The sequence below is a fragment of the Streptomyces sp. NBC_00258 genome, from assembly GCF_036182465.1.
In the GTDB taxonomy this organism is placed as follows: Bacteria; Actinomycetota; Actinomycetes; order Streptomycetales; family Streptomycetaceae; genus Streptomyces.
The window spans coordinates 9,299,448-9,355,602 of the sequence record NZ_CP108081.1 but is presented as its reverse complement, the minus strand read 5'-3'; the positions used below and the strand labels follow the sequence as shown (position 1 = coordinate 9,355,602).

The following is a 56,155-nucleotide window of genomic DNA, read 5'->3' as shown; positions in this document are numbered from 1 at the left end:
CCTATCGCTTCGAGAGCACGGTCAACTGGCCCTCGTTGATCGTCACTTGGTTGCCGCGCAGCAGGACCTCGGCGCCGGCGCCGGTCGCGATGACCACGGCTTCCTTGGTGATGCGGATGTAGGCGCCGCCCTGGGCCTGGAGCAGGATTCCCTGGTCCGCGCCCGGCGGATCGCTCATCACGATCTTGTGCGCCCCGGGCGTCTGCACCACGACCGGCTTGGCCTGCGAGGCCGGCTGGACGAGGCGGCGCGCGTCCGGCGGCAGCTCGCTCTGCTCGCCGTACCAGCACCCCGTCCACACGGGGAAGCTGGGATCGCCCTGCTCGAACTCGACCCACACACCCGCTCCCGGCGGCGGCACCACGAACTGCCCCGCCTCCGGCCCGGTGAACGGCAGGCAGGGCAGCGCCCAGGTCGACGGCTCGTCGCCAAGAACGTCCGGGACCTCGACGGTGATCCGCCCGATGTGCAGCGGGTCGTTGTTGTCGATCACCCGGCCGCGGAACTTGCCGAGGTAGCGATTGCTGGGTGCCGCCATGCTGAACTGCTCCTGCTCTGTGGGGTGTTGCTGGGTGGTGCACGTTTGGATTTGCTGGGTGCTGTGCGTCAGGGCCTGACGTAGGCGCTGCGCGCTTCGAGGCCCTCCCGGGAGAGGGTGAAGTTCTGCTGGAAGGACCCCTGCCGCAGGATGTGCGTGACGGACTTGACGAAGTAGTCGCCGTCGTACGTACGGCCCGAGCCGCGCACACCCACCAACTGGCGCGGCTGCAGGATGTAGCCGTGCCGGTTCACGTCGAGCGAGCCCGAACCGGAGACGACGTCGGCGGACACGGCCGCGCGTGCCAGGAGTTCGGCCTCGGCCTGTTCGCGCTGGTGCTTGGCGGTGCCGGAGAGGGTCCTGCGCTTGAGGGCCGGAGTGGGACGCTTGCCGAGCGGCGGGCGCAACGGGCTGATCGGCGGCTGGGGCAGGAGGGTGGACTGCCGGGTGCCGGGGTCCTGCCAGCGGGCCTGCGGCTCCTCGCGGGCCGTCCCGTCATAGGCGAACGTGAGCTGGTCGACGGTGGAGTTGGCGTCCATGTTGACGTTGAGGGCGTGCTGGCGGATGCCGAGGCGCACTTCGGGTCCCCAACGGGCGGAGGACTGACCGGGGTTCGGTCCCGGCTCCAGATAGAACGTGTAGCCGTTCGCACGGGCGAGTTCGTTGATGTACTGCAGATCGGTGCTCGTCTGGTAGTGGACGCGGAGGTCCTGGTGCGGAGGCTGGGACACCTTCTCCGTGTAGACGTCCGGCCGGATGCCGTAGTCGGAGTACCGGCGCAGGATGGCCAGGACGCGTTCGGACGGCGGCAGGTTGGGGTAGCGGTCGGTCCGCTCCTCCAGGTCCATGAGCAGGGAGAGGTCCTCGCCGGTGACGGTGAGCGTGGAGTGCCCCGGCTGGTTGCTGGCCCCGACTTCCTGGCGCACCACGAGCCCGTCGAAGAGCACCTCGGGGGTGCCTCGGACGGTGACGGTCACGATGAGCCGCGTCTTCGGGTCGAAGAAGCCGTCGGGCAGGAGGGTGCGGCTGATGAGCCCGTTCTTGGTGAGGTCGAAGGCGAGCTGGAAGCCGGAGCGCTCGCCCGCGGTGGCGGTGATCTGGGCTGAGAGGAGTGCCTCAGCGACCTCCGCGGGCACGGGCTTGGCCAGCTTCGGCCCCATGTGCAGGGTGATGTGAACGGGGCCGCGCCCCACGGGCAGTTCAGCCACGCCGGACTCCCTGCGGACCCTGCGGGAAGTACCCGGCGAGCGGCACGTGGACTTCGCGGCCTGGCTCGTCGGTGAGCTCCTGCGGGTCCAGCACCGGGTTGGCGTCGGCGATCTGCCACCACTGGCCGGGGTCGCCGAAGTAGCGCTGCCCGAGCAGATCGGGCCGCTCACCGGTGCGGACGGTGTGCGTCTGCGTGTCGTCGCCCGTCTCCTCGATCGGAGGCAGCAACCGCCGCTTGGCGTACCGGACTTCGGTCCCGTCCGGCAGCCGGTGCACGCCTATCTCGGCATCGTGGTACCGGCTCGTCCGGGGGTACGGGTGGGCCCCCGGTATCGCGTCAAGCGCGTTCTCGTACGGCTCGATGTCAGCCATGGTTTCGCCCCTCAGCCCCTTCCCACCCCGATGCCGGCGGAGCCGAGCCCCAGCGACCCGATCCCCGCGGTGCGCGCGGCGGCGGCGAGGCGCTCCTTCTGCGCGAGATGCGCGTAGTACAACTCGGCACCCGGGTGCCCCATCGGCAGATCGCTCACGGTGAGCACCTTGAGTCCGATGCTGAGCGAGGCCCGGATCGGATTCAGATTGACGTCGAACGCGGACTCGTTGATGGACAGCTCGGTGAGCCGCACGGGCATGACCCTCTTACTCCCCCAGGTGAAGAGAGTGAGCGGCATCTCGATCGGAGAGATCTCGATGGTCCCCTTCTGCGACTGCCGGGTGGCTTCACGGAGTTGGGAGGACGTCGGCTGCACGAGCATTTCGAGCACGGCCAGTTGGGGGTGGATGCCGTCGGGTGCGGCGATCTCGAACTGGTCGGTCGCATCGATCTCGGCGGTGAACTTCCAGGTCTCCTGGGCGGGGCCTTTGAGGCGGAGCGCTTCGTTTCTGTCCCCGCTCCCACTGCCCCCTCCGCCGGAGTCACCGCTGCCTCCGGCGGACTGGGGCGAGAGGCTGCGTTCCAGGGTGTCGGGGTTGAACTGGAGGATGATGATGCGTTGGGGGGTGCCGGTGTCGGGGTCGATCAGGACTATTCCGGAGCGGATGGGTTTGGGGATGTTGGCGTAGCGGGTCACAGGCGGGCCTCCAGGCGCTCACGGAGGTCTTCGTAGGAATGGTTCGGGAACATGTCAGGGAAGATTCCCAGCATCATCGTGAGGTTGGTCGCGATGTCATCCAGTCCCGGATCGTTCAAATCCGCGTCGGCGAAGAGGTATTGCCAGCCGTAGGCACCTTTAGTCACCAGGATGTTCTCCAGATATGTGCCGTAATCGATACCCAGACGTTCAAGACGCTCTTGACTCATGTCGTAAAGCCAGATCTCGTGATCCTCGCGTTCCGCTGCCACGCGCAACCCTGTCACGCGACCCGAGCCGGCCATCGGTTCCTGATCTATGATCCTGAGTTCGGCGAGGATCTCGTTCTCTGCTTCGGTGAGTGTCGGGTCCTGCAAGCCAGCAGGTCCCTCGACTAGGCATCGATGAATATGTGTCAGGCAGAACTCCCCGATGACGTCAGGGTCGGCCGTGGTGTTCCATCGGGCTCGAAGTTGGTCAGGCGCGAAGAAGTACTCACGGAACGGCGATTCGGCCAACCGAATACCGGTACGTTCGGCCACGTCACGCAACACCCAGTCGGGATCGGCAAGCTCTGGCACGACGGCCGGGATGCCCCTTGTGTCCACATCCACACCTTCGACCTCTTGTAGTTCTTCGATGGCGCGCACGCACCGTGCGGCGAATCCTTCGTGGGTGTTCACCTGTGTCCCTCCCGGGGGTTCTACTTCGGGTACCAGTCGATGCCGGTACTCTGGTCGGCTTCCTTTTTTCGCAACTTGCTGACGGCCTCAGGGATCTTCTCCTTCATGTCCTCCGACATCTCTCCCTTCTTGGCTTCCAGATGGGCCTCGACGTCGTCCACCGAGCCGAAGAGTTTCCGCGGGAGTTGAACCTTCTCCCCATCCACCTCGACGCTCCTGGCGCCGTTTGGTGTTGTACCGGCGATGACGCGAGCAATGGGCAGTTTGTCGCCCCCTATTGCGGTGTTGATCTTCCCTTCGCCAGCAGAGTTAATCTTTAGCTTCTTGGCTTCACTCTTGTCGGGGAGGCGGATGGTGTTGGGAGGCTTGTACGTCTTGATCGGGTCTTTGTCGGGAGTCCATGAACTGTGATCACGGCGGGGCTTTCCGGGCTTCCATTTGTACCCGCCATACTTTGCAGTGATCATGCTCGGGAATGATCCCGGGTACCCTCCGAACCTCGGTGGGTCGCCGGCCGAAGAGGAATGAAAGTCAACGTTGACCTCATACCAGATCAGCTCGTTCGGCTTCGGCATGGAGTCGCGGGCCTCAAGTTCGATGTTGCGCTTGAAGTCGCCGTTCATCTCGTTTCGGCCGGGAACAAGGTTATTCCCGGATGCCATTCCACCGATGTTCTCCGCAATCAAGTGCTGGCGCACCCAAGCGGTATCCTCCTGCATGTCGTTAGAGGTTATGTACTCCCACCCAAGGGGGTATCCAGCGTTCGCCCGGTTGGCATCCTGCCCCGTCTTCTTGACTCGCTCGCTCAGGAATTTAGCTTCGATTGTCCCGGCTCTGGCATCGGTGAAGGTCGGCCATTTAGGAGTTGGGAGATCGTCCTTCTCCAGATCCTTGAGGAACACCTCATCCTTGTCCCGTCGTGCCTTCATGAAGTCTTTTGTGGGGTTCAGTGTGGCATTCAGAGTTACTTCCGGATCGCCTCTGCCGGTGAGGGATGTCAGGCGATTCCATGCTTTGAGTTCCGCCATCATCTTGCGGAAGTCCGTCAGCATCATCCTGTCCTCGACCTTGTCCGTGATCTTGGGTTGGATGCGAGCGATGATCTTCCGAAGTCGATCGTCCTTAGCGTTCGATGACTCTTCCTCCTTCGTCCGTTCATCCTTCGATTCCGGACCCTTGGGCCTGCCCGGCCTGGTTCCGTCCTTGTCGGGCTTCTCCTTGCCCGGTCCGGGCTTCTTGCCGTCGGTATCCTTCCTTCCCTTACCGTCGGTGTCAGTCTTGCCTTTACCGTCCTTGTCGGCCTTGCCGTCCGAGTCGGTGTTGTCCTTCTTGTCGGAGCCGTCGGTGTCCTTCTTGCCACTCCCGTCCGAGTCGGTCTTGTCCTTGTTGCTGTCGGGCCCCTGGTCCTTGCCCTTGTCGTCCGGGGTGGTGTCCTTCTTGGTGCTGCCCGGGCCGTCCGTCTTGTTGGGATTGGGCGTAGTGGGTTTCGGCGACGGTGTCGGCTGGGTGTCCTTCTTGTTGTCCTTGTTCTCGTTCTTCGGGTTGCCGTTCTTGTCCTTGGACGTGGGAGGTGTCGGCTTGGTCGACTCGTTGCTCGGGGTGTTGTTCTTGCCCTCGGTCTTGTCGTTCTTGTTCGTGGGGCCCTTGGGCTTGGGGGACGGAGACTGAGTGTCCTTGGGTTTGGCCGGCGCGTCCTGGTCCTTCGGCTTGGTCGGGCCGTCCTTGTCTTTGGGCTTGGCGGCAGGGGTCTGGTCCTTCGGCTTCCCAGGACCGGCTTGGTCCTTCGGCTTGCCTGGACCGTCCTGACCCTTCGGCTTGCCCGGCGTGTCCTGGGACTTCTTGCCGGGTGGCGTCGTGGCCGTCTGCGTCTTGGGGGGTGTCGACGAGGGCGCACCCTTGTCCCCGTCCTTGTTGGACCCCTTGTCGTCCCCGCCGCCCTGGCCGTCCTTGCCCTTGTCCGTACCGCCGCCCTTGTCCTTGCCCATGTTGGCGGCGACGCCCTTGAGCCGCTTGCCCACCTTCGACACGTACTTGCCGATGCCGCTGAGGATCAGCTCGTAGGCCATTTCCAGCAGGACGACGATGCCGGCCGCTATCGCCTTGGCGAAAAGGACGCCCGCGCCGCCCTGGCGTACGGACTTGAGCCAGGTGATGACCGCGCCGATGGCCTTGAGGATCTCGCCCAGTGAGCCGATCGCTGCCTGGATGGCCTCCATGATGGCCGCGCCCCATCCGGCGCCGGGGATCAGCTTCGCGAGGACCTTCGTGATGACGATCTCGCCGATGATGAACGGGAGTTGGGGGACGATCGCGTCCCACACCTCCTTGGCGATCTTGTCGAGGGTCCAGCCGCCCTTCATGAGCTTGTTCCAGACGGCCTCGGTCAGGCCGGTGATCTCCTTGACCTTGTCGTTGAACCACTGCTTGACCGCGCTCTTGACCTCGTTGAAGAGGTGGTTCTTCGCACCGTCGTACGCGGAGTTCTTCGCGCCGCTCAGCCAGCCGCCGGGGTCGGACAGGATGTCGACCAGGATCATCATGAACTCGCCGAAAGCGGCGATGAACTTCGTCGCGAAGTCGAGGACCGCCTTGAGGGCGTCCTTGCAAGCCTTCAGGACGTCGAGGAGCATCTTCTTCAGGACGTTCAGGATGTCGCTGAGAAGCTTCGCGATGGACTCCAGCAGATCCTTCATCATCTGCTTCAGCGCCGCGGCGAGCCTGGTGACGAAAGCGAGCGCCGCCTTGATCAGGTCCGTGATGAACTTGCGGATGCGGCGGCCGATTTCGATGATCGCTTCGACCAAGGACACGACGAACTCGATCAGGTCCTCGATGAACTTCTTGATCATCTCGACGATGCCCTCGCGGGCCGCGTTGATCCAGCCCTCGACCGTCTCCTTGAAGTTCTTCAGCGCCTCGATGATCGCGTTGCGGGCGTCCTTGATGATCTGGACGACCTTGTCCCGCAGCTCGATGAACTTCTCTTTGATCCAGTCGAGCGTCTTGGACAGCCAGCCCTTGGAGTCGTCGACCTTCTCGTCCTTCTTCTTCTCCGCGTCCTCCTCGGCCTTGTCGCCCTTGTCCTTGACGTCCTTGTCGCTGGTCTCCCTCTGCTTCCCGACGTCCTTGTCGGTGTCCTCCTCTTCCTTCTTGACGTCGTCGCGGATCTTCTTCTCACGGTCGGACTTCTTCGTGCCGAGCTTCTTCAGCTCTTCGTCCTGGTCCTTGGTCCAGTCGGAGCGCTGCTTGTCCACGTCCGTCAGGACACCCTCGCGCTTGCCCGTCTGCTCCTCGGTGTTGGACCGGACTTCCTTGTCGACCTGCCGCTTGTGCTTGTCCTGGGACGTGCGGGTGTCCTGGGTCTTCTTCTCCCGCCCCTTGCCCATGTCCTGGCGGCCGTCGCTGAGAGCCTTCTTGAACTGCGGCTTGCGCTCATGCTCGGCCACTTCCGAGGCCGCTTCGGGCGGTACGGCACCGGTGCCCGCACCGCCTCCGCCGACACGCGACTTGCCGCCCTGCCCGGCCGGCACCTTCCCTTCGAGCCGTTCCTTCGGCGCGTCCGGGTAGACCTGGTCCTCGCCCATCCTGCGACCGGCGTCGTCGGCACCGGTCTCGGCGGCTTCCTGGCTCTTGTCGTCGGTGTTGCCGCCCTGCTCCTCGGTCTTCTCGTCGGCCTGGCCCTTCATGTCGACGCCCGGCGCGGTGCCGTTCTGCGCCTCCTTCATGGCCTCGTCCTTGGTGGGCATCCCGGCGAACTGCGCGGCCAGGTCCTCCGCCGTCACGTCGAAGCCGAGCCAGTCGCCGATCCCACCGATGGCGTAGCCCGCCATCATCCCGATCTGGTCGAAGAAGTCCGGCTCCTCCATCTCCTCGGCATCGATCTTGCCTTCAGGCTTCTTCTCGCCCTTGACCTCGGCCTTCTCGTCCGTGGCGTCTTCGGCGCGCGCAGCCTTGTCCTCGTTGTACTGCGCCGCTTCCTCGGAGTCCGGATCGCCGTGCAGCGTCTTCGGCGCGCCGGTCGGGCGGTCCATCGCGGGCGGCTTGGACGCCAGTTGCCCGTGTTCCTTGCCGACGTCCTTGTCCACGGCGCCGCCGACGCTGTCCATCGCCTCGACGGCCTGGTGCGGCTTGAGGTTCGACGCGGCGGAAAGGCCCTCCTCGGGGGAGCCACCGGAGAGGTCCGGCGCCGCCTTGGACGCCTTCTTCGCCTTGGCCGCGGAGCCCTTGCCCCCGCCCGTGGAACCGCCCTTCGAGCCGCCGCCCCCAGCGCGCGCAGCCGCGGGAGCGGCCCGGGAGCCCGAGTCGTCCCCGCCCCCGGATTCGGCCTTGCTGTCCGCCCCGCTCTCCGGCTGCGGAGCCTGCTCCTTCGGCTTCTCCGTACGCGCTTCCTGGGCCCTGGGGCTCGGCCTCTCCGTACGGGACGGGGAGCGGGACTCCGTACGTGAGCTTGAACTCCCCGGGTCCGAGCCGGAGTTGCCCCCGTCCGAGGAGGACGGGATGGAGGTCGAGCCCGACGACGGTGTCGCACCCGTATCGGCCGAGCTGTCGGAACCGGTCGTCCCGCCGCCGGACGCGGACCCTTCCGAAGTGCCGCTCCCACCCTGGTCCTTGGGCCCCTTCGACTCCTGCGGGCCAGGGGACTCCTCTGCCTTCGCCGCTCCTGAAGCACCCTCGTCGGAAGCCGCCTTCTCGCCCTCGGCTCCCTTCTTGGCCGAGTCCGCCGGGGACTCGGTGGCCGAGGTGTCGGAGCGGGCCTGCGCGGAGTCCTTTCCACCGCCCGACGTCTTGTCGCCCGGTCCGCCCGCGGCCGGCGTGCCCTTCTCCTCCTTGGCGGCCTGCTCGGCCGTGTTGCCGCCGGTCTCCTTCGAACGGTCCTTGGCCTCCTGCGTGGTGGCCTCGGCGGCAGCCGGACCGGCCTTGGGGTCGTCGCCCTGCTTGGGATCCTTGGAGGCGACGCCCGGCGCGGGTTTCGGCTCGGACTTCTCTTCGGGGTCGAGTTCGCTCTCCGTACGGCGGCCCTGCTCCGCGGCCTCCTCCTCGGCACCCGGCACGGGCGGGGAGTCCTCGGTGCCCGGGTCGTCCTTCTCCGCCGCCGCCTCGCGCTCGGCGTCCTCCTGGTCCTCCTGCTCACGTTCCGCATGGACCTTGTCGGCCTTGGTCGGCGGCGGGGCGAGAAGGGTGGGGGTGGGCGGGGCAGAGTTCGCGGCGGACTCATCGATCTGGTCGGAGGTCGGAACGTTCGACACGTCGAGGTCCTGCTCCGGCAGGAAGTCCTCCGGCCTGAGCTTGATGTCCCAGGCACTCTCCTCCCCGCCGCCGACCTCCACCTCGGAGTCACCGCCCTGGCCGGCGGACTCCTCCCGCTCCTCCTCGTCCTCCTGGTCCTGGGCGCGGACCCCGTCCAGCGTGCCGGCACGGCCGGGGAAACCCTCGTCCTTGCCCGTGTCCTTGGGGATGCCCTCGTCGCGGCCCGGCTCGTCCCTCTTGGCCGCCTCGGCGTCGGCGGCGCTCTCGCGGGCCTTGGCCGCGGCCTCGTCCTCGGCGTCGGCGCGCGGGCCCTCCGCCCCCTCCTGGCCGGCTTCCTTCCTGGCCTTCTCCTCGGCCTGCTTCGCCTCGGCCCGGTCGCCGTCCTTCCCGCCGCCCTGCTTCCCCTTGTCCTGCTGCTGCCCCTGCTGTCCGTTCTTCTCGGTGCCGGACTTCTCGCCCTGCTTCCCGCCCTGCTTCGCGGCCGACTGCGCTCCGGCCTTCTCGCCGGCCGCGGCCTCCTGCTGTCCCGGCTTCTGCTCCGACTGCGCGGCGGGCGAAGTGGGCTGCTCGCCGTTCCCCTTGGGGCTGGACGCGTCCCCGCCCGTCCGTGGGTCTGACTCCTTCTCGTTCTCGGCCTTCCCGGCGTCCGCGCCCGGAGTGCCGCCCTGCGGGATGGTGCCGCCCGCGTTCTCCGGCGTACTGCCCGCGGCGAGAGCGGTGTCCCCGGCCCCGTCGACGGCCTGCTTCTCCGGGCCGGGGGCGGGCCCCGTCCGCTCGGAGCGCAGCTGCTCCTCCTGGGCAGCCTCCTGCTCCTTCTCCCGCTCCGCCCGTATGTCCTCGGCGGTGTCCTCCTCGACCTCCGGAGCGAGGAGGCCGCGCTGCCGGGCGGTGGCCTCGCTCTCCGCCCGGCCGTCCTCGTCGATCTCCGTGACCAGGTCCACCACGAAGTCGTGCTCGGATGAGAGCAGCCGGTGCTCCAGGCGATCCAGTACGCGCTCCTGAAGCTCCTCCGAGAGCGGGGCCAGGGAGGCGCGGACGCGCTGCGCGCTGTCCGTCGGGTCGGTACGGAGCGACCGGACAACCGTGTTGGCGAGACGGTCGACCAGTGTGGCGGGGTCGAGGTGCTCAAGCCGATTACGGTCGGCGTGGACGGTGGTGTAGCGCATCCACGCCGGTGTGTTGGCCTCCGGGGCGACCTCGGGTGCCTGCTCGCCGCGTGCCACGGCCTGGGCGGTGTCCTCTGCGGCGCGCTCGGCCGCCTCGTGCGGCGCGCTGACCTGGCCCAGGTCGCGGCCGGCCGTCAACGTGCCGCTGGCGAACGGATGTTGGATCGTGTGCAGCAGTTCATGCGCGAGCAGGGCGCGGCCCTGCTCCGTGCCCGGCTGGTACTGGCCCTCGCCGAAGAAGATGTCCTGTCCCACCGCCACCGCGTCCGCACCGAGCATGCCGGTGAGGGCGCCCGCGTCGCGGTCGGTGTGCAGGCGTACGGCGCCCAGGTCGTGGCCGAGCTGCTCCTCCAGCTCCCGGCGCACACCGGCGTCCAGTGGCTGCCCGGCCCCGCCGACGATGTTCTTCGGCTCGGGCGCCCGGTTCTTCGCCGCGCGCTCCTTGCGTTTGCGGCGGCGCTCGGCGGCGGCCTGCTCGGCCGCCTGGGAGTCCTGAGAGGCGGAGGTCGTCATCGCGTCACCTCCCCACGGCCCGCGAGCCCCGCGTGCACCGCGCGGGCCAGCTCCTGACCGAGGCGGCGCGCGGACAACCCGGCGGGCATCGGGGGCAGTCCCGACACCCCGTCCACCGATACGGCGCCGTCCGCGGCCAGCGGCACCCCGTGTTCCCGTACGAGACGGGTCAACTCCCGCTCGAACGACGCCGATACGCGCATCGGGTCCATGGACGAGCCGAAGCCGTCCAGGACCAGCTCGCCGATGTCGACGCGGATCTCGCGCGGCTCGGGGCGACCGGCCGCGCTCTGCCGATGCGGCGTGTTCACACCCATCCGCGGACCTCCCCCGGGGTCAGGGAGCGCTCCAGCTTGAGGTACTCGGTGCGGGCCGCCGCGAGCATGTGCCGCATCTGCAGCCGGTCGCCCTCCTCGGCGGCGAGGAACGCGCCGGACAGGGCGATGTTGCGGATCGAGCCACCGGCGACGGTCAGTTGGGCCAGCAGTTCCGGCTCGATGCCCTTCGTGGGGGTCCTCGACGGCAGGACCCTGCGCCAGATCTCGGCACGCTCGTGCTCGGCCGGGAACGGGAAGTCGACGACGAAACGGATCCGGCGCATGAACGCCGTGTCCAGGGCCTTCTTCATGTTGGTGGTGAGGATCGCCAGCCCCCGGTAGGCCTCCATCCGCATCAGCAGATAGCTGACTTCGAGGTTGGCGTACCGGTCGTGGCTGTCCTTGACCTCGCTGCGCTTACCGAAGAGCGCGTCGGCCTCGTCGAAGAGGAGGAGAGCGCCACCGGCTTCGGCGGCGTCGAACACCTTCCGCAGGTTCTTCTCGGTCTCGCCGATGTACTTACTGACCACCTGGGACAGGTCGACGATGAAGAGGTCCAGGCCCAGTTCCTTGGCCATGACCTCGGCGGCGAGTGTCTTGCCCGTCCCCGAACCGCCCGCGAACAGGGCCGTGACGCCCAGCCCTCGGCGCAGGGTGGCCGCAAATCCCCACTCCTGGTGGACAGTTGCCCGCTGACGCACATGCGCGACGATCTCGCGCAGCACACTCGTCTGCCGCTCGTGCAGCACGAGGTCGTCCCAGCCCGCCTCGGGCTCGATACGGCGACCTTGGTCGTCCATGCCGACACGGGCCTCGTTCATTCCGGCCCGCCAGGCGAGTCGGCCGGCGTCCAGCTCGTCCTCGCCGGGCAGATCACGGCGTACGGCGGCGGCAGCGGCACGTACGACATGGGGCGGCAGCTGGAACTGCGCGACCAGCGACCGCAGTTCGCCCTCCGGGATCTCGACGACGCCCTCGAACGCGCCCGTCCACAGGCCGAGTTGCTCCTCGTCGTCCAGTCGCGGCACGGCCACCCGCTCTCCGTGCGGCCGGTCCGTCCGGCGCGGGTCGGCGCTCGACACGACGACGGGGACGGCCGCTCCGGCGAGGAACGCGTCGGCGGCCGCGTGCTGGTCACGGTCGAGTTCGCCGGCCTCCACGAGCAGGGCGGCGGGCAGCAGGATCGCCTCGCGCTGCCACAGCCGGGCCAGCCGGTCGCGCTCCGCCGGGTCGGTGGGGATGTCCTCGGCGCTCATCGCGTACAGCCCGAGCCCGGAGCGGGCCGCGGCCGCGGCGGCGATGTCGGCCCGGCTGCGAAGATCGCCGCCGACCACCTCGACGAGCAGGGGCGCCTCCGGCCGCGCGCCGGTCGTCCAGCCCGTGGCGACCCGGTTCGCGGCCAGGTCGTACGACGGCGGCAACTCGTCCGGAACCGGCGTGCGGCGCAACTGGCCGTGCAGACGGGCGTCCAGGTAGGGCGAGCCGAGCAGGAAGTGCAGGATGCGCTCGTCGAGCCGCAGCCGGGACAGCGTCAGCCGCGAGTCGTCGTCCAGCTCCACGATCCGCCAGCGTCGCAGGGGCGCGACCGGGGTCAGCGCACTCCAGTGCGGCTCGGCGAGGGCGGCCAGCGCGAGCGAGAAGGTGGGGTGCGCGCGCTCCGGATCACCGCTCGCCGCGGCACACCGGGCGGCGGTCGTGGCGTCCAACTCGTAGGCGGCGGTGAGGAGTACGAGGTCCCGCTCGAAGGCACTGAGCCCGAAGCAGGCGACGAGGGCGTCGAGGGGCGCGGTGGCGGGACCCGCCGGGTGCTGTACCGGGTGACCGGCGTCCTCCGGCCCACCGGGACGGGGGCCGGAGCCGGGGCCAGAGCCGGAGACAGGGCCGTCGTCGGGCCCGGGCGCCGAGCCCGTTCCCCGGCCGGATCCCGATTCCGAACCCGTCTCCGAACCGGATCCCACTCCCGGGCCAGTGCCCGTCCCCCGGTCCGGCTCGGCGGCACGCGCCGCGCGGGCCGCCCTCGCCGCATGGGCGTCGACACGGGCCAGGACGCGCCGGATCTCCGCGGTCAGCGTCGTGCTGCCGTCCGCCGTGCCGGGTGTGCCCGTCTCGTTCGTCCCCATGCCCTCACCTGCCCCCGTCGTTCCCACGCCGCCTCAGTCCTCCGTGCCCTCGGGGCCGTCGCCGGCCGTCGAGGTGTCCGCGGAGGATGCGGATGATGTGGAGGGCGCGGCTCCCGTGCTCTTGGCCGCGCCGCGCGCCGACCTGCCGGACTGGGCCGACTTGCCCGACTGGGCAGCCTTGTTGGGCTGTCCCTCCTTGCGGGCGCGGGCCGGTGCCTTGGCGGCGGCCTTCACCGGCGCCTTCGCGGGAGCCTTCGCCGGCGTCTTGGCCGCGGCCTTCGCGGCAGGCTTGGCTTCGGGCTCGGGCTCGGGCTCGGTTTCAGGCTTGGCGGGCGTCTTGGCGGCAGCCTTCGCCCCCGCCTCACCGGACCTCTCGTCGGAAGCCCCGCCCTCCGGGGACGCGGACCCGTTCGCGGACGCGCCGGGCGGAACCGGCGCCCCCGGCGCCCCGAACGGCAGCACCCGCACCGCGGGCCGCTCCACCGGCTTCGCCGGCACCGGCACCTCGCGCCCCTCGATGAAGACGAGAGCCGCCTGGTACACCACCGACAGCGTGTACGGGGTCTGGTGGAGCATCCCCCACAGCTTCGAGGTCTCGTCGATGTCCATCACCGTCGGCGTGAACCGCACCCGCTGCGCCGCCTCGGCGAGGTCGCTGCCCGCCAAGTAGGGCTTCTCCCCGGCCAGTTCGATGATGTCCTTCGGCAGGACGGGTATCTCGTGCAGTGTGCGCACCACGGAACCGATCAGCCGCTGCCCGACCAGTTCCGACTCCTCGCCGTAGGCGCTGATCAGGAAGTGCAGGTCAAGTGCCGCGGCGGGCCGCTTGAGCAGCGTGCCGTCGGACGCGCGGGTCGGCAGGTCGTTGTTCCGCTGCGAGGTGTTGGGCGTGACCTGGTACAGGAACACGGTGATGGTGGGGTCGGCCGGCGGATCGGCCGACGGCTTGCGCGGCTCGACCTTGACGGCCATGTCGATCTCGGGCTGGAGATTGGCCTCGATCAGCAGGGCGAGGGCCTGGGTGACGTGGGCGATGGCGAGTGCGTTGCTCATGTCGTCAGTTCCTCAGTCCCAAGTTCCTCGGTCCCACCAGGTCCGCCCTCGGTACTCCGGCGGTCGTCTCGTCGTTCGTTCCTCACTCGCGCCCCCTCGCCAGGTACTCCGCCAGGCTCACCGTGGCCCCCTGCCGAGCCGGGGATGCGAGGCCCCGGCTCCCGCCACCCGCGGCCGCGGGACCCGCAGCCGTCACTTCGAGCCGCCCGATCTGCACCTGCACCACCTGCTCGCCCCCGCGGCCCGGCCGTCGGCCCGCGGCCTGCCGTACGGCGTCCCGGGCCGCCGCCGTGTCCGCCGGGCTGGGTCGCAGCGCGGCGGACACGGCGGCAGGGGAAGCGGTGGCCGCACCCGAGGGGAGGGGCACGGACACCGCGCTCGGGGAGGAGGACCGCTCCGGCTCGCCCCGTCCGGCGGAGCGCCGCGCGGTGTCGGGGGCGGGCCGTGGCCCCGGCGCCACCGGCACGGCGGGCCTGAGCAGCGGAGCCTCGGGCAGGTCCCGCGCCACGGGCCGGGGCGCGGGCTCGTCCGACGACGCCCGCTCGGGCCGTACGACGGTCCGCTCGCGCTCCGTACGGAACTGGACCTCGCGGACCGCCGGGCGCGCCAAGTCACCGTCGGACGTGGGTGATTGGGCGGAGGCCGGCCACAGCGGCTCCGCCGTCCCCGGCTCCTGCGCGTCGGTCCGTACCGCCTCGACCCGTTCGAAGGGTCCGGCGAGTCGCGGGCGTACGCGTGCCACGCCGGGGCGCGGCGTGGCGGCCGGGGTGTGCCGGGCGAGCAGCCGGTCGAAGAAGTCGGGCGCCCGGGACTCTCCCGCGTCCCCCTCTGCGGGGCGCCCTCCCACGGAGTCAGTCATCCGCACACAGCTCCAGGTAGTAGCGGCGCCTCAGCGGGCTGAGCGCCAGGATCTCCGGCTCGCTCCAGCCGTACGCGGTGGCGAGCAGATGGACGTCGAGGAGCACGTCCCGTGCCCAGGCGTCCAGTTCGGTCCACAGGTAGGAGGCGATGTCGAGTTCGGCCCGGGTGGCCGCTCCGCACTCGGGGCAGTTGACGTTGAGCGTGACGTCGGCGCCCGGGTCGGCCTCCTGGGCCGCCTCGGCGAGCCGGCGCTGCACCGTCTCGGGCAGCGCGTCGGCGGGGACGTCCACCCCGTCGCGCACCGCCGAGACGACGCAGCGGGCGAGCAGCGCCCGCCGTGGATCCGGGTGCCGGGCGGCCGCCGTCAGGTCGGCGACGCCCGGCACCCGGAACTCGATCTCCCAGCCGTCCTCGGCAACTCGCACCGAGGGTTCGGCGGGAGCACCTGTCGACCGGGCCAACTCCCCGGCGTCCAGGTCGAATTCCATGTCCTCGCCGCAGGCGGAGCAGGGGAGGCGCACCTGCATCCGCTCGCCGAACAGGGCCCGGCGCAGCGCGAAGAGGTCCGCCTCCCGCTCGCCGACGGGCAGCGCGGACAGCGTCTCGCCGCCGGTGTCGGGGCGGGCGGCGCGGTGCAGCAGCAGGGCGCGTCCGGACGGGGCCTGGGCAAGCCCGGTCTCCCAGGTGGTGAGTAGTTCAGCCGCCCGAGTGTTCGTCATGCCCGCCCCCGTTCCGTACCCGCCCCGCCGCCCCCGCGGCCCATCTGTCGTTCAACTCGCCACCGTTCAGGCAGGGTTGAGGAACGAGGGCTCCTCCGGCTCGGGCACCTCGTAGTCCCGCTCCCAGCCCTCGCACTCCAGCTTCAGCGACTGGATGGCCACCGCGTTGGCGTTGGCGTCCAGCTCGCCGAGGACCTGGTACTCGCTCGGCCAGGTCCGGTAGAGCTTGTGCGAGACGGCGACCTGACCGGCCTCGTTGAGGACCTGGATCACGATGTCCTTGCGGAAGTCGGCGAGGGACACCTCGGAGCCCAGACCGGCCCCGACCTGCCAGACCTTGTTGGCCCAGCGGTCGAACTCGGGGTCGTGCGTGACCCCGCGCTCCAGGGTGATGCCCTCGAACTCCGAGCGCCCCGGCGACTTGCGCGGGGAGCTGGGGTCTCCGCCGTGCCGGTGCTTGACGACCTCGGTGGTCCGCTTCAGCGGACTGATCTTGCTGATGCCCGCGACCGTACGACCGTCCCACAGCACAAGGAACTTGAAGTTCTTGTACGGGTCGAAGCGCTGGGCGTTGACAGTGAACTCAGCCATCGGTTTCCTTCACGTTCTCCGTCACCTTCATCGGGCTCAGAGCTCGAACTGCCCGGACGTCTGCTGGATCCTGACGATCACGAACTCGGCGGGCCTGACCGGCGCGATGCCGACCAGGACGTTCACTACGCCGTTCGCGATGTCCTCGTCCGTCGTGGTGTCGTGGTCGCACTTGACGAAGTACGCCTCGCGCGGCGTGCCGCCCTTGAAGGCGCCCTGACGGAACAGCGTGTGCAGGTACGAGGAGGCGCCGAGGCGGATCTGCTGCCACAGGTTCTCGTCGTTGGGCTCGAACACGACCCACTGCAGGCCTCGTTGGAGGCTCTCCTCGACGTGCAGCGCGAGCCGCCGCACGGGCACGTACTTCCACTCGCTGTCGAGCGCGTCGGAACCCTCCAGGGTGCGCGCGCCCCACACGAGCGGGCCCACCAGCGGCATGGTGCGCAGGCAGTTGACGCCGAGCGGGTTGAGCAGCCCGGTCTCGCGGTCGGTGAGGTTGACCGTGAGCGAGTGCACGCCCGCGAGCCGTGCCTCGGTTCCGGCCGGCGCCTTCCACACCCCGCGCTCGGAGTCCGTGCGCGCGTAGACCCCGGCGACCGCGCCGGACGGCGGGAAGGAGCGCAGCCGGCCGGTGAGCGGGTCGGTGAGCTGGAGGTGCGGGAAGTACAGGCCCGCATGGTTGCCGCGTACGGCGTCGTAGGCCGCGAGTCCGGCGCGGGCGGTGTCCACGCTGACCCAGGTGCCGGGTGCGTCGACGAGGAGGAAGATCCGCCGCTCCTGGCAGAGCCGCTGGGCCGCCGAGACGACCGTGATGGCGTCCTCGGTGGACTCGTACGCCGCGAGCTCGGGCAGGACGAGCAGGTTGACGTCCGCGACGCCGCGCAGCGCCTGGATGCCGGTCTTGTCGGCCTCGCTGCCGATGAGGTCGCGCGGTCCGGGCGCCCCACCGTCCTCGCCGCCCTCCAGCGGGAAGACGGGCGGGTTGACGGAGGCCTCAAGACCGAGGTCGTTGGCGCACTCGCCGACGAAACGGACGACGTCCTCGGGGTCGGTGGAGCCCGCGACGACCTGGATGCGCTTGCCGAAGGCGGTGACCTCGGCGCCCGCGAAGGCGTGCTTGCCCGGAGCGTCGGGCAGCGCCCGCAGCTTGCGTTCGAGCAGCAGGGCCAACTCGGCCACGTTGGACGGGGCTTCGCCGTCGCAGTCGGGGTCGTACAGCGTGAACTCGCGCTCGACCTCACCGATCTTGACCGTCAGGTCGACGGCCAGGTCGGGCAGTTCGTGCCCGAACGGCTTGGAGACGGTCCCGGACGGGTCGGGGCGGCCCTCGCCCACGGCCTCGACACGGATGAGCCGCGACCCCGCGTTGATCACGGTCGGCGCGTGCCGGCCGTGCGAGGCGTCCATGGACAGACCGGTGAAGCTCTCGCGGGCCTCGCCCTTGGCGTCGTACACCCGCAGGTTGAACGTTTCGTCCGGGCAGGGCGTGTCGTAGTCGACGGCGACGCGCAGACCGTTGCCCCACACGCCGGGCTCCTTGGCGTGCACTTCGAGGACCGCGCTCTCGCTGTGGCCCTCGGTGGACTCCAGGGTGACGCAGGCGGCCTTGCCGCTGCCCGCCTTGGCGACGCGGACGATCACGGCGACCGTGCCGCCGTTGCCGAAGAACTGGTGCACGGCGTAGCCGACGGCGCTCTGCGAGCTCAGACCGCCGAAGCGGCGCTCGAACTCGGTGAAGCTCGTGACGCGCACCGGCTCGTTCAGCGGGCCGCGCCGGGTGTGCCCCACGAAGGCGGTCACCGAGGTGGTGACGGTCGAGATGGTCCGGGCGCTGCTGGGAAGCTCTTCGACGTAGACGCCGGGATACGTCGGCCTGGCAGTGTTCACCGCGCTCATCGGCATTCCCCCTCCTAATCCGTTCTCGGGCACCGGGTGAAAGGCACCAAGAGGCGGCAGAGGGAGACGTCTCGTTCACGGCGCACGCGGAGGTCTCCGGACACGCGTGAGCGCTCCGGACCGCGGCACCGCATCAGCTTTCCCCCGTCAGTGCCCCGGTCGGACGGCCGTCCGGGGTCAAGCAGCACGCTTGTGACTCCTGATGCTCAAGTGCTCAATCCACCGTGCTGTGTCGGCAGTTGCGCATGCAAGGCAGGTTCACGCCACGCATGGAGGAGGTTCGATGAAGGGCACGGCGCACAGCTCGCACACGATGTACTCGTGTCGGGGCAGCTGATTCACGGATTCCCCACAGGCCGTGGTGCAGCAGAATGGGGCGCATGTCCCGACGCACCCCGCAATCCCGCAACCAGCGCCGTTCCGCCCCCGCGCACAACCCCTCCTGCCCTTGCGGTCTTGCGGAGACGTACGAAAAGTGCTGTGGCCGATTTCATCGGGGTCAGGGCGCGGCCCCCACCGCCGAGGCACTGATGCGCTCGCGGTACTGCGCATTCGTGAAGCGCGACGAGGCGTACCTGCTACGGACCTGGCATCCCCGCACCCGCCCGGCCCGCGTCGAGTTCGATCCGGCCATGCGCTGGACCGGCCTGGAGATCCTCGCCACGAGCGAGGGCACGGCCTTCCACACCACGGGAACGGTGACCTTCCGGGCGTCGTACACCGGGGGCTCACTGCACGAGCGCAGCCGATTCGAGCGGGTCGAGGGGGCGTGGGTGTACGTGGACGGGGACATCGGCGAGTAGCCCCTTTAGGGGGCTCGGCCCCGACAGGGGCGCGGGGAACTGCGCGACAAACCCCCACGCACCCGCAGTCGAACAACTCCCGGCCGAAGCCCGGAAGTTCAGACCTCCGGGCTCAGAACGTCCAGTTCCTGAAGCGCACCCACGACGATCTCCCGCGTCAGTTCCTCCGCGCGAATCGCGTCCCCGGCACGGACGGCCTCCGCGACCTGAACGTGGAGCGTGACGGCCGCAGGGTCGGGATCCTCGAACATGACCTGATGGTGAGTACGCCCCGCGAGAACCTCGGCGACCACGTCACCGAGCCGCGCGAACATCTCGTTGCCGGACGCGTTCAGCACGATCCGGTGGAAGGCCACGTCATGGACGAGATACCCCTCCAGTTTGTGACCGCGCGAGTTGGCCACCATGCCGAGGGCACACTCGGTGAGCTCGGCGCACTGCTCGGCCGTGGCGTGCTTGGCGGCAAGCCCCGCGGCGACGGGCTCGACGGCACAGCGCAGCACGGTCAGCGAGCGCAGCTGCCGCGGCCGGTCGGCGCCCGCCAGTCGCCACCGGATGACCTGGGGATCGTAGACATTCCACTCGTTCGCGGGACGTACGGTGACGCCGACCCGGCGACGGGACTCGACCAGGTGCATCGACTCCAGGACCCGGACCGCCTCGCGCATCACGGAGCGTGACACCTCGAAACGCTGCGCCAGCTCGTCGGTGCGCAGCACGCTGCCCGGCGGGTACTCACCCGCGGTGATGGCAGGACCGAGGCTCTCCAGTACATGGCCGTGCAGCCCCCGGCCCGGTGTGCTCATGGGGTTCAGCCTACGAGTCGGACGGCGGGAACAAAAAGTCAGACTTATACGTCACAGACTCTTGAATTCATCTGACCTATGGGTTTCAGTGTCGTGACGGATGCGGCACCTGACGTACATCCGGCATCCAGATGTCGACACCGGGAAGTCGAATCCGAGTGTCGAAGAAGACAGCGAGGCAGTGATGAACACCCCCCACGTCGTCGTGGTCATGGGAGTGGCAGGCACCGGGAAGACCACCATCGGTCCCCTGCTCGCCCAGCGGCTCGGCGTTCCCTACGCCGAGGGCGACGACTTCCACCCCGAGGCCAACATCGCCAAGATGACGGCCGGGACACCGCTGACCGACGAGGACCGCTGGCCCTGGCTCGACGCCATCGGCGCCTGGGCACACGGGCGGGCCGGCCTCGGCGGGGTGGTCAGCAGTTCAGCACTGAAGCGCAGCTACCGGGACCGGCTCAGGTCGGCCGCTCCCGGGGTCGTCTTCGTCCACCTCACGGGCGACCGGAAGCTCATCGAGGACCGGATGGCGCACCGCCAGGGGCACTTCATGCCGACGGCGCTCCTGGACTCCCAGTTCGCCACCCTCCAGCCGCTCCAGGCGGACGAGACGGGTGTCGCCGTGGACGTCTCCGGCACCCCCGAGGAGATCACCGACCGGGCCGTGACCGCGCTGCGCGGCATCGACCGGTAACTCCCCGGCCCGACAAACCCCCCTCTCAATCCCACAGACTTCCCCTCCCCCAAGGAACACCACCGTGACCAGACTCAGCGTCGAGATGCTGGCAGCGGACCCCGTCGAGCCGATCACCTCGGCGGGCCACGCTCAGCTGGGCATCGCCGTACTGGCGGGCATAGCCGTCATCGTCCTGCTCATCACCAAGTTCAAGCTGCACGCCTTCCTCGCCCTGACCATCGGCTCGCTGGCCCTAGGCGCCTTCGCCGGAGCGCCCCTCGACAAGGCGATCACCAGCTTCTCGGCCGGTCTCGGTTCGACCGTCGCCGGTGTGGGCGTCCTGATCGCGCTCGGCGCGATCCTGGGCAAGTTGCTCGCCGACTCCGGCGGCGCCGACCAGATCGTCGACACGATCCTCGCCAAGGCGAGCGGGCGCTCGATGCCGTGGGCGATGGTGCTGATCGCCTCGGTGATCGGACTGCCGCTGTTCTTCGAGGTCGGCATCGTCCTGCTTATCCCGGTCGTCCTGATGGTCGCCAAGCGCGGCAACTACTCGCTGATGCGGATCGGCATCCCGGCACTCGCGGGTCTGTCCGTGATGCACGGGCTGATCCCGCCGCACCCCGGCCCGCTGGTCGCGATCGACGCGGTCAAGGCGAACCTCGGCGTCACCCTCGCCCTCGGCATCCTGGTCGCCATCCCGACCGTGATCATCGCGGGCCCGGTCTTCTCCAAGTACGCGGCCCGCTGGGTGGACGTCCCGGCTCCGGAGAAGATGATCCCTCAGCGCGCCTCCGAGGACCTGGAGAAGCGCCCCGGCTTCGGCGTCACCATCGCCACCGTGATGCTGCCGGTCGTGCTGATGCTGGCCAAGGCGCTGGTCGACATCGTCATCGACGACCCCGAGAACATGGTGCAGCGCGTCTTCGACGTGATCGGCTCTCCGCTGATCGCCCTGCTCGCGGCCGTGCTCGTCGCCATCTTCACCCTCGGCCGGGCGGCCGGGTTCACCAAGGACCGGATCTCCTCGACCGTCGAGAAGTCCCTCGGCCCGATCGCGGGCATCCTGCTGATCGTCGGCGCGGGCGGCGGCTTCAAGCAGACGCTGATCGACTCCGGTGTGGGCCAGATGATCCTGGACATATCCAAGGACTGGTCGATACCCGCGCTGCTGCTCGCCTGGCTGATCGCGGTGGCGATCCGGCTCGCGACCGGTTCCGCGACCGTCGCCACCATCTCGGCGGCCGGTCTCGTGGCCCCGCTCGCGGCCGACATGTCGACCACGCACGCCTCGCTCCTGGTACTCGCCATCGGCGCCGGTTCGCTGTTCTTCTCCCACGTGAACGACGCCGGGTTCTGGCTGGTCAAGGAGTACTTCGGCCTCAGCGTCGGCCAGACCATCAAGACCTGGTCGGTCATGGAGACCATCATCTCGGTGGTCGCCGGCGGCCTGGTCCTCCTGCTGTCCCTAGTGATCTAGCTCGCAACCCGGGAGTAGTACGGCGATGACTCACCCTCTCTTCGACATCAGCGGCCGTACGGCACTGGTCACCGGGTCCAGCCGGGGCATCGGCCTCGCGCTGGCCCGGGGCCTCGCCGAGGCGGGCTGCACGGTGGTCCTGAACGGCCGCGACACCGACCGGCTCACCAAGGCCGCCGCGGAACTCCCCGGTGAGATCCACACGGCCGCCTTCAACGTGACCGACGGCCCGTCGGTGGCCGCCGGAATAGCGGACGTCGAGGAGAGGGTGGGCCCGCTGGACATCCTCGTCAACAACGCCGGGATGCAACTGCGAGCACCCCTCCTGGAGTTCGCCGACGCCGACTGGCACCGCATCCTCGACACCAACCTCACCAGCGCCTTCCTCGTGGGCCGCGAGGCCGCCCGTGGCATGACAGCGCGCGGACACGGCAAGATCGTCAACATCTGCTCCCTGCAGAGCGAGGTCGTACGGCCCGGGATCGCGCCGTACGCCGCCACCAAGGGCGCGCTGAAGATGCTTACCAAGGGCATGTGCGCCGACTGGGGGCCGCACGGCGTCCAGGTGAATGGCCTGGGCCCCGGTTACATCGAGACCGAGCTGACCCAACCCCTCGTCGACGACCCGGAGTTCAGCGCCTGGGTCCGCCGACGGACCCCGGCCGGCCGCTGGGGCCGTACGGAGGACCTGGTCGGCGGAGTCCTGTTCCTCGCCTCCCCCGCAGCGGACTTCGTCAGCGGACAGATCCTGTACGTCGACGGCGGCATGACCAGCGTTCTCTAGGTTCTCCGAAAGTCTGAGTTCCCCGAAAGGGTGTGTGCTGATGCTCGGTTGCGTGATCCACGGCCAGGACGACCTGCGCGTGGACGAACTCCCGGTCCCCTCCCCCGGCCCCGGCGAGGTCCTCGTCGCCGTGCGGTTCGGCGGAGTGTGCGGATCCGACCTCCACTACTGGCGGCACGGCGGCGTCGGCGACTTCCGCCTCCGCGAGCCGATGGTCCTCGGCCACGAGGTGGTCGGGACGGTGCTTCTCCACGGTGACGGCACGTCAGTCCCCGCTCCCGGTACGCCTGTTGCCGTGCACCCCGCGACACCCTGCGGGGAGTGCCCCGAGTGTTCCGACGGCCGCCGGAACGTGTGCCGCGACACCCGCTACCTCGGCAGCGCGGCCCGCACGCCCCACGTCCAGGGCGGTTTCGCGGCCCAAGTCGTCGTCCCCGCCGAGCAGTTGCGGACGATTCCCGCCGGACTCCCCCTCCGCCGGGCAGCATTGGCCGAGCCCCTGTCCGTCGCACTCCACGCGGTACGACGGGCCGGCGACGTGACCGGCAAGCACGTCCTCGTCACCGGCGCCGGACCCATCGGCTGCCTGGTCGTCGCGGCGGCGAAGGCGGCGGGTGCCGCTCGGGTCACCGTCACGGATCTCCTCCCGCGCGCCCTGGAGTACGCGGTGGCGGCGGGCGCGGACGAGGCCCTGCGGGCGGACGACCCGTCCGCTCCCGCCTGGCCCTCCGAGGTGGACACGGCCATCGAGGCCTCGGGCGTCGCCGCCGGCCTCGACACCTGCCTCCGCCTCGTACGCCGCGGCGGGGTCGTGGTCCAACTCGGCATGCTGCCCCCTGGCCAGTCCCCCTTCGCGGGCAACCTCGTCGTCAGCCGCGAGATCGAACTCCGGGGAGCCTTCCGCTTCGACGCGGAGTTCGACGACGCACTCGCGCTCCTGGCACGAGAGCCCCGCTTCGACCACCTGGTCAGCGCGGTGGTCCCGCTCAGCGAGGCGGAATCGGCCTTCACCCTGGCGGCAGACCGAGCGGAGTCCTGCAAGGTACTCCTGGACTTCGAGGCGCCGACGCCCCTTTGAGCCGCGGGAGAACAGCGCCCCGATAAGGGCGCGGGGAACCTGCGCGACCAGCCACATCGGCCCCACACCCACCCACCAAGCACCGTCCCCCGTCCAACCGCCGGAGGCCACCGCTACGGTCGCCAGAGCGGATGCTCCTCCTCCGCCCATTCCCGGCTGACCGACCCCGTCCGGAGCCCTCGCCGGGCCTCCGGGCGGGCCATGGCCATCCCGATGTGCCCCGCAAGAACAATGCCAACGGTCAGAGCGAGCCAGTCATGCACGAAGGTCGCGCTCGTGCGCCAGACCAGCGGGGCGAGATGCGTGAACCACATCAGCAACCCCGTCCCGAGCATGACCAGAACGGCCCCGGCGATCCACGCCGCGTACACCTTCTGCCCGGCGTTGAACTTCCCGGCAGGCCGGGACTGAGGCCGGGCATCCCGCCGCCACGCCGACCGCAGCCAGACCCGATCGTGCGCCCCGAACCGATTGAGCAGCCGCAGGTCCTTCCGGAAGGCCCGTGAGACGAGCCCGGCCAGGACAGGCACCGGCAACAACAGCCCCGACCACTCGTGCACCCGCACGACCAGCTCACGCCGCCCGACGAGTTCGGCGAGCTGCGGCAGATAGAGACAGGCCGCGGTCGCCACGCACACCCCCATCAACACCGCCGTCACCCGGTGCACCCACCGTTCGGCGGGCGAGAACCGCCGCACCCGCACCGAACTCGCAAAGCGCTCCCCGGCGTTCGCCGTCAGGTCAGGCGCCCCCGGGGTCTCGGTCTCAGGTCGCGTCATCGTCCCGCCCGTTCGATCGGCCGACCCACGCGTCGACGTCGTACCCCCGGTCCTCCCAGTAGCCGGGACGGACGTCCGACGTGAGGGTGATGCCGGAGAGCCACTTCGCGGACTTGTAGAAGTACATGGGGGCGACATAGAGACGGACAGGACCACCATGCGAATGGTTCAGATCCTTGTCCTGCATACGCAGAGCCACGAGGACATCGGCACGGCGGGCCTGGGCCAGGGTCAGGCTCTCCGAGTACGCGCCGTCGAAGCATGTGAACCGCACCGCCCCGGCCGAGGAGCGCACCCCCGCGGCATCCAGCAGCTGGGACAGCCGTACGCCTTCGAAGGGCGTGTCGGGCACTCTCCACCCCGTGACGCACTGGACGTCGCGGACCATCCGGGTCTGCGGCAGGGCACGCAGATCGGCCAGTGTGTACGTGGCGGGGTGGTCGACCAGGCCGTCGATCTTGAGGCGGTAGGTGTCCTCGTTCTTGTGCGGGACGGACGAGGTGACCGAGTAGTAGCGGAAGCCGCCGCCGTTGGGGAGCAGGCCGGTCAGGCCGGTCGGGTCCTTGTCCGCGGCGCCGCCGAGGAAGGACTCCAGGCCACGCTGGAGCGTGGGCGCGGTGGCCACGCCGAGTGCGCCGAGCCCGAGCATGCCGAGCATGAGCCGCCGCCCCACGGGGGTGCCGCTCTCCTCCGGATCCGAAGCGGTCGGTTGTTCCGTGTTCACCTATTGATTCGAACACCCTTGGCCCCGGGAAGCCAGGGGCCAAGGGTGTCCGTCAGAGTTCCGTAATCACTTCTTACGGCTTTCTCAGAAGGGCGCCGCCCATGAGCGGAGCGACGTGAGCCGAGTCGCCCACGGACGGAACGCCCGACTGCGGGGCGCCAGTCAGCGGGACGGCCGGGCAGCCCGGACGCTCACGCGTCGCCCTCGGCCGCTTTCTCCAGCTGGAACGCCTCGTTGCCGAGCCCGATCCTGGCGTGCGCCTCGGGCTTGCGGGCCTTCAGGTAGAGGCCCTGGAGGATGCCCGCCACCGCGGCGAGCACGATGATGCCGGGCAGTACCCAGCTCAGCGAGGAGCCGGGGCCCGCACCCACGAGGACGTCGAAGTCCTTGACGGTGTAGACGGCGATGACGAGCAGCGAGACACCGGCGATCACGGAGGCCACGAGGCGCCAGGCCTGGGCTCCCGCGGCGCCCCGGCGGGCGAAGAACACGACGACGGAGAGCGAGGCCGCGGCCATCAGCACGATCACGCCGAGGGCGCCGACGTTGCCCATCCAGGTGAACAGCTGCAGCACGGGCGCGGTCGGGTCACCGGTCGGCTTGTCGTCGGCGACGGCGAACGCCCCGACGACCACCACGGCGATGACGGTCTGCAGCAGCGATCCGGTGCCGGGCGCACCGCTCGCACCCGTGGTCCGGCCGAACACGGACGGCAGCAGGCCCTCCCGGCCCATGGCGAAGGCGTAGCGCGCCACGACGTTGTGGAAGCTGAGCATCGCCGCGAACATGCCGGTCACGAACAGCACATGGAGCACGTCGGTGAACGACTCGCCGAGCCGTTCGTCGGTGAGGAAGAACAGCAGTCCGGCGCTCTGCTTCTGGGCGGTGCCCACGATCGCGGAGGGACCCGCGGCGACGGTCAGCGCCCAGGAGCTGATCGCGAAGAAGACGGCGACGAAGCCGATGGCGAGGAACATCACGCGCGGGACCAGGATGTGCGGGCGGCTGGTCTCCTCCGCGTACACGGGGGCCTGCTCGAAGCCGAGGAACGCGGCGATGCAGAAGCACAGGGCGGTGCCGAGGCCGGCCCCGCTGAGGGTGTCGGGGTTGAAGGCGTGCAGCGACAGGCCCTCCTTGGCGGGGTCGGCGACGGCCGCGATGTCAAAAATAACAACAAGGGCGACCTCGATGACCAGCAGTACGCCGAGCACCCGCGCGTTCACGTCGATCTTCAGCCAGCCGAGCGCGCCTACGACGAGAGCCGCCACCAACGCCGGTATCCACCAGGCGACTTCGACTTCGAGGTAGGTGGCGAAGAGGCCGGACACCTCGAAGCCGAAGATGCCGTAGATACCGATCTGCAGCGCGTTGTACGCGACGAGCGCGACCGCCGCGGCACCCGAGCCGGCCGTGCCGCCGAGGCCCCGGGAGATGTACGCGTAGAAGGCGCCCGCGTTGTGGACGTGGCGGCTCATCTCGGCGTACCCGACGCTGAAGAGGACGAGCACGATGCCGAGAAGGACGAAGAGCAGCGGCTGGCCGACGATGCCCATCACCGCGAATGTGGTGGGCATGACACCCGCGACCACCATGAGCGGGGCGGTCGCCGCGAGAACGGAGAGCAGCAGACCCCCCGTACCGAGCCGGTCGGAACGCAGGGCGCGGTCCTGACCCTTGAAGGTGCTGATGCCGCCGTCAGCGGCGGTCTGTCTGCTCGTGCTCGACGCACTTGAGGTGTGCGAACTGCCCGTCGTCATGGCGGGGTTGTCCTTTCGGATGTTCCAGCGGCTGGGGTGTGCAGGGGCGTTTGTTCAGACCGTGCCGAGCACGCTGTCGCGTGCGGCGCGGAAGGCTTTGTGCGGGTCGCGGTCGGGGTACGACCACGGCACCGGGGTCGCATACGGTCCGATGCGATGGAAGAGGGCGGCCGCCTCGGCGCCCCGGCCCTCGCAGAACTTGGCGTGGGCAAGGAAGTTGAGGTCGATCTGGCTGCGCGGATGGTCGTCGCGCTCCCACTCCAGCCACCAGTCGAAGGCCGCCTTCATCACCTGGCGGGCCCGGCGCCCGACCCAGTGCCCGGAGGCCACGGGATCGGCCGGCTCGATTCCGGCGGCGGCCAGGACGCGATAGCGCTCGGCGTGCGCGACGACGGGAAGGATGGCCAACGGCGAGTCGGCGGGCGCCTGTTCGGCCGACCAGGTCGCGAAGTCGTAGACCTCGTGCAGCGGGTCCTGCCCGGCGTCAGGTCTTCGCTCGGCGAGCCGGGCCACCATCAGATGGTGGGCGTGGTGGTGGTCGGCGTACCGGTGCCGCACCTCGTCGAAGAGCTGGACCACCTCCTGCTCACCGCCGAGCACGCGCTCCAGCATCAGCAGGCCGAGCCAGGGCGTGGGGTCGGCTGGCAGCAGCGCGGCCGCGACACGACAGGCCTCGCGCGCCCTGGCGGGCTTGTCCTTGCCGTTCAGGGCGCGCTGCACCGTGGCAAGGGCGAGCAGCAGGGAGGCATCGCCCGACTCGGGCTCGGCGACCAGCCAGTCGCGGGCCCAGGCCTGGGTGCTGGACTCCTGCGCGAGGGTGGTGACGCGATGACCGCGGCGGTCCCAGTCGTCACCGGTCGCGACGAGCAGACCGCGTACGGCTGTCCACCGGCCCTGGGCCAACGCGGCGCGGGCGGCGACGAGTTCGGCGTCGTCGAGCGCGGCGTCGAAGGCCTGGGCCGCACGCTTGCGGCCGCGACCCAGGGGTGGCGGGGGTGGAGACACCGCGGAACTTCCTCACACGACGCGGTAATTCAGTGGGCATTTTGTGCAACCGGTTGACATTTACCGGAGGTTGGATTCTGTCAGGGGCCAATTACGGACAGCCAACCCCCAGCCAATGGTTCACGTCAAGCCCGGACAGGGCTTTACACGCGTCAACGACTCGTCAAGGGCCCCGAGTTGAGGCCTCCTTCACCCCACCGTCAGCCGACGGCCTTCGCCGCCGCACGCCCGGCCGCACGCCCGGAGAAGAGGCACCCGCCGAGGAACGTCCCCTCCAGAGACCGGTATCCGTGCACTCCGCCGCCGCCGAACCCGGCAGCCTCCCCCGCCGCGTACACCCCGGACAGCGGGTCACCGCCCTCGGTGAGCACCTGGGACGAGAGGTCGGTCTCCAGGCCACCGAGCGTCTTACGGGTCAGAATATTGAGCCGTACGGCGATGAGAGGCCCGGCCTTGGGGTCGAGGATGCGGTGCGGAGTGGCCGTCCGGATCAGCTTGTCGCCGAGATAGGCGCGGGCCCCGCGAATGGCCGTGACCTGCAGGTCCTTGGTGAACGGGTTGGCGATCTCCCGGTCCCGCGCGGTGATCTCGCGCCGCAGCTCACCCTCATCGATGAGCGACTCCTTGGTGAGCGCGTTCATGCCCCGCACCAGCGCGCCAAGATCCTTCTCCACCACGAAATCGACGCCCTTGTCCATGAACGCCTGCACCGGCCCCGGCACATCGGCCCGCGCCCGCTGGAACACGCCCTTGACGGACTTGCCCGTCAGATCGGGGTTCTGCTCCGAGCCCGAGAGCGCGAACTCCTTGCCGATGATCTTCTGGTCGAGCACGAACCACGTGTAGTCGTAGCCGGTCTTCATGATGTGCTCGAGCGTGCCGAGGGTGTCGAAGCCGGGGAAGAGCGGAACCGGCAGCCGCTTGCCCCGCGCGTCCAGCCACAACGACGACGGCCCGGGCAGGATACGGATGCCGTGCTTCTCCCAGATGGGGTTCCAGTTCTGGATGCCCTCGGTGTAGTGCCACATGCGGTCACGGTTGATGAGGTGCGCACCCGTGCCCTCCGCGATGCCGAGCATCTCGCCATCCACATGAGCGGGCACCCCGGAGATCATCCGCTCCGGCGGAGTCCCCAGCCTCTCCGGCCAGTTGGCGCGCACGAGATCATGGTTGCCGCCGATGCCACCCGACGTGACGATCACGGCCTGGGCCTTGAACTCGAAGGCCCCGGTCACGCCACGGCCACTGGCCTGACCCCGCAGGATGTCCGACGGCTCCAGGACCTCACCGCTCACGGTGTCGACGTCACCCGCGCTCCGCGACAGCCCGGTGACCCGGTGCCGGAACTTGAGCTGTACGAGCCCACGGGCAACCCCCGCCCGCACCCGCCGCTCGAAAGGTGCGACAAGGCCGGGCCCCGTACCCCAAGTGATGTGAAACCGAGGCACGGAGTTCCCGTGCCCGTTGGCGTCATAACCGCCACGCTCGGCCCAGCCCACCACGGGAAACCATCGAACGCCCTGCTTGTGCAGCCAGGACCGCTTCTCACCGGCCGCGAAGTCGACGTACGCCTCGGCCCACTTGCGGGGCCAGTGGTCCTCCGGGCGGTCGAAGCCCGCGGTGCCCATCCAGTCCTGGAGGGCCAGCGCGTGAGTGTCCTTGATGCGCATCCGGCGCTGCTCGGGAGAGTCCACGAAGAAGAGCCCGCCGAACGACCAGTGCGCCTGGCCGCCGATCGACTGCTCCGGCTCCTGATCGAGAAGGATCACCTTGCGTCCCGCGTCGACGAGCTCCGCGGTCGCCGCGAGCCCGGCCAGGCCCGCCCCGATCACGATCACATCTGCGTCGTACGCCATGAGCAGGTCCTCCTCGACTTGTTACTGGTCGGTCAGATCCTTGGGCAACGGAGTGACCCAGTCAACTGCCGGGTTCCGCGTACTCGGGCTACAGTCGGTCGATACCCGCACCCCGCCCCGCCACCGTCCGAAATCCCCGAGGTACGCAGCGTGTCGGTTCTGGTTCTCCTCCTCTCCGTCGGCGCGGCCTGCTGTCTCGGCTTCGGATTCGTCCTCCAGCAGAACGCCGCCTCGCACGCTCCGCTGGGCGACTTCCTCTCCCCCCGCCTGCTCCTCGACCTGGTGCGGGTGCCTCGCTGGCTGGGCGGCATCGGGCTGATGGTCGTCGGCATGGTGCTGGGCGCGATCGCCCTCTCGAACGGCGAGATCTCCCTCGTCGAACCACTGCTCGCGACGAACCTGGTATTTGCACTCGTACTCTCCCGCCGCCAGACCCGACAGCCGCTCGGCCGACAGGGCTGGGCCGGACTGCTCCTGCTCGCAGGCGGCGTAACGGCGTTCATCGTGGCGGGCCAGCCCCAGGGCGGCGACGCCCGCACGGACCCGTTCCGCCAGTGGCTGATCATCGGCGTAGTACTAGGACTGGCCCTACTCCTCACCACCTACGCCAAGCGATCCCTGCTGAGCGCCGGACCGGTACTCCTCGGTGCGGCCGCCGGACTCCTCTACGGCGTCCAGGACGCCCTCACCCGCGTGAGCGGCCAGCGCTTCTCCGACGGCGGCTGGATCGCGCTGGCCACGGGATGGCAGGTCTACGGGGTCGTAGCGCTCGGCATCACGGGCCTCGTACTGGTCCAGAGCGCGTTCGAGACAGCCCCCCTCCGCATGTCATTGCCCGCACTCACCGCCGCGCAGCCGCTCGCTGGCATCGCATGCGGTGTGGGCTTCCTCGGAGACCGGCTCCGCACCGACGCGGGCGCCCTGACCTGGGAAGCCCTGGGCCTTGCCGGGATCGTGGTCGGCGTGGTGCTGCTGGGCATGCACCCCGCGATGCCGAGCGGTGCGGCACCCAAGGAACGAGTTCGGGTCCAGGTATGAGTTCCGCCGACGAGATCCTCGACGTCGTCGACGAGAACGACGAGGTCGTGGGACAGGCCAGGCGCGGGGACGTATACACACAGGGGATGCGCCACCGCTGCGCGTTCATCCAGGTCAGAGATGCGCAGGGTCGACTGTTCGTCCACCGTCGCACCCCCACCAAACTGGTGTTTCCCTCCCTGTACGACATGTTCGTGGGCGGAGTCGTCGGCGCGGGCGAGACGTACGACGAAGCGGCGCTGCGGGAGGCCGAGGAGGAACTCGGCGTCTCCGGGCTTCCCCGCCCGACGTTTCTCTTCAAGTTCCTGTACGACGACGGGGCCGGAAAGTCCTGGTGGTCGGCGGTGTACGAGGTGCTCTGCGAGCTGCCGGTCGAGCCTCAGGTGGAGGAGGTCGCCTGGCACGGGTTCCTGCCGGAGGCGGAGGTGCGGCGGCGCTTGACGGAGTGGGAGTGGGTACCGGACGGCCTGGCAGCGTATTCGCGGCTGCGGGCTTTGCGGGAACGGGGTTGAGTTTCGCCTGCGGGTGAGTGGCGGCCGGTCGCGCAGTTCCCCGCGCCCCTGGATGTGAGGGCTGAGGTCGGCGTGTTTCTGCGGGTTCGTCGTGGCTGATCGCGCAGTTCCCCGCGCCCCTGGGTGGGAAGGGGCTGGGGTCGGGAGGGGGCGGGGGCCGTCGGTCGTCCGCGGACCCAGGTCGCGCGCCTGGCCTCGCCCGTGGGGGCGAGGCCGCGGCGGGGTATCCGTCCTCGGTCTGGCGCGACTGTGTGAGTTTCGAAGAGGGCACCCGGTGCGGACGCGCCATCCGCTGCGGGCGGACACCCCGCCACGTCCCCTCGGGCCGTACGGCGGCTGACGGCCGTCCCCCACCGGGCCGCAAGCCGCCGACGCGCGTGGGGCGGGGCCGTGCCGGTATGTCAACGTTCGCGACGTACGGCTCCCGCTGGAAACGCCCACCAAGAGCACTCAGGGCCGTACGCCCGGCAGTCGCGAACGTGACATACCGGCACGGCCCCGCCCCACCCACCGACAACAGGCGACACCCCGCCATGGGTAAGGTCCTGCGCGTGATCGAATTCAGGCGGAACATCCAGTTGTGGTTCGCACCTGAGCGGATCAAGGAAGACGGCCGCACGCCGGACTACCGCTTCTCGCTGGCGAACGAGCGGACATTTCTGGCATGGCTGCGGACCTCGCTCGCACTGATCGGCGGCGGCTTCGCCGTGGACCAGTTCCTGCCGGATCTGCGGTGGGCCTGGCGGGCCGGGCTGGCGCTCGGGCTGCTCGGCGCCGGGGTGCTGTGCGCGCTGCGGGCCGTGAACCACTGGGTGCGGTGCGAGCAGGCGATGCGACGGGGCGAGGACCTGCCGGTGTCGCGGTTTCCCGCACTGCTGAGCATCGGTGTGGCCGTCGTGGCCCTCGCCATGATCGTGGTCGTGCTGTTCGGGTGGGAGGGGTGATGCAGCCCCACCAGGACGAAGGGGACGACCGGGACCCCGGCCTGCAGCCGGAACGCACGCGGCTGGCCTGGCGGCGCACGACCCTGGCGGGAACCGTCGCGACCGTGCTGGCCGTGAAAGCGGCGCTGAACGGCGGGGCAAACGCGACGGGCATCGCGGTGGCCGCGCTCTGCTGCGCGCTGTGGCTGGGATTCATCGCCGTGGCACACCGAAGGATCCGCGTACTGGCGGAAGGCGGCGAGCCCACGACGCTCACGCCGAGGCACGCCGGCACCGCCGCCCTCTGCACGGTCGCGCTGGCGGCATGCGCGGTGGCCCTCGTCCTCTGAGGCGCGCCCACTCGACCCTCCGAGGTACCCGAACAACACACGCGCCGGTTTGGGCGGATATGTTGGCTTTCATGTGGCTAGCCTGACCGGCGTCACACTCCGCACCTCCTCCGAAGGTGAGCACCATGACCACCCTCCACCAGGAACACACCGCCCACGAGCACGCCCACGGCCCGGACTGCGGGCACACCGAGGTGCCGCACGGCGACCACGTCGACTACGCGCACGACGGACATCTGCACCGGCAGCACTCGGGACACTGGGACGAGTGCGAGCCGGGTGGGCACGTCGCCCACGAGGGGCACGGCCACGAGCACGGCGCGGACTGCGGGCACCCGGCCGTGACGCACGGCGACCACGTGGACTACGTTCATGACGGTCATCGCCACGCCCAGCACGACGGGCACTGGGACGACCACTAGGCGACCGCCGGGCACGGAAGAACAGGGAACCCCCCGAGTCGCCGACGACTCGGGGGGTTCTTCGTGGCCGAGACGCCGATCACGTTTCGTCCCCGCACTGGACGGCATACCGACCGGTCGGCATCATGTGGGGAGTCCTGATTTCCGGTGTACGGAGGAAACACGATGAGTTCAGACCACCCGCCAGGTCTCGATCTCGACCGGCTGCGCGGCCTGCTCGACAGCGAGCGGCCCGGACTGGTCGACGGCCCGTTGACCGGCCGACTGATCGAGGGCGGACGGTCGAACCTCACGTACGCGGTGACGGACGGCACCTCGAAGTGGGTCGTACGCCGCCCTCCGCTGGGCCACGTCCTGGCGACCGCACACGACATGAAGCGCGAGCACCGGGTGATCAGCGCGCTGCACCCGACAGCGGTCCCCGTGCCACGCACGCGCCTGCTGTGCGAAGACGTGGAGGTATTGGGCGCACCGTTCTACGTCATGGACTTCGTGGAGGGCACGCCCTACCGGACCGCCGAGCAGCTCGCGCCGCTCGGCCCGGAGCGCACGCGCGGCGCGGTGCTCGGCCTGGTGGACACGCTGGTCGAGCTGCACGCGGTGGACCCCGCCGAGGTGGGCCTCGCCGACTTCGGCCGCCCCGAGGGCTTCCTCGACCGGCAACTGCGGCGCTGGGGCAAGCAGTTGGACGCCTCCCGCAACCGCGACCTGTCAGGCATCGACGAACTGCACGCAGCGCTGGGGCGCGAGCTGCCGCACTCCCCCACGGCCACCGTCGTGCACGGCGACTACCGCCTCGACAACGTGCTGATCGGCGAGGGCGACGAGATCAAGGCGATCCTCGACTGGGAGATGTCCACGCTGGGCGATCCGCTCACCGACCTGGGGCTGCTGGTGATGTACAGCATCCCGCTCGGCCTGCCCGACTCGCCGGTCTCCACGACGGCCAGGGCCGCCGGCCATCCGGAGCCGGCCGAGCTGATCGAGCGGTACGCCGCGCGCTCGGGGCGCGACGTGTCCGCCGTCGCCTGGTACACGGCGTTCGCGTGGTTCAAGCTCGCCGTGATCCTGGAGGGCATCCACTACCGCTACACACTCGGCCAGACCGTCGGCGCGGGCTTCGACCGCATCGGCGACCTGGTCCCCGTCTTCATCGAGCACGGCCTGACCACTCTTCAGGAAGGCTGACCGGCCATGGACTTCGCATTCGACGCACGCACCGAGGAGCTCCGCGCCAAGCTTCTCGCCTTCATGGACGAGTACGTCTATCCGGCGGAGGCAGTCGCTCACGAGCAGCGCGAGCAGCTCGCCTCACCGTGGGACACCCCGGCCGTGGTCGAGGAGTTGAAGGCCGAGGCCCGCCGCCAGGGCCTGTGGAACCTCTTCCTTCCCGACTCCGAGTACGGGGCGGGGCTGACGAACCTCCAGTACGCTCCGCTCGCCGAAATCACGGGCCGTTCCCCGCAGTTGGCGCCGACGGCGCTGAACTGCGCGGCGCCGGACACCGGCAACATGGAGGTGCTCACCCAGTTCGGCGACGACCAGCAGCGCAAGCAGTGGCTGGAACCCCTGCTCGCCGGTGAGATCCGCTCGGCGTTCGCGATGACCGAGCCCGAGGTGGCCTCGTCCGACGCCACGAACATCACGACGCTGATCGAGAGGGACGGCGACGAGTACGTCGTGTCCGGCCGCAAGTGGTACATCTCCGGGGCGATGAACCCCGACTGCAAGATCTTCATCGTGATGGGCAAGACGGATCCGGACGGGTCGGACATCCGCCGCCAGCAGTCGATGGTGCTGGTGCCGCGGGACACGCCCGGCGTGGAGGTGCGTCGTGCGATGCAGGTCTACGGGTACGAGGACCACTCCCACGGCGGTCACGCCGAGGTGGTCTTCCACGGGGCGCGGGTTCCGGCCTCGAACCTCATCGGTGAGGAGGGCGGCGGCTTCGCCATCGCGCAGGCGCGGCTGGGGCCCGGCCGGATCCACCACTGCATGCGGCTGATCGGCATGGCCGAGCGGGCGATCGAGCTGATGTGCCGGCGGGCGGTGTCCCGTACGGCGTTCGGCAAGTCGCTGGCCCAGCAGGGGGTCGTCCACAACTGGATCGCGGACGCGCGGGTGGCGGTCGAGCAGTTGCGTCTGCTCGTCCTCAAGACGGCCTGGATGATGGACACCGTCGGCAACAAGGGTGCCCACGCCGAGATCCAGGCCATCAAGATCGCCACGCCTCGTACGGTCGTCGACATCATCGACAAGGCGGTCCAGCTGCACGGCGCGGGCGGAGTCAGCCAGGACTTCCCGCTGGCCGAGCTCTGGGCCGGCGCCCGCACCCTCAAACTCGCCGACGGCCCGGACGAGGTCCACCAGCGGTCACTGGCACGCCGGGAACTGAAGCGCTACGTCTGACCCGCCGGGGGGCGGGGTCGGGGTTTTCCTCGCCCCCGCCGCCCCTACCCATTCCCGTCCCTGACTCAGGGGCTCCGCCCCCGAACCCCCGCTCCTCAAACGCCGGAGGGCTAAAGAAGGTCGGTCCCACCCCGGGCTACGGTCTGAGCGCCCGCAGCAGCAGGTCCGCCAGGTGGTCGGCGACTTCCTTCGGAGGGAGCGGGCCGTCGGGGCGGTACCAGGTGGAGAGGTGGTGGACGGAACCGAAGTGGTAGTCCACGACCAGGTCGGCCGGGGTGGCAGTGGAGAAGACCCCCGCCTCCTGCCCCTCCTCGATCAGCGCGCGGAAGCGCTCGTGGTAGCGGCGCCGTTCGGCCCGTACCTGCTTGTTCTTCTCGGGACTCAGGTGGTGCATGGAGCGAAAGAAGATCGCCGCGTCGTCGAGGTTGTCGATCGTCGTGACGACGACATCGGCGGCGGCACCCCGCAACCGCTCCTCCACAGGCGCGTCCGCGTCGGCGAAGGCGTCGAGCCGCTCCTGCTGAACCCGCAGCACACGTGCGTACACCTCGTGGAGCAGGTCGTCCTTGGAGCCGAAGTAGTGGTAAAGCGCCCCCTTGGTGACACCGGCCGCCTCGACGATCTCCTGGACCGAGGTGCGGTCGTAACCGCGCTCGGCGAAGAGCCGGGTGGCGGCCGCCAACAGCCGCCGCGGGACGGGCGTGCCGTCCCCGTCCGTCGTCCTGGGCACTGCCGCCACCTGCCTTCCAGTGTTCTATGTGCAGTTCTGTATGCGTGGTCCGCCGGACGCCCCCCGGCCGCCCGACGGCGGTCTACTGACCGTCCTGCGTCCGGGAACGCAGCTCCCGACGGAGGATCTTCCCACTTGCCGTCTTCGGCAAGTCGGGCAGGATCTCGACCTGACGCGGGTATTTGTAGGCGGCCAGTCTCTCCTTGCAGTATGCGGCGAGTGCGGCCGGGTCCTCCTCGGCGCCCGGCCGGAGGCTGATGTACGCCTTGACGGTCTCGCCGCGGTATCCGTCGGGCACCCCGACGACGGCCGCCTCGCGTACCGCGGGGTGGGTGTAGAGGACGTCCTCGACCTCGCGCGGCCACACCTTGAAGCCGGACGCGTTGATCATGTCCTTCTTGCGGTCGACCACGTAGAGCCAGCCGTCCGCGTCCATGAAGCCGATGTCGCCGGTGCGCAGCTCGCCGTCCGGGAAGGTCTCCGCGGTGGCCTCGGGCCGGCGCCAGTAGCCGGGCACGACCTGCGGACCGCGTACGAGGATCTCGCCCTGCTCGCCGAAGGGCACCTCCGCGCCCTGGTCGTCGACGATCCGGACGACCGTGTCGGGTCCCGGCAGGCCGACGGCCAGCGTCCCGGAGACCGGGTCGACGGGGGCCTCACGGCCGGGCGGTACGGAGGCGCAGGGTGCGGTGCACTCGGTGAGTCCGTAGCCGTTGCGGATGTACGGCCCGAAGCCCGCCCGGAACTTCTCGACGAGCGCGGGCGGCACGGGCGCGCCCCCGGAGGAGATGTTCACGAAGGAGGAGAAGTGGTCCGGCGTGACGGACGGGTGCGCGGCCAGGGCCATGAAGGCGGTCGAGGGGCCGACCGTGTAGTGGGGCCGGTGCTCGGCGAACGCGTCGAGGACGACCCCCGTCTCGAAGCGGTACACGAGGACGAGGGTGCCCACGCTGTTGAGGCACGCGGCGAACTGGCAGACCATCCCGGTGATGTGGAACAGCGGCGCCATCGCGAAGTACACGGGTGCCTCGGGCAGCGCGAGGCCGGTCCGCTGCCGCTCGGCGTTGTACATGATGTTGGCGTGGGTGTTGGTGGCCCCCTTGGGGGCTCCGCTGGTGCCCGAGGTGTAGCTGATCAGCGCGATGTCCGACGGGCCCGGGTCGCGGCCCTCGGGGGCCTTGTGTCCGGCCCGTGCGACGGTCAGCAGGTCGTCGGCGTCCGGCGCCTGGGGCAGCCGCTCGAAGTTCAGCACGCGTGCGTCGCCCCGCGTCTGGAGGTCCAGTTCGCAGCCGGTCAGCACGACGCGTACGGGCGAGTCGGCGGCCGTCTCGCGCAGGTACGACTCCCAGGCGCGGTCGGAGCAGATCAGCGCGGTGACCTCGCCGTCCCGCAGGACGTGGGTGACCTCGCCCGACTTGTACATGGGGTTGACGGGCAGGACGGTCGCGCCGGCCTTCCAGGCGCCGAGGACGGTGAGGACGAAGAGCGGGGAGTTCTGCAGCAGGACGGCGACCCGGTCGCCGCGCTCCAGGCCGCGGGCGGCGAGGTGTCCGGCGACGGAGTCGCTCAGCTCGTCGACCTCGCGGTAGCTGAGCCGTCCGTCGAAGTAGGTGAGGAAGGTGCGGTCGGGGGCCTCGGCGACAGCCCGGCGCAGGGCGTGCACCGGCGAGTCGACGGGGCTTATGGGTCCGCGCTGGGCGTCGTTCAGGAGCGCGAGCCAGGGCTGGGCCGCGTACAGGGAGGTGGTCACCGGCCGTCCGCCTCCCACTTCTGCTGGATGTGGTTCATGCTCGTCAGCCAGCGGTCGGGGTCGCCGGCCCGCGCCCGGTAGTAGTCGGCGACCTCGGGGTGCGGCAGGATCAGGAAGCGGTCCTCCTCGATCCCGGAGAAGAGGGCGTCCGCGACGTCCTCGGGCTCGATGGCGGTGGGCTTGAGCACGAGGTCGCCGGCGCTGCCGGTGCCCGCGAGCATGTCGGTGCGAACGCCCTGCGGACAGATCGCGTGGACCTTCAGACCGCGGTGGCGGTACGTGAGGGAGAGCCACTCGGCGAATGCGTACGCGCCGTGCTTGGTGACGCTGTACGGGGCCGCGCCGACCATCGTGAGGAGTCCGGCCGCCGAGACGGTGGAGACGAAACGGCCGCTGCCGCGCTCCAGCCAGGCGGGGAGCAGTTCGTTGGCCGCACGGACGTGGGCCATCACGTTCACGTCCCAGGCGAGCTCCCAGACCTGTTCGGGAGCCGCCTCCGAGCCACCGGAGGCGAGCCCGGCGTTGGCGCAGTAGACGTCGACCGTGCCCCCGAGGGCGTCCCGCGCCTCGGCCACGATCGCGGAGGCGTCGCCCGGGACGGCGACCGCCCCGATCTCCTCGGCGACGGCCTTCGCCTTCCCGGCATCCAGATCATTGACGACGACCCGGGCCCCTTCGGCGGCGAACCGCCGCGCCAACGCGGCCCCGATGCCCCCTCCAGCTCCGGTGACGACCACTCCGGCACCCTGCACGGCTTCCACCATCGGTCTCCTTCGACACGACGAAACTCGGCTCCACTCCACACACAGACTAACCGGTCGGTATGTATGGAGGAAGGGCCATGGCAGCGCGCCCCTCAGGGGCGTGGGGCTGTGTCGATTTGCGGCTCCGCCGCGATGGGGGTCCCCCCGCTCGAGCGAAGCCGAGAGTGGGGAGCGACAAGCCACGAATCACCCGCAGCCTACAAACAACAGGCGGGAGCCCTTAGCGTGCTCGGTGCCAGCCTTCCGCGACCACGGAGGTCACACATGCGCCGCCTGTCCAGACGGAGTCTCCTCGCCGCCACAACCGCCGCGGCGGCGTTCTCAGCGAACCCGCCCACCACAGCCGCGGCCGCCCAGGAACCACAGGCACAAAGGGGCGCCCGCCGCCTGCGGACCGGCTTCGAGCGTCTCGCCGCGGACGGCTACACCCTCCTCGACGGCGAACGCGTAGGAATCGTCACCAACCCGACCGGCATCACCCGGGACGTCCGCCACATCGTCGACGTCATGCACGCGGACGACCGCGTGAACCTGGTGGCCGTCTTCGGCCCCGAGCACGGCTTCCGTGGTACCGCCCAGGCCGGCGGCTCCGAGGGCCGCTACGACGACCCGGCGACCGGCCTCCCGGTCTACGACACGTACCTGAAGAGCGGGCAGCCGCTGGCCGACATCTTCACGGCCTCCGGTGTGGACACCGTCGTCTTCGACATCCAGGACGCTGGCGCCCGCTTCTACACGTACATCTGGACGCTGTACGACTGCATGGAGGCGGCCCGGCTCGCCGGGAAGCGTTTCGTGGTGCTCGACCGGCCGAACCCGGTGACCGGCCGGAGCGCCCAGGGCCCCGTGCTGCACAAGGAGTTCGCGACCTTCGTGGGCCGGGAGCCGATCGCGCAGGCGCACGGGATGACGGTGGCGGAGCTGGCGCGGCTGTTCAACAAGGAGTTCCTCGCGGCGCCGGTACCGCTGGACACCGTGCTGATGTCGGGCTGGAAGCGGTCGGACTTCTACGACGCCTCGGGCCTCCCCTGGGTGCCGCCGAGCCCCAACATGCCGACGCCGGACACCGCGCTCGTGTACTCGGGGACGTGTCTCTTCGAGGGGACGAACCTGTCGGAGGGGCGTGGCACGACCCGCCCGTTCGAGCTGCTCGGCGCGGAGGGCATCGACCGGCGGTGGGCCGCCGAGGCGGGTCAACTCGGGCTGCCCGGCGTGCACTTCAGGGAGGCGTACTTCGCGCCGACCTTCTCGAAGTTCCAGGGCAAGACCGTCGGGGGCGTGCAGATCCATGTCCACGACCGGGCCGCGTACGACCCCGTACGCACCGGGATCGCGCTGCTCGTGACCGCCAAGAAGGTGTGGAGCGGCTTCGCCTGGCGCTCCGACAACTGGATCGACAAGCTGACGGGCTCCACACAGGTCCGCACGATGATCGACGCCGGCGCGGGTGCCGACGAGGTCGTGGCGGCCTGGCAGGGCGAGCTGGCGGCCTTCCGCCGGATGCGCGGGAAGTACCTCCTCTATCGCTGAGAAATGAGTTCGGGCCGGTCGAACCGCACGTGGCGTATGGCCAACTCCCTTCCCCAGCGGGACGATGCCCCCGAATGAGCGGGTTACGGGGGCCGAAGGGGGCTCGTCATGACGGAGCCGGAAGTGGGTGTGGCTCCCTACTGGGAGCTGACGTTCGACGCGGACGGGGATGTGAACGCCAGGCAGCGCGACCGGCTGCTGAAGGAGGCGTCGGAGCGGGGCGTCAAGGATCTGATCGTGTTCGCGCACGGCTGGAACAGCGACCGGTCGGGGGCGACACGGCTCTACAGCCGGTTCTTCGAACCGTTCCCCGGGCTCGCGCCGAACGCCCGGCTCGGGTTCGTGGGCGTGGTGTGGCCGTCGATGCGGTTCTCGGACGAGCCGGTCCCCGACTTCGAGCGGGCCGTGACGGCGGCGACCGTGGGGCCGGCTCTGGACAAGGGCACCCGCGGCGGTCTGCTGGAGGTCTTCCCCGGCCGGGCCACCCTGGTCGACCAGATCGCCCGGATGCTCGACCAACAACCTGACGAGGAAGCCGCGTTGGAGGAGTTCGGGCGGCTCGTACGGCTGCTCGTCGAGCTGCACCCCGAGGCGCCGGGGACGGCGTTCGCCGCGGACACCGTGGCTGAGGCCGGGCCGCAGTGCGACCCGGAGATGTTCCTCGGGGACACGACGGAGATGTGCCGGGAGTTCGCGCGGGCGCTGGCGGAGGAACGGGCCGGCGCCGACGGCGAGCTCGCGGTCGGAGTCAGGACCGGAGCGGGGGCCGGGACCGAAGGAGTCCAGGCCTCGTTCGGGCTTCCCCGGGTCTGGGACGGCGCGCACGAACTGCTGCGGCAGGCAACGTACTTCGCGATGAAGCGGCGTGCCGGCACGGTCGGTGAGCGTGGGCTGGGTCCGTTGGTCGGGCGGCTCGCGCAGGTGGCGCCGGGGCTGCGGGTGCATCTCGTGGGGCACAGCTTCGGCGGGCGCCTGGTGTCGTTCGCGCTGCGCGGGCTGCCCAAGGGCGTACGGAACGTGAAGTCGGTGACCCTGCTCCAAGCGGCCTTCTCCCACTACGCGTTCGCGGCTCGGCTGCCGCACGACGCGCGGGGCAAGGGCGTTCTGCACGGTCAACAGGACCGTGTCGACGGCCCGTTGGTCTGCTGCTTCTCGCGCTTCGACTCGGCGCTCGGGACGATCTACCCGATGGCCTCCCGGATGGCGGGCGACAGCGACTCCGCCGCCGACCTCCGGCTTCCGCGCCTGCTCGGCGGCAAGTGGGGGGCGTTGGGGTTCGACGGGGTGCAGGCGGTGGCGGGCACGAAGGGGTTCGAGCTCGCCGACGCGCTGCGGGCGAAGCTGCCCGTGTCGGGGTGCGTGAACATCGACGCGTCCGCGGTGGTGAAGCGCGGTGGAGCCCCGTCGGGGGCCCACAGCGACATCTGTCACCGGGAGTTGGCCCAGGTGGTGCTGGCGGCGGGCCGTATCCGGTGACCCGCCGCCTGCTGGTGCCTGACGTCACCGGTGTGAGGCGAACTCCACGACCTGCTGGTAGGTGGGCCGGTTCTGCCAGCTGATCTTGTTGTGCTTGATGCCGCCCAGCGTGCGCTGGTTGACCGAGTCGGCGCACCACTGGTCGCCGGCCGAGCAGAGGTCGTCGCCCGGGTAGACCTGGGCGGCGGTCTTCCCCGCGGCCTCCTTGAGGGTGTTGATCAGGACGGTCCGGCAGGCGCCGAGGCTGCCGCCGCCGCAGTAGGGCTTGGCGAGTCCGCCCTGCACGGTCTCGCCGAGCACCGCCCGGATGTCCTTGTGGACATAGCTCCACCAGCCATACTGGAAGGAGCTTCCGGCGTGCGAGCCGGTGGGCCCGTGTCCGGCCGACGGCGCCTCGTCCACGGGGAGGTTGTTGGTCATGGCGGTGTAGAGGTCACTGCCGAGGCCGGGTTCGAACTCGGCCTTGACCAGCAGTGGCCACCAGGCGTCCAGGATGCGGATCGCCTCGGCGTTGGCGTATGCCTTCGAACCGGCCGAGGTCTCCTTGCGTTTGGCGCCGGCCGTCACCCAGTCGGACAGTTTCGTCACGGCCGCCGCGGCCGCCGGGTCGGTGACCGGCGAACTGTTCACCACCTTCAGCAGCTTGGGCAGTACGTCCTCGGCGCGCAGGTCGGCCAGCGCGGCGTCGGCCATCGCCTTGGTGAGGGACGCCCTGGTGACCCCGCCCGCGGTGACCAGCTTCTTCACCCGGTCCTCCAGGAGGTTGCCGCGGTGGACGGAGCCGTTGCCCCAGGGAGCCGTGGTGTAGTCCTTGGCCTGTTTGTTGTTCCAGGAGATGTAGTAGTCCTGGTCGATGGAGTTGGGGTGGGCGGACGCCGGTGTGTAGTCGGCGGTGTTCGTCGTCGGCGTCCAGTTCTTCCACTCGTACGCCGGCTGCGCCCAGACCGGGAACTCGGCGTCGACACCGTTGGCGCGGACCGGGTTGTCACCGCTGTTGTAGTACGCGGTGTGCTGCGAGTCGGCGTAGAACCAGTTGAAGGTGTAGTTGATGTGCTGCACCGCCGACTGGAAGGTCTGCGGGCTCTTCACGTAGTCCGGGTCGTTGAGCATCTGGAAGCCGATGATCGAGTCGGCCTCGTGCATGTAGGAGGAGCGCAGGGTGGTGTACGCGACCCGTTTGCCGTCGACCGTGGCGCGATGCGTCACCGGGCCGTATTTGGTGCGCCAGACCTGCATGCGGTACGAGCCTGCCGCGGTGCCGTCGGCGGTGGTGGGCTTCCAGGCGTTGGTCTGCTCGATCTTCTCCATGGCCGTGCAGGTGCCGCGGTAGAGGTAGTGGGTGTCGTCCTGGCACAGCTCGACCGCGTAGGTGTCGATGATGTCCTGGCCGGAGGTCGTGGCGCTCCACGCGTAGTCCTGGCCGCGGCCGAGTTCGACGTACATGCTCAGTCCGGCGAAGGAGGCGCCGCGGGCGCTGAGACCGGGGCCCTGGATCTCCTGGAGCATCAGCAGCTGTGGCGCGAAATAGCCGGTCTGCGGACCGAAGACTGCGATCGGATTGCCGCTCGCCGTGCTCTTGCCGCTCACCACGAGCGCGTTGGACATGCCGCGTTTCGCCGAGCTGAGCGCGCTCGCCGTCGCCGAGGCGGACGTCCCGGTGGCCGTGGCGGTGGCCGCGCTGCCCGTGCGGTCGTAGACCAGCGGCTCCTCGGCCACCGAGCCCGCGGCGGGCAGTGCCTCGCCCTGGGGGTCGGCCGGCTTGGTCGCGTACGGGAAGCTCTCGCCGTTGTGGACCGTGAGCACGGCCTCGGGGTCGTTGCGCTCGCGGAAGGACTCCCAGACCTTGGTGCCCTCCTCCACGCCGTACTTGGACTGGGCCGCCAGGAGTGAGATGGCGTTGTTGACCTCGCCGCCGCCCCCGGAGCCGAAGAGCGCGCCGATGACCGAGGCGAGCGCGACCAGGTCGGTCTCCTTGAAGTGCTCGATGGTCCCGGCGTTGGTGACGGAGTCCTTGTGGCCGGTCAGGACGTATTCGCCGGGGAAGTAGCGACCGCTGTCGGAGGCGTCGATGTAGGCGTTGATGCCGGCGATGTAGGCCCGGACGTCGGCGAGGGCCTGCTGGCCGCGGGCGCCGTTCGTGGCGACGGCGTTGTCGATCTGGGCCTGGAGATCGGCCTCGGTGTAGGGGGCGTGGCGCCAGAACTCCTGCTCAAGGCCCTGGTTGGAGGGCGCGCCGCCGGCGAAGGGGGTCAGTTTGCCGCGTCCGACGTGCCGGAAGACGTCCATCAGCCACAGTCGGTCCTGGGCGGCCGCGTATCCGGCGCCGAACTCCGTGCCGTAACGCGTGGTGCCTGTGATGTGCGGCACACCGGTCTTCTTGTCGCGGACGATCGTGACGTCGGTGCGTCCGGCGGGCTTCAGGGTCGACTCGACCTGGTCGGCGGGGACCCCGAACGAGGCGTCCCTGAAGAAGTCGTTGATCTTGGCGTCGGTGAGCCCGGAGTAGCCCGACGCGAGGTTGCCGTAGGGCGCGAGCTGGTCGTCCGCGTGCGCGGGCTGACTTCCGAAGGCCTGGTTCAGGAGGATCTCGGCGAGGGTCGCGTTGCCGTTCTGGCCCGCCGGGAGGATGTCGGAACACCGTCCGCCGCAGTAGTCGTTGGCGGCTGCCGCGGCCGCCGCCGGGGCGGGCTGCGCGGCGGCCGTCTGGGAAAGAGGTGACAAAAGACCGGCAACGAGCACGCATATGGATGCGCCCTTGAGGAACTTGGTGAATCTGCGGGGAGTTCTCTGTCTGTCGAGGATGGTGCGTGGGGTACGCCGGGGCATGGCTGGCTCCTCGCGACGGGGGTGAGCCGGACGTTACCGCCGGTATCCCCGAGTTTGAAGATGAACATGCGTCACTTTTGGCGTCGGCGGGGCCGGAGGTCCTCCGACGCACCGCCGGCCGCACCGGCCGACGGCGAGAAGCAGACGGTGGACGGCCGAGAACCGTCTGGCGGGCAGTCCGAAACCGCCCGATTGGCGGCTTTTTGACAGTCGCCGAAAAACAGATGGAGCCGAATCGCGTGTCGATACGTCTATTCGGCGACGTCCTTTCGACGACGCCGAAGTGACCGAAGTACAGGTGCAGGTGTGACGGAGGTGCAGGGCGATGGCCGGCTTTCGGAGTCTGGCGAGACAGGTGCGCGACCCGAGGAGCGATCTGGCACTGCGGCGCTATTCACTGCGCAAGTGCCTTGAGAGGTTCGCTCCTTACGGTCACCGGGCGACCTGGGACCATCTGTGCTCCCGGGCCGGGTTCGGCCCCGAGGACCGGTCCCCCGATCCAGCGCGGCTCGTGGCCGCACTGGACGAACTGGAGGAGGCGCGCTCCGTATGGCTCGCCTACGAGGTCGAGTTCGCACAGCGCCGCAAGAAGGAGAAGCACGACGGTCTGCGCAGCCCCGGCAGCGTGGACGACTGGCACCGGCTCACCTGGGGCGGCTTCGGGGTCGCCTGGTGCGACGACCCGCGGGTCCACCCCCATGAGCCGATGGCCGAGGTGCTGCGCCGGCTGATCGCCGCCCTGGAGCGCGAGCCGGGCACCGTCTGCCCGGTCTGCTCGGGCGAGCGCCTCACCTGGAAGTACGACCTGGCCCACGAACCGTCCACGGGCCCGGTCTGCACGGCCTGCGGGATCGTGGTCCCGCGGCCGGTTCTCACGCCCGAGGCCCTGGCAGAAGCCAGAAGAGGGCGTCTATTGATGTCCGTGGCGAGCTAGGCGTACCGGGGGTGCGTCGGCGGAATCGCACCCCCGGGCGATTGGCTACGGCGTCTTGACGTCGGTGTGGATGGCGAGTTTGAACTCGGCGAGCATCAGCGGTGCCGAGACCTTCACGTCCCCCGCGCCGCGCACGGAGATCTTCAGGCCGAGCGGCGTCTGAGGGTGGACGAACATCTGCCACATGTAGGTGCGGTACTGGCCGCCGCGGGTGGGTGCGATGTCGGTCGTGGCCGTCGAGTTGTAGCCCGTCGAGAGGTTCAGCGGGTCCCGGACGTAGCGCGCCCGGTATTCGAGTCCGCGGGAGTCCGCCTCCCAGAAGACCATCGCGGACAGTACGCCCCAGCCGTCGTGACTGGGCCAGATCAGGCCCGAGCGTGCATCGGGGAACTTCGACGCGCTGTCGCCGCCCTTCGCCGGGTCGTGCATGTTCCAGGGGTCGTACTGCTCCTCCCCCGTGACGTACGGGAAGCGCACTAGGTGGTATCCGTCGCTTTCGTACGTGATCTTCTGCGCCCCCGTGTGCGCGGCTTCCCACTTGAGCGAGCAGATGGCCAGGCTCATCGCCTGTTCCTCCTTCGGTCTCCGGTTGTCAGTGGCGGCTGGCACCATCGGGGACATGGTGCAGGTGTGTGTGAACGGGGGACGCGGGTCCGGTGACGGTGCGCTCGTGCCGTTGTCGCCGAGAGCGATGGCCGACTCCGCGGCGGAGGCCGTCGCGGTCGGGGCGTCGGACATCCATGTCCATGCAAAGTCCCCCTGTGGAGAGGACACGCTGTCGCCGAAAGCGGTTGCAGCGACGCTGGAAGAAATACGTTCACGGGTCGGCGTCCCCGTCGGCGTGACCACCGGCGCCTGGGCCGAGCCCGACCCCGCGGCCCGTGTCGCGCGCGTCCGTGAGTGGACCGTCCTGCCCGACCACGCCTCGGTCAACTGGCACGAGCCGGGGGCCGAGCAGGTCGCCGCCGCGCTCCTGGAGCGGGGCGTGGCCGTGGAGGCGGGCATCTGGTCCGGCACGGACGGAGCCGCACGGTTCGCGGCGTCACCACTCGGCCCGCGAGTTCTGCGCATCCTGGCAGAGGTCACGGACCCGAATCCCGACACGGCGGAGGACTCGGCCAAGGAGCTCCTGGCCGCACTGGGAATGGGGTCCGCCACCCCGCCCCGCAAGGGACGCGGGGAACTGCGCGAACAGCCCCCACCGGGCCCGCAGGCCACCACTCACGGCCGTCCCGTCCTGCTGCACGGCGAGGAGGGCGGCACCTGGCCGGTCCTCCGGCTCGCCGGACGCCTCGGACTCGCGACGCGAATCGGCCTGGAGGACACCCTCCTCCTGCCGGGCGGTCAACGGGCGCTGTCCAACGCGGAGTTGGTTACGGAGGGTCTGGCCCAGTACGAGGGGGCACGGCGCCGCGTCCCCTGAGGGGCGCGGGGAACTGCGCGACCGGCCCCCACCGGACCCGCAAATGCAGGTCACCAACTGGCTCCCGGCGGAGCACATACCAGCCCCAAAACCCTTCGCTCCACCCCTTTCCCGTACGGACAGTTGGAGGTGATGAAACCGGTCTGAGGAACCCGAGGAGTCCCGCCATGTCGACGCTGCGCGTCACCGCCGAAGTGCTGACCGTCCACGAGCATCCGAACGCCGACGCACTCGAACTGGCCCAGGTGGGCCTGTACCGAGCCGTCGTCGCCAAGGGCGTGTACCGCACCGGCGAGACCGCCGTCTACATCCCGGAGCAGTCCGTGCTGCCCGAGGACCTGATCGAGGAACTGGGCCTGACCGGACGCCTCGCGGGGAGCAGGTCGGACCGCGTGAAGGCGGTGCGGCTGCGCGGCGAGCTGTCGCAGGGGATCGTCTGCCGGCCGAAGGCGCTGGCCGGCGTCGACCTCGCGCGGGCCGCGGCGGACGGCACGGACTTCGCGGAGCGGCTCGGCATCACCAAATGGGTGCCGCCGATACCGCCCACGATGGACGGCGAGGTCGAGTCGGCTCCCGGTCTGCTGCCCTGGGTCGACATCGAGAACATCCAGCGCTACCCGGACATCTTCGCCCCGGGCGAGGATGTGGTCCTGACCGAGAAGCTGCACGGCTCGGCCTGCCTGCTCACGTACTTCGCCGAGGACGGCCGCGTCCAGGTCTCCTCGAAGGGTTTCGGCGCCAAGTACCTGGCCCTGACGGAGGACCCGCGCAACCTGTACTGGCGCGCGGTCCACGGCCACGGCGTCGCGGCGGCCGCGGCCCGGCTCGCCGAACGGCTCGGGGCGCGCCGGGTCGGCGTCTTCGGCGAGGTGTACGGAGCGGGCGTACAGGACCTCACCTACGGCGCCGACGGCCGCCGCGAGACGCTCGGGTACGCGGTGTTCGACGTGTCCGCGGAGATCGACGGCGAGGTCCGCTGGCTGGACGCGACGGAGCTGCTCACGGGTGAACTGCCGCTCGTGCCACGGCTCTACGAGGGCCCGTACGACATCGGCCGCGTCCTGGAGTTCGCCTCCGGGCGCGAGACGGTCTCCGGGCAGGGGCTGCATCTGCGCGAGGGAGTCGTGATCAGGCCCGCCATCGAGCGGTACAGCCCGGTGACGGGTGGCCGGGCCGTCGCGAAGGCGGTCAGCCCGGCGTATCTGACGCGGAAGGGCGGCACGGAGTACGAGTGAGGAGGGGCCCGGGGCCTCAGAAGCCCAGAGCCTGCTTCAGCCGCAGTCCCTGGGCTCCTTCTCCGGCTGCTCGCGCTGCTTCCTGGCGCCCGGGCGTTCCACCATCAGCCGGGAACCGCTCTGCCGTTCGCCGAAGACGTCGTCGGGGTTGGACAGCACGCAGGTCTCCAGTGAGAGACAGCCGCAGCCGATGCAGTCCGTGAGGTGGTCGCGCAGACGGCCCAACTGCTTGATGCGCTCGTCGAGTTCGGACCGCCAGGCCTCCGAGAGGCGGGCCCAGTCCTCGCGCGTCGGAGTGCGCTCCTCGGGAAGCTCGGCGAGCGCGTCACGGATCGTGGCCAGCGGGATGCCGACGCGCTGCGCGGCCCGTACGAAGGCGACCCGGCGCAGTGCGTCCCGGTGGTAGCGGCGCTGATTGCCTGTGGTGCGGCGACTGCTGATCAGGCCCTTGGACTCGTAGAAGTGCAGGGCCGAGACGGCAGCGCCGCTGCGGGCCGACAACTGGCCGACCGTGAGTTCGTGGATCTTCTCGGGAATCTGGGGCACCCCTCGAAGCCTACCCATCCCGTCGACCTGGCTCGCCCGCCTTTCTCGGCACGCGTCACGCTTCCGGTCCGTTGACAGGGGACCCTCGCCCTACCATGCTAAGCAGTTGCTTAGACATTGCTACACGGGAGGCCAGGGACATGGCAGAGCCGAGGATCTTCGCGTCCGCCGACGAACTCAAGGCGGCGGTGGGTGAGCAGTTGGGGTACAGCGACTGGCTGGAGGTCGACCAGAAGCGGATCGACCTGTTCGCCGACGCGACAGGGGATCACCAGTGGATTCACGTGGACCCCGAGAAGGCCGCGGCGGGTCCCTTCGGGACGACCATTGCCCACGGATACCTGACGTTGTCGCTGCTGCCGCTGTTCGGGCCTCAGCTGATCAAGGTCGAGGGGGTCAGGATGGGTGTCAACTACGGGACGAACAAGGTTCGTTTTCCCGCTCCGGTGCCGGTGGGGTCGCGGCTGCGCGCGACGGCGAAGATCACCGGTGTCGATGAGGTGCCGGGCGGGGTGCAGGTGTCCGTGGGCTTCACCGTGGAGCGCGAGGGGGGCGACAAGCCGGTTTGTGCGGCTGAGTCTGTCTCCCGGTACTACTTCTAGAGTCTCCGGCCGCGTGTGAGCTGCGGGTCCGTTGCGGCTGGTCGCGCCCCGCGGCGGAGCCGCAGATGTCACAGCCCCGCGCCCCTGAAGGGGCGCCCCTGCGCGGGCGCGAGCAACCCGACGGGCTATTTCCCGGACCCGACCATCCTCAGGACCAGGTCCGCGTACAAGGCGCCCACCTCTTCCGGTGTCCTGGTGCCGTTGACGTTGAACCAGCGGGCCACGTCGATGCACAGGGAGAGGACCGCGAGGGTGGTGCCCGGGATGTCCGGGACGTCGAAGTCGCCTGCCGCCACGCCGTCCTGGATGATGCCGCGGACCTCGGCGTCGACCTGGCGGCGCAGGGCGATGATCTCGGCCCGGGCGTCCGGGCCGAGCGAGTCCAGTTCGTACTGCACGACCCGTGCGGTGGTGCGGCCCCCGGCGTGCCAGCGGACGAAGGAGCTCACGGCGTCCGCGAGCCGCTCGGTGGCGCTGCCCTCGCGCCGGGCCGCCGTCTGCAGGATCTCCAGGGCCTTCTCGTGGCCGATCCTGCTGATCCGGTGGAGCAGTTCTTCCTTGGTCTTGTAGTGGATGTAGAGCGCGGCCGGGCTCATCCCCGCCCGGCCCGCGATGTCGCGGGTCGTCGTCGCGTGGTACCCGCGCTCGGCGAAGGCCTCCACGGCGGCGACGAGCAGCCGCCGGGCCGCGTCCGGGGTGACCTCGGCCCACGGCGGCATCTCCGCACCGGCCGTCTCCTCCGCCGTACTCATCGCTGGTTCGCCCCTTCCACTGGCAGAACGAACACCATACCTCCGATGCTGAGCGGGCGCTTAGAGTGCCCGATCAGAGGCGTGGGAAACCCGCTCAGCGCTTCACAGCTTCTCGAAGGGGTCGTGTGCGGCGAGGAGCTTCTCCAGTCTGGCCTGGTCGACCCGGCTGACGATCTGCCCGGCCTCCTGGCGGTCGCGGATCACCTTGGCGAGGGTGAAGGCGGAGGTGACGAGGTAGAGGACGGCGATCCCCAGGAAGGCCCGCACCCAGGTGTCGGCCTCCAGCTTGAAGATGCCGATGGTGGTGGCGACGACGGCGACGCCGAACGATAGGACCGCCTGGCCGTAGAAGGCGGCGGTGTTCTGCTGCTTGACCGGTGTCTCACTCATGCGGACCAGAATCGGCCGACGCGGCCGCAGCCACATCCGCTCGCGTACTCAGACGCGTACTCAGAAGGCCGAAATCCCTGTCAGCGCACGGCCGATGACCAGTTTCTGTATCTGGCTGGTGCCCTCGTAGAGGGTCATCACGCGGGCGTCGCGCAGCAGCTTGCCGACCGGGTACTCGTCGATGTAGCCGTAGCCGCCGAAGACCTGGAGGGCGTTGTTGGCGGCGCGCACTGCGGCCTCCGAGGCGAAGAGCTTGGCCTTGGAGGACTCGGTGGCGAACGGCTCGCCCCGGTCGACGAGATCGGCGACCCGCCAGGTGAGCAGCCGGGCCGCGTCGACGTCCACGGCGATGTCGCTGAGCAGTTCCTGGACGAGCTGGTGGTGGGCGATGGTCTTCCCGAACTGCTCGCGCTCGGTCGCGTACGTCACGGCGGCGTCCAGTGCGGCCTGGGCGATGCCGACACAGCCGGCCGCGACGGACATCCGGCCCTTGGCCAGCGCGGACATGGCGATGGAGAAGCCCTTGCCCTCTGGGCCGAGCATCGTCGAGGCGGGCACGCGGACGCCATCGAGGACCAGCTCGGCGGTGGCCTGGCCGCGCAGTCCGAGCTTTCCGTGGACGGTGCGGCGGGTCAGGCCGGGGGTGTCGGTGGGCACGAGGAAGGCGGAGACCCCCTTGTGACCGGGGGCGTCGGTCGAGCGGGCGAAGAGCAGCACGACGTCCGCCCAGGTGCCGTTGGTGATGAACATCTTGCTGCCACTGATCACGTAGTCGTCGCCGTCGCGCACCGCCCTGGTCGAGAGGTTGCCGGCGTCGGATCCGGTGCCCGGTTCGGTGAGGCCGAAGCAGCCGACGTACGCACCCGAGGTGAGCCCCGGCAGCCACTGCCGCTTCTGCTCCTCGCTCCCCCAGGACGCGATGGTCTTGGCGACGAGGCCGAGGGAGACCGAGACGATGCCTCGGACCGAGGAGTCGCCGCGGCCGAGCTCCTCCGTCACCAGGCAGTACGCGAGGTGGTCGCCGCCGGATCCGCCGTACTCCTCGTCGACCGTGAGGCCCAGGAAGCCGACGTCGCCGAGCTTCTTCACGATCGAGCGGTCGACCTCCTCCGCCCGGTCCCAGGCGACGACGTGCGGGGCGATCTCCCGGTCGACGAAGTCCCTGGCGAGCCGTCGGACGGCGGTCTGCTCCTCGCTGAGCCCCAGGTTCATGACGAGTCCTCCCGGTCGAAGGCCACGTGACGGCCGCGGTGTGACTGCTGCAGCGTTAAATTAGCACTGCTAGTTTCCGGTTCGCAGCCCTACTATGTGCGCCATGGCCAGACCGCGCAAGCCCCTCCTCAGCACCGACCGGATCGTCGGGGCGGCCCGGACGCTGGTGGACGCCGAGGGACTCGCCGCCGTCTCCACGCGCCGGCTCGCCGCCGAACTGGGGGTCAGCGGTCCGTCCCTCTACAACCACTTCCGCACCAAGGACCAGATCCTTGAGGCGGTCGCGGACTCGGTGAGCGCGCAGGTCGACCTGTCGATGTTCGAGGACGGGCGCGACTGGCGCACCGCGCTGCACGACTGGGCCGTCTCCTACCGGGCCGCCCTGCGCGACCACCCGAACATCGTCCCGGTCCTGGCCCGCGGCCCCGGCCGCCGCCCGGCCGGACTGCGGCTCGCCGACGCCGTATTCGGTGCGATGGTGGAGGCGGGGTGGCCGCCGGCGCAGGCCACGTCCATCGGCGCGCTGATGCGGTACTTCGTGACGGGCTCCGCGCTGGGGTCGTTCGCCGGAGGCTTCGTGGACGACGAGACCGCGTACGATCCCGCCGACTATCCGCATCTCGGGCAGGCCCATCTTCTCGCCGAACAGCAGGAGAAGATCGACGAACGGGCCTTCGAGACGGGGCTGAGGGCGTTGCTGGACGGGTTGGCGCTGCAGTTTGAGGGGTTGCGGGGGGAGTAGGGGTTCCGCATGCCTTCCTGTCTGCGGGCCGTATGTGGCTTGTCGCGCAGTTCCCCGCGCCCCTTACGGGGCGCTCATCGTTCGGCGCTCGCCGAACTGTGCGTCGCGCATGCTGGGTGCATGACCTCCTCACGTACCGGGGCCGCCGGGCTCGCCGCCCTCGCCTCTCTGGTCGCCGACGAGACACGGGCCGGTTTTCTGCTGGCGCTGCTCGACGGGCGGGCGTGGACGGCCGGTGAGCTGGCCCGGCATGCGGGGGTCGCCGCGTCGACGGCCAGCGAGCACCTGGGCAAGCTCGTCGCCGGCGGGCTGCTCACCGAGGAACGGCAGGGGCGGCACCGGTACGTACGGCTGGCCGACGCCCGGGTCGCCCAGCTCGTCGAGGACCTCGCCGCCCAGGTCGCGCCGACGGCCGCCGTGCGACCGCGCACCCTGCGTGAGGCCGGCGCGGGCAGCGCGATGGCCCGGGGCCGCACCTGCTACGACCACCTGGCCGGCCGCCTCGGCATCGCCGTCACCGACGCACTGACAGGGCTCGGACTGCTCCGGCAGGACACGGGGTTCGCGCTCACCGACGAAGGGGTGCGCTGGTTCGACGGCCTCGGCGTCCCCCTCGTACGCACCGGGCGGCGCCCGCTCGCCCGGGCCTGCCTGGACTGGACGGAACGCCGTCCCCATCTCGCCGGCGTGGCGGGAGCCGCGCTGTGCCGGCACGCCCTGGACACGGGCTGGTGCGTACGCATCGGCTCGGAGCGAGCCGTGAAGGTCACGCCCAAGGGCGACCGGGCCCTGGCGGACCTACTGGGAATCCAGTCGGAGACGCTCTTCTGACGTGCCCCGCAAGGGGCGCGGGGAACTGCGCGACCAGCCCCCACACCGACCCGCAGACGGACAACGGCTCAGCGGAGCTCAACGCCCGGTCCGAAAATCGCGAGCCCTTTCCCGTGACCCCACCTAGCCTCTGGAAAGTGATGAAGCCTCTCCTGTCAGCCCGCCGTACGGAACTGCTCGCGGCCGGAGCCGCGACGGTCACCGTGCTGTTGTGGGCCTCCGCGTTCGTGTCCATCCGGAGTGCGGGCGAGGCGTACGCGCCCGGCGCCCTGGCCCTGGGCCGGTTGCTCGCCGGGACGCTCGTCCTCGGCGTGATCTGTCTGATACGCCGGGAGGGGCTGCCGCCGCGCGCCGCCTGGCCGGGGATCGTGGTGTCCGGGCTGCTCTGGTTCGGGCTCTACATGGTGGTGCTCAACTGGGGTGAGCAGAAGGTCGACGCGGGCACCGCCGCCCTGGTGGTGAACGTGGGCCCGCTGATCATGGCCCTGCTCGCGGGGTGGCTCCTCAAGGAGGGGCTGCCGCCGAGGCTCCTCGCCGGGATGGCCGTGTCGTTCGCGGGAGCGGCGGTCGTCGGCCTGTCGATGTCGGGCGAAGGCAGCGCCTCCGTGCTCGGCGTGCTGCTCTGTCTGCTCGCCGCGGTGGCGTACGCGGGCGGTGTGGTCGCCCAGAAGCCGGCCCTGCGGCACGGTTCCGCGCTCCAGGTGACGACGTACGGCTGTGCGATCGGGGCGGTGGCCTGTCTGCCCTTCGCCGGGCAGCTGGTCTCCGACGCCGCCGACGCCCCGCTGTCCGCGACCCTCAACATGGTGTACCTGGGCGTCTTCCCGACCGCCCTCGCGTTCACCACCTGGGCGTTCGCGCTGGCCCGTACGACGGCCGGGAAGATGGGCGCCACGACGTACGCGGTGCCCGCGCTGGTGGTGCTGATGTCCTGGGTTGCTCTCGACGAGGTGCCGGGCTGGATCACGCTCGTCGGCGGACTGGTGTGTCTGGCAGGGGTGGCGGTGTCGCGGTCGCGCCCGCGAACGGCCGCGGTGGCAGCGGAAGTTACTCCTGCCACTGCCGGCGGATCCGTCGCCGCGGCCCCGGAGACGAGTCCGGAGCCGCAGCGCGAGCAGGCCTAGACGGCCCGGCTTCTCAGCGTGAACGCGCCCTGTCCGCAAGGACCTTGATCGATCCGAGCGCGATCACGGCGAGCCCGATGATGTACGCGGCCACCGACATCGACGTGCCCGTCGTCTCCAGCAGGAGCACCATCACGAAGGGCGCGAGTCCGCCGCCGAGGACAGCCGCGATCTGGTAGCCGAGCGAAGCGCCCGTGTACCGCATCTCGGGGGTGAACAGCTCGGCGAACAGGGCGGCCTGGGGCCCGTACATGATGCTGAGGAAGCAGCTGGCGACGAACGTGCCGACCGCCAGCCACAGCAGCGAGCCCGTGTCGATCAGCAGGAACATCGGTACGGCCCACAGGGCGATGCCGGCCGCGCCGAGACCGTAGATCCGGATGCGGCCGATGCGGTCGGAGAGCGCGGCGGACGCGGGGATCAGGACGAGCTGGGTGAGGCTCACGCAGAGGGAGACCGTGAGGACTGCCCCGCGGTTCATGTCGAGTTCGCGGGTCGTGTAGTCGAGGACGCCGGTGATCAGGATGTAGAAGGTCGCGGTGTTCACGGCGAACGAGCCGCCCGCGAGGAAGACCGTGCCGAGGTGGCCGCGGAGGATGGTGCGCAGTGGGGAGTTCCGCGCGCCGCCGCCAACCTTTCCCTTGTCTGCTCCCTGTTCTCCCTGTTCTGCCGCCTGTTCCTTCTCTGCCTTCTCCTTCTCGGCCAGGGCCCGTTCGGCCGCCCGGAACTCGGGGGTCTCCTCGACGTGCTTGTGGATGTACCAGGCGAGTACGAGGACGAGCAGGCCTACCAGGAACGGGAGCCGCCATCCCCACGCGGCGAACGCCGACTCGCTGGTGAACGCGCCGGCGAGTAGGAACACCGAGTTGGCGGTCACCACGCCGATGGGGACGCCGAGTTGGACGAAGCTCCCGTAGATGCCCCGCTTGCCCTCCGGCGCGTACTCGGTGGCGAGGAGCATCGCGCCGCCCCACTGCGCGCCGACCGCGATGCCCTGCATGACGCGCAGCGTGACGAGCAGGACCGGGGCGGCTATGCCGATCGTCTCGTAGGTGGGGAGGAGGCCGATGCCCGTCGTGGCCACGCCCATCAGGGTCAGGGCCAGGACCAGCATGGGCTTGCGGCCTCGTTTGTCGCCGAGATGGCCCGCGATGATTCCGCCGAAGGGGCGGGCGAGGAAGCCGACGGCGAAGGTGGCGAACGAGGCGAGGACTCCTGCGGAGGAGCTGCCTGCGGGGAAGTACAGGTCTCCGAGGACCAGGGCTGCCGCTATGCCGAAGACGAAGTAGTCGTACCACTCGACCGCTGAGGCCAGGGCGGCGGCCGTTGCCCCTTTGCGGCGGTTCTTGGCGTCTTGTGCGGGGGTGGATGTGCTGGGGAGGGCGGAAGGAGCGGTGTCCATGCGGTGCACACTCCGGTGGGTGCGGGGACGTTCGCGGCAACGTACTGACCGGACGGTATGTGGGTCAACGGGTGTGCGGCGATTGTTCTTCTCTCGCCCCCGCCGCCCCTACCCATTCCCGTCCCTTACTCAGGGGCTCCGCCCCCGAACCCCCGCCAAAGATTGCGCAGTTCCCCGCGCCCCTTTAAGGGGCGCGGGGAACTGCGCGACCAGCCACACCCCACCCGCACCCGACAACCCACCCCACGGGGTCTGGGGCGGAGCCCCAGGGGACGGGAATGGGTAGGGGCGGCGGGGGCGAGGAAAGGTCCGTGGGGGCTAGAAGACCACCAAGGCCCGCCCGCCCTTCCCCGCCAGCATGTTCTCGAAGGCCGACGGGATGCCCTCCAGGGCGATCCGTTCGGTCACCAGGGAGCCCAGGACCAAGCGCCCCGCACGGACGTGGTCGGCGAGGAGCGGCAGGTCACGGGCCGGATCGGAGTTGCCGTAGACGCAGCCGGA

Annotated in this window: 51 protein-coding genes (1 of these 51 running past the window's edge); 21 read left to right on the top strand and 30 right to left on the bottom strand. The window is 69.9% G+C overall.

Annotated elements, in window-relative coordinates:
* Position 1: 1 nt before the first annotated feature.
* The 13 genes from OG718_RS41680 to OG718_RS41620 form a co-directional block, all read right to left on the bottom strand.
* Entirely contained in the window at positions 2–538 is a 537-nt protein-coding gene (locus OG718_RS41680) for a phage baseplate assembly protein V (protein ID WP_143635737.1), read from the bottom strand.
* Positions 539–606: 68 nt separating this feature from the next.
* Entirely contained in the window at positions 607–1,746 is a 1,140-nt protein-coding gene (locus OG718_RS41675; protein ID WP_143635739.1) for a hypothetical protein, read from the bottom strand.
* Complete coding sequence (locus OG718_RS41670) at positions 1,739–2,119, bottom strand: hypothetical protein (RefSeq protein WP_143635740.1); 381 nt, start codon at positions 2,117–2,119, stop codon at positions 1,739–1,741. Before OG718_RS41670 ends, OG718_RS41675 begins: the two co-directional genes overlap by 8 nt.
* A gap of 11 nt (positions 2,120–2,130) precedes the next feature.
* Positions 2,131–2,817 (bottom strand): hypothetical protein, encoded by a 687-nt coding sequence (locus tag OG718_RS41665; RefSeq protein ID WP_143635742.1) that lies wholly within the window; start codon positions 2,815–2,817, stop codon positions 2,131–2,133.
* A complete protein-coding gene (locus OG718_RS41660) occupies positions 2,814–3,500 on the bottom strand; it encodes a hypothetical protein (RefSeq protein ID WP_328846626.1) in 687 nt (228 codons plus the stop codon). The genes OG718_RS41665 and OG718_RS41660 overlap by 4 nt, the downstream gene beginning before the upstream one ends.
* 20 nt (positions 3,501–3,520) lie before the next feature.
* The gene (locus tag OG718_RS41655) at positions 3,521–10,426 is read right to left on the bottom strand and encodes an eCIS core domain-containing protein (RefSeq protein ID WP_328846625.1); all 6,906 of its coding nucleotides are present in this window, start codon (positions 10,424–10,426) and stop codon (positions 3,521–3,523) included.
* Entirely contained in the window at positions 10,423–10,743 is a 321-nt protein-coding gene (locus tag OG718_RS41650; RefSeq protein WP_143635747.1) for a hypothetical protein, read from the bottom strand. Before OG718_RS41650 ends, OG718_RS41655 begins: the two co-directional genes overlap by 4 nt.
* A complete protein-coding gene (locus OG718_RS41645; RefSeq protein WP_328846624.1) occupies positions 10,734–12,863 on the bottom strand; it encodes an ATP-binding protein in 2,130 nt (709 codons plus the stop codon). The genes OG718_RS41650 and OG718_RS41645 overlap by 10 nt, the downstream gene beginning before the upstream one ends.
* A gap of 33 nt (positions 12,864–12,896) precedes the next feature.
* Entirely contained in the window at positions 12,897–13,916 is a 1,020-nt protein-coding gene (locus tag OG718_RS41640; RefSeq protein ID WP_328846623.1) for a DUF4255 domain-containing protein, read from the bottom strand.
* 82 nt (positions 13,917–13,998) lie between these two features.
* The gene (locus OG718_RS41635) at positions 13,999–14,775 is read right to left on the bottom strand and encodes a hypothetical protein (protein WP_328846622.1); all 777 of its coding nucleotides are present in this window, start codon (positions 14,773–14,775) and stop codon (positions 13,999–14,001) included.
* Positions 14,768–15,496, bottom strand: a complete 729-nt coding sequence (locus OG718_RS41630; RefSeq protein WP_328846621.1) for a T4 family baseplate hub assembly chaperone — start codon at positions 15,494–15,496, stop codon at positions 14,768–14,770. Before OG718_RS41630 ends, OG718_RS41635 begins: the two co-directional genes overlap by 8 nt.
* A 66-nt stretch (positions 15,497–15,562) precedes the next feature.
* Positions 15,563–16,087, bottom strand: a complete 525-nt coding sequence (locus OG718_RS41625; protein ID WP_055614510.1) for a phage tail protein — start codon at positions 16,085–16,087, stop codon at positions 15,563–15,565.
* Between the two features lie 36 nt (positions 16,088–16,123).
* Positions 16,124–17,989, bottom strand: coding sequence for a phage tail sheath family protein (locus OG718_RS41620; RefSeq protein ID WP_328846620.1), 1,866 nt, complete (start codon positions 17,987–17,989; stop codon positions 16,124–16,126).
* A gap of 374 nt (positions 17,990–18,363) precedes the next feature.
* Between OG718_RS41620 and OG718_RS41615 the strand changes: the two genes are divergently transcribed.
* Positions 18,364–18,786: a YchJ family protein gene (locus tag OG718_RS41615; RefSeq protein WP_306940857.1), complete on the top strand. Its 423-nt coding sequence runs from the start codon at positions 18,364–18,366 to the stop codon at positions 18,784–18,786.
* Positions 18,787–18,884: 98 nt separating this feature from the next.
* On the opposite strand, the gene OG718_RS41610 is transcribed toward OG718_RS41615, so the two are convergent.
* Positions 18,885–19,592, bottom strand: a complete 708-nt coding sequence (locus OG718_RS41610) for a FadR/GntR family transcriptional regulator (RefSeq protein ID WP_143635759.1) — start codon at positions 19,590–19,592, stop codon at positions 18,885–18,887.
* A gap of 184 nt (positions 19,593–19,776) precedes the next feature.
* Here OG718_RS41610 and OG718_RS41605 point away from each other — a divergent pair, with 184 nt between their 5' ends.
* From OG718_RS41605 to OG718_RS41590, 4 genes are all read left to right on the top strand, one after another.
* Positions 19,777–20,286 (top strand): gluconokinase, encoded by a 510-nt coding sequence (locus OG718_RS41605; RefSeq protein WP_143635761.1) that lies wholly within the window; start codon positions 19,777–19,779, stop codon positions 20,284–20,286.
* Between the two features lie 64 nt (positions 20,287–20,350).
* Positions 20,351–21,748 carry a GntT/GntP/DsdX family permease gene (locus OG718_RS41600; protein WP_143635763.1) on the top strand — a complete coding sequence of 466 codons (1,398 nt, stop codon included), beginning with the start codon at positions 20,351–20,353 and terminating at the stop codon, positions 21,746–21,748.
* 25 nt (positions 21,749–21,773) lie between these two features.
* Positions 21,774–22,532, top strand: coding sequence for an SDR family oxidoreductase (locus tag OG718_RS41595; RefSeq protein ID WP_328846619.1), 759 nt, complete (start codon positions 21,774–21,776; stop codon positions 22,530–22,532).
* A 40-nt stretch (positions 22,533–22,572) separates the two neighbouring features.
* Positions 22,573–23,610, top strand: a complete 1,038-nt coding sequence (locus tag OG718_RS41590; RefSeq protein ID WP_328846618.1) for an L-idonate 5-dehydrogenase — start codon at positions 22,573–22,575, stop codon at positions 23,608–23,610.
* 113 nt (positions 23,611–23,723) lie between these two features.
* Here OG718_RS41590 and OG718_RS41585 read toward each other — a convergent pair whose 3' ends face one another.
* The 5 genes from OG718_RS41585 to OG718_RS41565 all read right to left on the bottom strand — a co-directional run bounded on the left by OG718_RS41585 (position 23,724) and on the right by OG718_RS41565 (position 29,731).
* A complete protein-coding gene (locus tag OG718_RS41585; RefSeq protein ID WP_143635769.1) occupies positions 23,724–24,389 on the bottom strand; it encodes a cytochrome b/b6 domain-containing protein in 666 nt (221 codons plus the stop codon).
* On the bottom strand, positions 24,376–25,113 hold the full coding sequence (locus OG718_RS41580) for a molybdopterin-dependent oxidoreductase (RefSeq protein WP_260694997.1): 738 nt from the start codon (positions 25,111–25,113) through the stop codon (positions 24,376–24,378). The genes OG718_RS41585 and OG718_RS41580 overlap by 14 nt, the downstream gene beginning before the upstream one ends.
* Before the next feature lie 191 nt (positions 25,114–25,304).
* A complete protein-coding gene (locus OG718_RS41575; protein WP_143635771.1) occupies positions 25,305–26,870 on the bottom strand; it encodes an APC family permease in 1,566 nt (521 codons plus the stop codon).
* A gap of 54 nt (positions 26,871–26,924) precedes the next feature.
* Positions 26,925–27,875, bottom strand: a complete 951-nt coding sequence (locus OG718_RS41570; protein ID WP_143635773.1) for a hypothetical protein — start codon at positions 27,873–27,875, stop codon at positions 26,925–26,927.
* A gap of 200 nt (positions 27,876–28,075) precedes the next feature.
* Positions 28,076–29,731, bottom strand: coding sequence for an FAD-binding dehydrogenase (locus OG718_RS41565; protein WP_143635775.1), 1,656 nt, complete (start codon positions 29,729–29,731; stop codon positions 28,076–28,078).
* Between the two features lie 150 nt (positions 29,732–29,881).
* On the opposite strand from OG718_RS41565, the gene OG718_RS41560 reads away from it, so the two are divergent.
* From OG718_RS41560 to OG718_RS41530, 7 genes are all read left to right on the top strand, one after another.
* Positions 29,882–30,769, top strand: a complete 888-nt coding sequence (locus OG718_RS41560; RefSeq protein ID WP_328846617.1) for a DMT family transporter — start codon at positions 29,882–29,884, stop codon at positions 30,767–30,769.
* Positions 30,766–31,281 carry an NUDIX domain-containing protein gene (locus OG718_RS41555; protein ID WP_143635777.1) on the top strand — a complete coding sequence of 172 codons (516 nt, stop codon included), beginning with the start codon at positions 30,766–30,768 and terminating at the stop codon, positions 31,279–31,281. The genes OG718_RS41560 and OG718_RS41555 overlap by 4 nt, the downstream gene beginning before the upstream one ends.
* A 551-nt stretch (positions 31,282–31,832) precedes the next feature.
* Entirely contained in the window at positions 31,833–32,225 is a 393-nt protein-coding gene (locus tag OG718_RS41550) for a YidH family protein (protein ID WP_143635779.1), read from the top strand.
* Complete coding sequence (locus OG718_RS41545; RefSeq protein ID WP_328846616.1) at positions 32,225–32,554, top strand: DUF202 domain-containing protein; 330 nt, start codon at positions 32,225–32,227, stop codon at positions 32,552–32,554. Before OG718_RS41550 ends, OG718_RS41545 begins: the two co-directional genes overlap by 1 nt.
* A 125-nt stretch (positions 32,555–32,679) precedes the next feature.
* The gene (locus OG718_RS41540; RefSeq protein WP_306940851.1) at positions 32,680–32,976 is read left to right on the top strand and encodes a hypothetical protein; all 297 of its coding nucleotides are present in this window, start codon (positions 32,680–32,682) and stop codon (positions 32,974–32,976) included.
* A gap of 165 nt (positions 32,977–33,141) precedes the next feature.
* Positions 33,142–34,164, top strand: a complete 1,023-nt coding sequence (locus OG718_RS41535; RefSeq protein WP_328846615.1) for a phosphotransferase family protein — start codon at positions 33,142–33,144, stop codon at positions 34,162–34,164.
* A gap of 6 nt (positions 34,165–34,170) precedes the next feature.
* Positions 34,171–35,385: an acyl-CoA dehydrogenase family protein gene (locus OG718_RS41530; protein ID WP_143635787.1), complete on the top strand. Its 1,215-nt coding sequence runs from the start codon at positions 34,171–34,173 to the stop codon at positions 35,383–35,385.
* A gap of 136 nt (positions 35,386–35,521) precedes the next feature.
* Here OG718_RS41530 and OG718_RS41525 read toward each other — a convergent pair whose 3' ends face one another.
* The 3 genes from OG718_RS41525 to OG718_RS41515 form a co-directional block, all read right to left on the bottom strand.
* Entirely contained in the window at positions 35,522–36,115 is a 594-nt protein-coding gene (locus OG718_RS41525; RefSeq protein ID WP_143635789.1) for a TetR/AcrR family transcriptional regulator, read from the bottom strand.
* A gap of 82 nt (positions 36,116–36,197) precedes the next feature.
* Positions 36,198–37,865: a class I adenylate-forming enzyme family protein gene (locus OG718_RS41520; protein ID WP_143635791.1), complete on the bottom strand. Its 1,668-nt coding sequence runs from the start codon at positions 37,863–37,865 to the stop codon at positions 36,198–36,200.
* Complete coding sequence (locus tag OG718_RS41515; protein WP_143635793.1) at positions 37,862–38,629, bottom strand: SDR family oxidoreductase; 768 nt, start codon at positions 38,627–38,629, stop codon at positions 37,862–37,864. Before OG718_RS41515 ends, OG718_RS41520 begins: the two co-directional genes overlap by 4 nt.
* Before the next feature lie 264 nt (positions 38,630–38,893).
* Here OG718_RS41515 and OG718_RS41510 point away from each other — a divergent pair, with 264 nt between their 5' ends.
* Together OG718_RS41510 and OG718_RS41505 are read left to right on the top strand one after the other, a co-directional pair.
* Entirely contained in the window at positions 38,894–40,159 is a 1,266-nt protein-coding gene (locus OG718_RS41510) for an exo-beta-N-acetylmuramidase NamZ family protein (RefSeq protein ID WP_328846614.1), read from the top strand.
* 108 nt (positions 40,160–40,267) lie between these two features.
* Positions 40,268–41,635, top strand: a complete 1,368-nt coding sequence (locus OG718_RS41505) for a serine-threonine protein kinase (protein ID WP_328846613.1) — start codon at positions 40,268–40,270, stop codon at positions 41,633–41,635.
* 24 nt (positions 41,636–41,659) lie between these two features.
* On the opposite strand, the gene OG718_RS41500 is transcribed toward OG718_RS41505, so the two are convergent.
* Positions 41,660–44,461: a penicillin acylase family protein gene (locus tag OG718_RS41500; RefSeq protein WP_328846612.1), complete on the bottom strand. Its 2,802-nt coding sequence runs from the start codon at positions 44,459–44,461 to the stop codon at positions 41,660–41,662.
* Between the two features lie 325 nt (positions 44,462–44,786).
* Here OG718_RS41500 and OG718_RS41495 point away from each other — a divergent pair, with 325 nt between their 5' ends.
* Positions 44,787–45,395 (top strand): hypothetical protein, encoded by a 609-nt coding sequence (locus OG718_RS41495; RefSeq protein ID WP_306940844.1) that lies wholly within the window; start codon positions 44,787–44,789, stop codon positions 45,393–45,395.
* Between the two features lie 45 nt (positions 45,396–45,440).
* Here OG718_RS41495 and OG718_RS41490 read toward each other — a convergent pair whose 3' ends face one another.
* Positions 45,441–45,959 (bottom strand): hypothetical protein, encoded by a 519-nt coding sequence (locus OG718_RS41490; RefSeq protein ID WP_306940843.1) that lies wholly within the window; start codon positions 45,957–45,959, stop codon positions 45,441–45,443.
* A 55-nt stretch (positions 45,960–46,014) separates the two neighbouring features.
* Between OG718_RS41490 and OG718_RS41485 the strand changes: the two genes are divergently transcribed.
* Both OG718_RS41485 and OG718_RS41480 read left to right on the top strand, forming a co-directional pair.
* Positions 46,015–46,818: a 3-keto-5-aminohexanoate cleavage protein gene (locus OG718_RS41485; protein WP_328846611.1), complete on the top strand. Its 804-nt coding sequence runs from the start codon at positions 46,015–46,017 to the stop codon at positions 46,816–46,818.
* Between the two features lie 167 nt (positions 46,819–46,985).
* On the top strand, positions 46,986–48,053 hold the full coding sequence (locus OG718_RS41480) for an RNA ligase (ATP) (RefSeq protein WP_306940839.1): 1,068 nt from the start codon (positions 46,986–46,988) through the stop codon (positions 48,051–48,053).
* A 36-nt stretch (positions 48,054–48,089) separates the two neighbouring features.
* Here OG718_RS41480 and soxR read toward each other — a convergent pair whose 3' ends face one another.
* Positions 48,090–48,599, bottom strand: a complete 510-nt coding sequence (gene soxR, locus OG718_RS41475) for a redox-sensitive transcriptional activator SoxR (protein ID WP_143635807.1) — start codon at positions 48,597–48,599, stop codon at positions 48,090–48,092.
* A gap of 140 nt (positions 48,600–48,739) precedes the next feature.
* On the opposite strand from soxR, the gene OG718_RS41470 reads away from it, so the two are divergent.
* Entirely contained in the window at positions 48,740–49,201 is a 462-nt protein-coding gene (locus OG718_RS41470) for a MaoC family dehydratase (RefSeq protein WP_143635809.1), read from the top strand.
* A 125-nt stretch (positions 49,202–49,326) separates the two neighbouring features.
* On the opposite strand, the gene OG718_RS41465 is transcribed toward OG718_RS41470, so the two are convergent.
* The 3 genes from OG718_RS41465 to OG718_RS41455 form a co-directional block, all read right to left on the bottom strand.
* Positions 49,327–49,953 (bottom strand): TetR/AcrR family transcriptional regulator, encoded by a 627-nt coding sequence (locus OG718_RS41465; protein WP_143635811.1) that lies wholly within the window; start codon positions 49,951–49,953, stop codon positions 49,327–49,329.
* A gap of 102 nt (positions 49,954–50,055) precedes the next feature.
* Positions 50,056–50,343, bottom strand: coding sequence for a YiaA/YiaB family inner membrane protein (locus tag OG718_RS41460; RefSeq protein WP_055612233.1), 288 nt, complete (start codon positions 50,341–50,343; stop codon positions 50,056–50,058).
* 60 nt (positions 50,344–50,403) lie between these two features.
* Positions 50,404–51,555 carry an acyl-CoA dehydrogenase family protein gene (locus tag OG718_RS41455; RefSeq protein WP_143635813.1) on the bottom strand — a complete coding sequence of 384 codons (1,152 nt, stop codon included), beginning with the start codon at positions 51,553–51,555 and terminating at the stop codon, positions 50,404–50,406.
* Positions 51,556–51,658: 103 nt separating this feature from the next.
* Here OG718_RS41455 and OG718_RS41450 point away from each other — a divergent pair, with 103 nt between their 5' ends.
* The 3 genes from OG718_RS41450 (at position 51,659) to OG718_RS41440 (ending at position 54,252) form a co-directional block, all read left to right on the top strand.
* Positions 51,659–52,297, top strand: coding sequence for a TetR/AcrR family transcriptional regulator (locus tag OG718_RS41450; RefSeq protein ID WP_143635815.1), 639 nt, complete (start codon positions 51,659–51,661; stop codon positions 52,295–52,297).
* 120 nt (positions 52,298–52,417) lie between these two features.
* The gene (locus tag OG718_RS41445) at positions 52,418–53,128 is read left to right on the top strand and encodes an ArsR/SmtB family transcription factor (RefSeq protein WP_328846610.1); all 711 of its coding nucleotides are present in this window, start codon (positions 52,418–52,420) and stop codon (positions 53,126–53,128) included.
* 140 nt (positions 53,129–53,268) lie between these two features.
* The gene (locus tag OG718_RS41440; protein WP_306943749.1) at positions 53,269–54,252 is read left to right on the top strand and encodes a DMT family transporter; all 984 of its coding nucleotides are present in this window, start codon (positions 53,269–53,271) and stop codon (positions 54,250–54,252) included.
* Positions 54,253–54,265: 13 nt separating this feature from the next.
* Here the strand turns inward: OG718_RS41440 and OG718_RS41435 are convergent, their stop codons facing one another.
* Both OG718_RS41435 and OG718_RS41430 read right to left on the bottom strand, forming a co-directional pair.
* Entirely contained in the window at positions 54,266–55,654 is a 1,389-nt protein-coding gene (locus tag OG718_RS41435) for an MFS transporter (protein ID WP_328846609.1), read from the bottom strand.
* A gap of 318 nt (positions 55,655–55,972) precedes the next feature.
* On the bottom strand, positions 55,973–56,155 hold the 3' portion of the coding sequence (locus tag OG718_RS41430) for a Zn-dependent alcohol dehydrogenase (RefSeq protein WP_328846608.1). Its footprint extends 921 nt past the window's final position; the window shows 183 of its 1,104 coding nt (coding positions 922–1,104); its start codon lies off the right edge, out of view; its stop codon occupies positions 55,973–55,975.

Coding starts and splice junctions, on each gene's coding strand:
- OG718_RS41575 (WP_143635771.1), bottom strand. CDS start 26,870: ATGACGACGGGCAGTTCGCACACCTCAAGTGCGTCGAGCACGAGCAGA.
- OG718_RS41620 (WP_328846620.1), bottom strand. CDS start 17,989: ATGCCGATGAGCGCGGTGAACACTGCCAGGCCGACGTATCCCGGCGTC.
- OG718_RS41495 (WP_306940844.1), top strand. CDS start 44,787: ATGGCCGGCTTTCGGAGTCTGGCGAGACAGGTGCGCGACCCGAGGAGC.
- OG718_RS41480 (WP_306940839.1), top strand. CDS start 46,986: ATGTCGACGCTGCGCGTCACCGCCGAAGTGCTGACCGTCCACGAGCAT.
- OG718_RS41555 (WP_143635777.1), top strand. CDS start 30,766: ATGAGTTCCGCCGACGAGATCCTCGACGTCGTCGACGAGAACGACGAG.
- OG718_RS41500 (WP_328846612.1), bottom strand. CDS start 44,461: ATGCCCCGGCGTACCCCACGCACCATCCTCGACAGACAGAGAACTCCC.
- OG718_RS41645 (WP_328846624.1), bottom strand. CDS start 12,863: ATGGGGACGAACGAGACGGGCACACCCGGCACGGCGGACGGCAGCACG.
- OG718_RS41450 (WP_143635815.1), top strand. CDS start 51,659: ATGGCCAGACCGCGCAAGCCCCTCCTCAGCACCGACCGGATCGTCGGG.
- OG718_RS41530 (WP_143635787.1), top strand. CDS start 34,171: ATGGACTTCGCATTCGACGCACGCACCGAGGAGCTCCGCGCCAAGCTT.
- OG718_RS41680 (WP_143635737.1), bottom strand. CDS start 538: ATGGCGGCACCCAGCAATCGCTACCTCGGCAAGTTCCGCGGCCGGGTG.
- OG718_RS41435 (WP_328846609.1), bottom strand. CDS start 55,654: ATGGACACCGCTCCTTCCGCCCTCCCCAGCACATCCACCCCCGCACAA.
- OG718_RS41505 (WP_328846613.1), top strand. CDS start 40,268: ATGACGGAGCCGGAAGTGGGTGTGGCTCCCTACTGGGAGCTGACGTTC.
- OG718_RS41515 (WP_143635793.1), bottom strand. CDS start 38,629: ATGGTGGAAGCCGTGCAGGGTGCCGGAGTGGTCGTCACCGGAGCTGGA.
- OG718_RS41565 (WP_143635775.1), bottom strand. CDS start 29,731: ATGGCGTACGACGCAGATGTGATCGTGATCGGGGCGGGCCTGGCCGGG.
- OG718_RS41485 (WP_328846611.1), top strand. CDS start 46,015: ATGGTGCAGGTGTGTGTGAACGGGGGACGCGGGTCCGGTGACGGTGCG.
- OG718_RS41595 (WP_328846619.1), top strand. CDS start 21,774: ATGACTCACCCTCTCTTCGACATCAGCGGCCGTACGGCACTGGTCACC.
- OG718_RS41610 (WP_143635759.1), bottom strand. CDS start 19,592: ATGAGCACACCGGGCCGGGGGCTGCACGGCCATGTACTGGAGAGCCTC.
- OG718_RS41465 (WP_143635811.1), bottom strand. CDS start 49,953: ATGAGTACGGCGGAGGAGACGGCCGGTGCGGAGATGCCGCCGTGGGCC.
- OG718_RS41585 (WP_143635769.1), bottom strand. CDS start 24,389: ATGACGCGACCTGAGACCGAGACCCCGGGGGCGCCTGACCTGACGGCG.
- OG718_RS41490 (WP_306940843.1), bottom strand. CDS start 45,959: ATGAGCCTGGCCATCTGCTCGCTCAAGTGGGAAGCCGCGCACACGGGG.
- OG718_RS41640 (WP_328846623.1), bottom strand. CDS start 13,916: ATGAGCAACGCACTCGCCATCGCCCACGTCACCCAGGCCCTCGCCCTG.
- OG718_RS41630 (WP_328846621.1), bottom strand. CDS start 15,496: ATGACGAACACTCGGGCGGCTGAACTACTCACCACCTGGGAGACCGGG.
- OG718_RS41440 (WP_306943749.1), top strand. CDS start 53,269: ATGAAGCCTCTCCTGTCAGCCCGCCGTACGGAACTGCTCGCGGCCGGA.
- OG718_RS41545 (WP_328846616.1), top strand. CDS start 32,225: ATGCAGCCCCACCAGGACGAAGGGGACGACCGGGACCCCGGCCTGCAG.
- OG718_RS41535 (WP_328846615.1), top strand. CDS start 33,142: ATGAGTTCAGACCACCCGCCAGGTCTCGATCTCGACCGGCTGCGCGGC.
- OG718_RS41455 (WP_143635813.1), bottom strand. CDS start 51,555: ATGAACCTGGGGCTCAGCGAGGAGCAGACCGCCGTCCGACGGCTCGCC.
- OG718_RS41540 (WP_306940851.1), top strand. CDS start 32,680: ATGACCACCCTCCACCAGGAACACACCGCCCACGAGCACGCCCACGGC.
- OG718_RS41650 (WP_143635747.1), bottom strand. CDS start 10,743: ATGGGTGTGAACACGCCGCATCGGCAGAGCGCGGCCGGTCGCCCCGAG.
- OG718_RS41605 (WP_143635761.1), top strand. CDS start 19,777: ATGAACACCCCCCACGTCGTCGTGGTCATGGGAGTGGCAGGCACCGGG.
- OG718_RS41590 (WP_328846618.1), top strand. CDS start 22,573: ATGCTCGGTTGCGTGATCCACGGCCAGGACGACCTGCGCGTGGACGAA.
- OG718_RS41670 (WP_143635740.1), bottom strand. CDS start 2,119: ATGGCTGACATCGAGCCGTACGAGAACGCGCTTGACGCGATACCGGGG.
- OG718_RS41655 (WP_328846625.1), bottom strand. CDS start 10,426: ATGACGACCTCCGCCTCTCAGGACTCCCAGGCGGCCGAGCAGGCCGCC.
- OG718_RS41625 (WP_055614510.1), bottom strand. CDS start 16,087: ATGGCTGAGTTCACTGTCAACGCCCAGCGCTTCGACCCGTACAAGAAC.
- OG718_RS41460 (WP_055612233.1), bottom strand. CDS start 50,343: ATGAGTGAGACACCGGTCAAGCAGCAGAACACCGCCGCCTTCTACGGC.
- OG718_RS41615 (WP_306940857.1), top strand. CDS start 18,364: ATGTCCCGACGCACCCCGCAATCCCGCAACCAGCGCCGTTCCGCCCCC.
- OG718_RS41635 (WP_328846622.1), bottom strand. CDS start 14,775: ATGACTGACTCCGTGGGAGGGCGCCCCGCAGAGGGGGACGCGGGAGAG.
- OG718_RS41510 (WP_328846614.1), top strand. CDS start 38,894: ATGCGCCGCCTGTCCAGACGGAGTCTCCTCGCCGCCACAACCGCCGCG.
- OG718_RS41445 (WP_328846610.1), top strand. CDS start 52,418: ATGACCTCCTCACGTACCGGGGCCGCCGGGCTCGCCGCCCTCGCCTCT.
- OG718_RS41470 (WP_143635809.1), top strand. CDS start 48,740: ATGGCAGAGCCGAGGATCTTCGCGTCCGCCGACGAACTCAAGGCGGCG.